51 protein-coding genes, 1 tRNA gene and 1 other RNA gene (2 of these 53 cut by a window edge) are annotated in these 57671 nt (G+C 43.4%); 26 read left to right on the plus strand and 27 right to left on the minus strand.

Going from position 1 to position 57671, the window contains the following annotated elements; genetic code table 11:
* A protein-coding gene (locus DBZ36_RS03345; RefSeq protein WP_120353520.1) for an HD domain-containing phosphohydrolase crosses the window boundary here: on the minus strand, positions 1–720 show its 5' portion. 366 nt of this gene lie to the left of the window's left edge; 720 of the gene's 1086 nt are visible here — the first part of the coding sequence; it begins with the start codon at positions 718–720; the stop codon falls past the left edge of the window.
* Positions 721–1579: 859 nt separating this feature from the next.
* On the opposite strand from DBZ36_RS03345, the gene DBZ36_RS03355 reads away from it, so the two are divergent.
* The gene (locus DBZ36_RS03355; protein ID WP_120353522.1) at positions 1580–2026 is read left to right on the plus strand and encodes a hypothetical protein; all 447 of its coding nucleotides are present in this window, start codon (positions 1580–1582) and stop codon (positions 2024–2026) included.
* 103 nt (positions 2027–2129) lie between these two features.
* Here the strand turns inward: DBZ36_RS03355 and DBZ36_RS03360 are convergent, their stop codons facing one another.
* Positions 2130–3401: a citrate synthase gene (locus DBZ36_RS03360; protein ID WP_120353523.1), complete on the minus strand. Its 1272-nt coding sequence runs from the start codon at positions 3399–3401 to the stop codon at positions 2130–2132.
* 496 nt (positions 3402–3897) lie between these two features.
* On the opposite strand from DBZ36_RS03360, the gene sdhC reads away from it, so the two are divergent.
* The 8 genes from sdhC (at position 3898) to sucD (ending at position 13477) form a co-directional block, all read left to right on the plus strand.
* Complete coding sequence (gene sdhC / locus DBZ36_RS03365) at positions 3898–4299, plus strand: succinate dehydrogenase cytochrome b556 subunit (protein ID WP_120353524.1); 402 nt, start codon at positions 3898–3900, stop codon at positions 4297–4299.
* Positions 4293–4637 carry a succinate dehydrogenase, hydrophobic membrane anchor protein gene (sdhD, locus tag DBZ36_RS03370; RefSeq protein ID WP_120353525.1) on the plus strand — a complete coding sequence of 115 codons (345 nt, stop codon included), beginning with the start codon at positions 4293–4295 and terminating at the stop codon, positions 4635–4637. Before sdhC ends, sdhD begins: the two co-directional genes overlap by 7 nt.
* On the plus strand, positions 4638–6407 hold the full coding sequence (sdhA, locus tag DBZ36_RS03375) for a succinate dehydrogenase flavoprotein subunit (RefSeq protein ID WP_120353526.1): 1770 nt from the start codon (positions 4638–4640) through the stop codon (positions 6405–6407). It abuts the gene before it with no gap.
* A 9-nt stretch (positions 6408–6416) separates the two neighbouring features.
* A complete protein-coding gene (locus tag DBZ36_RS03380; protein ID WP_120353527.1) occupies positions 6417–7130 on the plus strand; it encodes a succinate dehydrogenase iron-sulfur subunit in 714 nt (237 codons plus the stop codon).
* A gap of 180 nt (positions 7131–7310) precedes the next feature.
* Positions 7311–10115, plus strand: a complete 2805-nt coding sequence (gene sucA, locus DBZ36_RS03385) for a 2-oxoglutarate dehydrogenase E1 component (RefSeq protein ID WP_120353528.1) — start codon at positions 7311–7313, stop codon at positions 10113–10115.
* A gap of 24 nt (positions 10116–10139) precedes the next feature.
* A complete protein-coding gene (gene odhB / locus DBZ36_RS03390; protein ID WP_120353529.1) occupies positions 10140–11348 on the plus strand; it encodes a 2-oxoglutarate dehydrogenase complex dihydrolipoyllysine-residue succinyltransferase in 1209 nt (402 codons plus the stop codon).
* An 87-nt stretch (positions 11349–11435) separates the two neighbouring features.
* Complete coding sequence (gene sucC / locus DBZ36_RS03395) at positions 11436–12602, plus strand: ADP-forming succinate--CoA ligase subunit beta (RefSeq protein ID WP_120353530.1); 1167 nt, start codon at positions 11436–11438, stop codon at positions 12600–12602.
* Positions 12603–12604: 2 nt separating this feature from the next.
* Positions 12605–13477 (plus strand): succinate--CoA ligase subunit alpha, encoded by an 873-nt coding sequence (sucD, locus tag DBZ36_RS03400; protein WP_120353531.1) that lies wholly within the window; start codon positions 12605–12607, stop codon positions 13475–13477.
* A 116-nt stretch (positions 13478–13593) separates the two neighbouring features.
* On the opposite strand, the gene DBZ36_RS20500 is transcribed toward sucD, so the two are convergent.
* Positions 13594–13740: a hypothetical protein gene (locus DBZ36_RS20500; RefSeq protein ID WP_158589019.1), complete on the minus strand. Its 147-nt coding sequence runs from the start codon at positions 13738–13740 to the stop codon at positions 13594–13596.
* Between the two features lie 357 nt (positions 13741–14097).
* On the opposite strand from DBZ36_RS20500, the gene pfkA reads away from it, so the two are divergent.
* Both pfkA and DBZ36_RS03410 read left to right on the plus strand, forming a co-directional pair.
* The gene (gene pfkA, locus DBZ36_RS03405; protein ID WP_120353532.1) at positions 14098–15060 is read left to right on the plus strand and encodes a 6-phosphofructokinase; all 963 of its coding nucleotides are present in this window, start codon (positions 14098–14100) and stop codon (positions 15058–15060) included.
* 509 nt (positions 15061–15569) lie between these two features.
* The gene (locus DBZ36_RS03410; RefSeq protein WP_158589020.1) at positions 15570–17870 is read left to right on the plus strand and encodes a bacteriohemerythrin; all 2301 of its coding nucleotides are present in this window, start codon (positions 15570–15572) and stop codon (positions 17868–17870) included.
* Positions 17871–18125: 255 nt separating this feature from the next.
* On the opposite strand, the gene DBZ36_RS03415 is transcribed toward DBZ36_RS03410, so the two are convergent.
* The 7 genes from DBZ36_RS03415 to DBZ36_RS03445 all read right to left on the minus strand — a co-directional run bounded on the left by DBZ36_RS03415 (position 18126) and on the right by DBZ36_RS03445 (position 24860).
* Complete coding sequence (locus DBZ36_RS03415; protein WP_120353534.1) at positions 18126–18560, minus strand: SRPBCC family protein; 435 nt, start codon at positions 18558–18560, stop codon at positions 18126–18128.
* A 79-nt stretch (positions 18561–18639) separates the two neighbouring features.
* The gene (locus DBZ36_RS03420) at positions 18640–19101 is read right to left on the minus strand and encodes an SRPBCC family protein (protein WP_120353535.1); all 462 of its coding nucleotides are present in this window, start codon (positions 19099–19101) and stop codon (positions 18640–18642) included.
* Positions 19098–19430 carry an ArsR/SmtB family transcription factor gene (locus tag DBZ36_RS03425; RefSeq protein ID WP_120353536.1) on the minus strand — a complete coding sequence of 111 codons (333 nt, stop codon included), beginning with the start codon at positions 19428–19430 and terminating at the stop codon, positions 19098–19100. The genes DBZ36_RS03420 and DBZ36_RS03425 overlap by 4 nt, the downstream gene beginning before the upstream one ends.
* A gap of 225 nt (positions 19431–19655) precedes the next feature.
* Positions 19656–20225, minus strand: a complete 570-nt coding sequence (locus DBZ36_RS03430) for a DedA family protein (RefSeq protein WP_120354451.1) — start codon at positions 20223–20225, stop codon at positions 19656–19658.
* 298 nt (positions 20226–20523) lie between these two features.
* Positions 20524–21801, minus strand: coding sequence for a GGDEF domain-containing protein (locus DBZ36_RS03435; RefSeq protein ID WP_120353537.1), 1278 nt, complete (start codon positions 21799–21801; stop codon positions 20524–20526).
* 276 nt (positions 21802–22077) lie between these two features.
* The gene (locus DBZ36_RS03440; protein WP_120353538.1) at positions 22078–22773 is read right to left on the minus strand and encodes a PilZ domain-containing protein; all 696 of its coding nucleotides are present in this window, start codon (positions 22771–22773) and stop codon (positions 22078–22080) included.
* 77 nt (positions 22774–22850) lie between these two features.
* Entirely contained in the window at positions 22851–24860 is a 2010-nt protein-coding gene (locus DBZ36_RS03445; RefSeq protein ID WP_120353539.1) for a methyl-accepting chemotaxis protein, read from the minus strand.
* A 217-nt stretch (positions 24861–25077) separates the two neighbouring features.
* Here DBZ36_RS03445 and hinT point away from each other — a divergent pair, with 217 nt between their 5' ends.
* From hinT to DBZ36_RS03465, 4 genes are all read left to right on the plus strand, one after another.
* Positions 25078–25440: a purine nucleoside phosphoramidase gene (hinT, locus tag DBZ36_RS03450; RefSeq protein ID WP_120353540.1), complete on the plus strand. Its 363-nt coding sequence runs from the start codon at positions 25078–25080 to the stop codon at positions 25438–25440.
* The gene (gene nagZ, locus DBZ36_RS03455) at positions 25437–26456 is read left to right on the plus strand and encodes a beta-N-acetylhexosaminidase (RefSeq protein ID WP_120353541.1); all 1020 of its coding nucleotides are present in this window, start codon (positions 25437–25439) and stop codon (positions 26454–26456) included. Before hinT ends, nagZ begins: the two co-directional genes overlap by 4 nt.
* 46 nt (positions 26457–26502) lie before the next feature.
* A complete protein-coding gene (gene ycfP / locus DBZ36_RS03460; RefSeq protein WP_120353542.1) occupies positions 26503–27051 on the plus strand; it encodes an alpha/beta hydrolase YcfP in 549 nt (182 codons plus the stop codon).
* 141 nt (positions 27052–27192) lie between these two features.
* On the plus strand, positions 27193–28485 hold the full coding sequence (locus DBZ36_RS03465; protein ID WP_120353543.1) for an NAD(P)/FAD-dependent oxidoreductase: 1293 nt from the start codon (positions 27193–27195) through the stop codon (positions 28483–28485).
* 58 nt (positions 28486–28543) lie between these two features.
* On the opposite strand, the gene DBZ36_RS03470 is transcribed toward DBZ36_RS03465, so the two are convergent.
* From DBZ36_RS03470 to DBZ36_RS03500, 7 genes are all read right to left on the minus strand, one after another.
* Positions 28544–28948 (minus strand): GtrA family protein, encoded by a 405-nt coding sequence (locus DBZ36_RS03470; RefSeq protein ID WP_120353544.1) that lies wholly within the window; start codon positions 28946–28948, stop codon positions 28544–28546.
* Entirely contained in the window at positions 28921–30321 is a 1401-nt protein-coding gene (locus DBZ36_RS03475) for an ArnT family glycosyltransferase (RefSeq protein WP_233558086.1), read from the minus strand. Before DBZ36_RS03475 ends, DBZ36_RS03470 begins: the two co-directional genes overlap by 28 nt.
* A gap of 4 nt (positions 30322–30325) precedes the next feature.
* Positions 30326–31366: a glycosyltransferase family 2 protein gene (locus DBZ36_RS03480; RefSeq protein ID WP_120353545.1), complete on the minus strand. Its 1041-nt coding sequence runs from the start codon at positions 31364–31366 to the stop codon at positions 30326–30328.
* A 162-nt stretch (positions 31367–31528) separates the two neighbouring features.
* On the minus strand, positions 31529–31948 hold the full coding sequence (locus DBZ36_RS03485; RefSeq protein WP_120353546.1) for a DUF2919 family protein: 420 nt from the start codon (positions 31946–31948) through the stop codon (positions 31529–31531).
* A 6-nt stretch (positions 31949–31954) separates the two neighbouring features.
* Entirely contained in the window at positions 31955–32809 is an 855-nt protein-coding gene (locus DBZ36_RS03490; protein ID WP_120353547.1) for a CsiV family protein, read from the minus strand.
* On the minus strand, positions 32799–36251 hold the full coding sequence (gene mfd / locus DBZ36_RS03495; protein ID WP_120353548.1) for a transcription-repair coupling factor: 3453 nt from the start codon (positions 36249–36251) through the stop codon (positions 32799–32801). The genes DBZ36_RS03490 and mfd overlap by 11 nt, the downstream gene beginning before the upstream one ends.
* A 4-nt stretch (positions 36252–36255) precedes the next feature.
* On the minus strand, positions 36256–36849 hold the full coding sequence (locus DBZ36_RS03500; RefSeq protein ID WP_120353549.1) for a PilZ domain-containing protein: 594 nt from the start codon (positions 36847–36849) through the stop codon (positions 36256–36258).
* A gap of 150 nt (positions 36850–36999) precedes the next feature.
* Here DBZ36_RS03500 and DBZ36_RS03505 point away from each other — a divergent pair, with 150 nt between their 5' ends.
* The 4 genes from DBZ36_RS03505 to DBZ36_RS03520 all read left to right on the plus strand — a co-directional run bounded on the left by DBZ36_RS03505 (position 37000) and on the right by DBZ36_RS03520 (position 41161).
* Positions 37000–38193: a lipoprotein-releasing ABC transporter permease subunit gene (locus DBZ36_RS03505; RefSeq protein WP_158589021.1), complete on the plus strand. Its 1194-nt coding sequence runs from the start codon at positions 37000–37002 to the stop codon at positions 38191–38193.
* On the plus strand, positions 38186–38899 hold the full coding sequence (gene lolD, locus DBZ36_RS03510) for a lipoprotein-releasing ABC transporter ATP-binding protein LolD (protein WP_120353551.1): 714 nt from the start codon (positions 38186–38188) through the stop codon (positions 38897–38899). The genes DBZ36_RS03505 and lolD overlap by 8 nt, the downstream gene beginning before the upstream one ends.
* Entirely contained in the window at positions 38899–40146 is a 1248-nt protein-coding gene (gene lolE / locus DBZ36_RS03515; protein WP_120353552.1) for a lipoprotein-releasing ABC transporter permease subunit LolE, read from the plus strand. Before lolD ends, lolE begins: the two co-directional genes overlap by 1 nt.
* A 217-nt stretch (positions 40147–40363) precedes the next feature.
* Complete coding sequence (locus tag DBZ36_RS03520) at positions 40364–41161, plus strand: hypothetical protein (protein WP_120353553.1); 798 nt, start codon at positions 40364–40366, stop codon at positions 41159–41161.
* A gap of 42 nt (positions 41162–41203) precedes the next feature.
* Here DBZ36_RS03520 and DBZ36_RS03525 read toward each other — a convergent pair.
* From DBZ36_RS03525 to DBZ36_RS03535, 3 genes are all read right to left on the minus strand, one after another.
* Positions 41204–41280: transfer RNA gene (locus tag DBZ36_RS03525), tRNA-Pro, on the minus strand.
* Between the two features lie 107 nt (positions 41281–41387).
* Positions 41388–43217, minus strand: a complete 1830-nt coding sequence (locus DBZ36_RS03530) for a DUF3413 domain-containing protein (RefSeq protein WP_120353554.1) — start codon at positions 43215–43217, stop codon at positions 41388–41390.
* 5 nt (positions 43218–43222) lie between these two features.
* Positions 43223–43447: a YejL family protein gene (locus DBZ36_RS03535; RefSeq protein WP_120354453.1), complete on the minus strand. Its 225-nt coding sequence runs from the start codon at positions 43445–43447 to the stop codon at positions 43223–43225.
* A 71-nt stretch (positions 43448–43518) separates the two neighbouring features.
* Between DBZ36_RS03535 and yejK the strand changes: the two genes are divergently transcribed.
* From yejK to DBZ36_RS03560, 5 genes are all read left to right on the plus strand, one after another.
* Positions 43519–44532, plus strand: coding sequence for a nucleoid-associated protein YejK (yejK, locus tag DBZ36_RS03540; RefSeq protein ID WP_158589022.1), 1014 nt, complete (start codon positions 43519–43521; stop codon positions 44530–44532).
* A 285-nt stretch (positions 44533–44817) separates the two neighbouring features.
* Positions 44818–45999, plus strand: a complete 1182-nt coding sequence (gene malE / locus DBZ36_RS03545; RefSeq protein WP_120353556.1) for a maltose/maltodextrin ABC transporter substrate-binding protein MalE — start codon at positions 44818–44820, stop codon at positions 45997–45999.
* Between the two features lie 74 nt (positions 46000–46073).
* Entirely contained in the window at positions 46074–47684 is a 1611-nt protein-coding gene (gene malF / locus DBZ36_RS03550) for a maltose ABC transporter permease MalF (RefSeq protein ID WP_120353557.1), read from the plus strand.
* A gap of 12 nt (positions 47685–47696) precedes the next feature.
* Positions 47697–48587: a maltose ABC transporter permease MalG gene (gene malG / locus DBZ36_RS03555; protein ID WP_120353558.1), complete on the plus strand. Its 891-nt coding sequence runs from the start codon at positions 47697–47699 to the stop codon at positions 48585–48587.
* A gap of 83 nt (positions 48588–48670) precedes the next feature.
* A complete protein-coding gene (locus tag DBZ36_RS03560; RefSeq protein WP_120353559.1) occupies positions 48671–49810 on the plus strand; it encodes an ABC transporter ATP-binding protein in 1140 nt (379 codons plus the stop codon).
* Between the two features lie 124 nt (positions 49811–49934).
* On the opposite strand, the gene DBZ36_RS03565 is transcribed toward DBZ36_RS03560, so the two are convergent.
* The 3 genes from DBZ36_RS03565 to ffs all read right to left on the minus strand — a co-directional run bounded on the left by DBZ36_RS03565 (position 49935) and on the right by ffs (position 52270).
* Positions 49935–50663, minus strand: a complete 729-nt coding sequence (locus DBZ36_RS03565; RefSeq protein WP_120353560.1) for a ThuA domain-containing protein — start codon at positions 50661–50663, stop codon at positions 49935–49937.
* 10 nt (positions 50664–50673) lie between these two features.
* A complete protein-coding gene (locus DBZ36_RS03570) occupies positions 50674–51774 on the minus strand; it encodes a Gfo/Idh/MocA family protein (RefSeq protein ID WP_158589023.1) in 1101 nt (366 codons plus the stop codon).
* Between the two features lie 399 nt (positions 51775–52173).
* Positions 52174–52270, minus strand: an RNA gene (ffs, locus tag DBZ36_RS03580) — signal recognition particle sRNA small type.
* Positions 52271–52328: 58 nt separating this feature from the next.
* Between ffs and DBZ36_RS03585 the strand changes: the two genes are divergently transcribed.
* A complete protein-coding gene (locus DBZ36_RS03585; protein ID WP_120353563.1) occupies positions 52329–53165 on the plus strand; it encodes a DUF547 domain-containing protein in 837 nt (278 codons plus the stop codon).
* A gap of 12 nt (positions 53166–53177) precedes the next feature.
* Here the strand turns inward: DBZ36_RS03585 and DBZ36_RS03590 are convergent, their stop codons facing one another.
* The 4 genes from DBZ36_RS03590 to dinG are packed head-to-tail and all read right to left on the minus strand — an operon-like array spanning position 53178 to position 56828.
* Positions 53178–53345: a DUF2496 domain-containing protein gene (locus DBZ36_RS03590; RefSeq protein WP_120353564.1), complete on the minus strand. Its 168-nt coding sequence runs from the start codon at positions 53343–53345 to the stop codon at positions 53178–53180.
* A 13-nt stretch (positions 53346–53358) separates the two neighbouring features.
* Entirely contained in the window at positions 53359–53937 is a 579-nt protein-coding gene (priC, locus tag DBZ36_RS03595; RefSeq protein ID WP_120353565.1) for a primosomal replication protein PriC, read from the minus strand.
* Positions 53938–54714 carry a sulfite exporter TauE/SafE family protein gene (locus tag DBZ36_RS03600; protein WP_120353566.1) on the minus strand — a complete coding sequence of 259 codons (777 nt, stop codon included), beginning with the start codon at positions 54712–54714 and terminating at the stop codon, positions 53938–53940.
* 59 nt (positions 54715–54773) lie between these two features.
* Positions 54774–56828 (minus strand): ATP-dependent DNA helicase DinG, encoded by a 2055-nt coding sequence (dinG, locus tag DBZ36_RS03605; RefSeq protein WP_158589024.1) that lies wholly within the window; start codon positions 56826–56828, stop codon positions 54774–54776.
* Between the two features lie 548 nt (positions 56829–57376).
* On the opposite strand from dinG, the gene DBZ36_RS03610 reads away from it, so the two are divergent.
* A protein-coding gene (locus DBZ36_RS03610; RefSeq protein WP_120353568.1) for a porin crosses the window boundary here: on the plus strand, positions 57377–57671 show its start. It continues 698 nt past the right edge of the window; the window shows 295 of its 993 coding nt (coding positions 1–295); its start codon is at positions 57377–57379; its stop codon lies off the right edge, out of view.

Here is a 57671-nt window from a genome sequence, read left to right on the forward strand (position 1 = left end):
GTCGAGTTTGCCTGGTTTTTTCAGAATGGAGTCCGGAATGCCTACTTTACCAATATCGTGCATCGGTGAGGCCAGTTTGATTAGCTCAGCTTCTTGTGCGTCTAATCCAGACAGTAATGCCAAAAGCTCTGAGTATTCAGCGACACGACGCACATGGTCACCAGTCTCTTTTGAACGAGACTCGCCGATTTCGCCCATGGTATAAACGACTTCCTTTTGGGTGTCGATGATTTCTAGGTTTAAGGCTACAATTTCGGTTATCTCAGTTGCATAAACAGCTAAGCTGTCGAGCTCGCGAGACCCTTTTGCTATCAGTGAAAATACCTTACCGGAATCTGTTTGAAATTGCTTTGCGCAGGACCCCTCATTGTGAATAAGAGATTCGAGGTCGTCCGTGAACAAGGCTTGGAATGAGTTTATTTCAGGAAATACCCGTTGCGCAGCAGCATTGGAGAAAGCTAGCTCATTATTGGCGTTAAAGATAAACACGGGTTGCGGATTATGCTTGGGTAGAAAACTGATATATCGATACTCGAGAGCAGCTTTGCTCTCTTTGGAGAACAGGTGGGTAATAGGGCACTTAGATGTGAGGCCCGTTTGTATCAACATCAAACCCATGGGTAAAAAAACGAACCACAGCGTATGTGTACCCAATGCTAGCATGACACTACCTAATACTGTCCTAACCTGACTTTCTCTATTACTTATATTGATCAACATTTGCAGGCTGCCTATTTGTTAAGTGGCTACGTTTAGTTAAGCGTCTACATCTTTCCAAAAATTGAGTAGCCGAACAATACCGAGACACTTCTGAAGTTTTTACATTTGAAATTAACATACTTGAGCTTAGTTACTTAGTGTCATTTCGTGGTGTAGGTATAGAGTTTCCCAGAATGTTAGCTAAGGCATAGTTACATTTTCCAATTGATGTCTTTCATGAGCGTATGGATATAACGAGTACTATTATCCTGCCTTTCCATTATTGCGTCAGTGACTCATTGTACTTGCTGCATATTGATCGTGTGACAGCTGCCACCAAACTAAGTATCTTGTATCTGTTTTGCAGAATCTCATGCAAACTAATAAGAGAGTCCAATGAAATCAATACTATTGCTTCTGCTTTGCAGTCCCTTAATGGTTAATGCCAATAGGATCGTTAACCTAGATACAGACACACAAGAGGTCTGGAGTGGGGGATATTGGAGCCATGGACGGTCAGAAGGAATTTACCGTCTTGTGGTTACCGGCGGGGGAATTGAACATTATAAAACCCAGCTTTTTGTTCAATAGATTGCAATCGGCACAGACTCTTTCAAACTTGAAATAATAAGTTCAGTTGGCATACAAGCGCTAAATCAGGACTCAGTATATGCCTTTAGATTGCCGCAATGCGTCGACGCTATCCCTTGTAATGCAATTAAAATTGAGGCCACGAATAGTTATGACCTAAGTCAGCATCAATTTCGAATTGAGTTGCGAAGCTCCGGGAAATACAGCTTTGAAAAAGCTTCGTGAGTATTTTTAACAGCCTCAAGCTGTACTTATCGTAAATTTGCCAACATTAGAAATGGAGCTTAAGGTGATAGAATTGAAGAGTAAGTCGAAGGATAGGTTAAATAAGCGCGAAAAACTGTCGATAGTTTTAGCATTGCTTGCTGTAGTTTGCACTGTTATTGCAAACTACAGCAATAACAGTTTAGTGATTACTTCATTACTGCTGCTGATTATCTCTGTACTACTCTACGTATTTAGCCGGCCCTTAAGTTTTCGTACGATTTTGTTATTGATCTATGCGTTAATTTCTAGCGCGCTATTTAATATATATTACCCGTGGCAAATATTTAGCCAGGTGTATCTTTGGCTTATGCTGCTTGGATTTCCGGTGCTATGGACTTGCGTTGCTTTGATACTTACTAAAGAATCCAGTGTTAAACTAATTCAAAGCAATCTTGCTTACATTTTTTGTATCTTATCGGTCACTTTTTGCCACTTGTTGGTGATTGCGATACTCGCCAGTAGTGTCTAATCCAAACCTATAACTATAAGCAGCTCGGATCTAAGGTGCTTTTAACAAACAGCAGTTTCAAAAAAGGCCGCTAAAAGGCGGCCTTAACAGAAGAAGCTAACAACTATTCGTATTTACGATAGCTATAACCCTTGTACAACTGGCGTGGACGGCCAATACGTTGTACTGGCTCTTCCATCATTTCTTTCCAGTGAGCAATCCAGCCAACTGTACGGGCTAAGGCGAAGATTACAGTAAACATACTGGTCGGAATACCAATTGCTTTAAGTACGATGCCTGAGTAGAAATCAACATTCGGGAATAATTTCTTCTCTTTAAAGTACGGGTCACTCAAAGCGATACGTTCAAGTTCCATGGCTACATCTAGCAATGGATCATCAACGTTAAGCTCTGCGAGCACTTCATGACAGCTTTCGCGCATCACTGTAGCTCGTGGATCGTAGTTTTTGTAGACGCGATGACCAAAGCCCATTAGGCGGAATGGGTCATTTTTGTCTTTAGCTCGAGCGATGAACTCAGGGATACGGTCAACAGTACCAATTTCGCTAAGCATGTTTAAGCAAGCTTCATTAGCGCCGCCATGTGCAGGCCCCCAAAGGCAGGCAATACCAGCTGCGATACACGCAAATGGATTTGCACCAGATGAACCTGACAAACGAACCGTTGAAGTTGAAGCGTTTTGCTCATGGTCCGCGTGCAGCGTAAAGATTCGGTCCATAGCGCGTTCAACAACTGGGCTAATTTTGTACTCTTCAGCCGGAACTGAGAACATCATATTCAAAAAGTTTGCGGCATAGCTCAAATCGTTTCGAGGGTAAACGAAGGCCTGACCAACAGAATACTTATAGCTCATTGCAGCCAGAGTTGGCATTTTTGAAATCAAACGGTAAGCAGCGACTTCCCGATGGTGTTCGTTAGATATATCTAAAGAGTCGTGATAGAAAGCGCTGAGTGCACCGACTACGCCAACCATAATCGCCATTGGGTGAGAGTCACGACGAAAACCTTGGAAAAAGTGAATCAATTGTTCGTGAACCATCGTGTGACGAGTCACTGTGGTTTTAAATTTAGCGTATTCTTCTTTGGTAGGACGCTCGCCAAATAACAATATGTAGCAGACTTCTAAGTACTCACCATCTTTGGCTAGCTCTTCGATAGAGTAGCCACGATGCAGTAGAATACCTTTTTCGCCATCAATGAAAGTGATTTTGGACTCACAAGAGGCCGTTGCTAGAAAGCCTGGGTCAAAGGTAAAATAGCCTTCTTTGGCAAGCGCGCGTACGTCGATTACATCTTGGCCTTCAGTGCCTGAATAAATCGGTAAGTCGATAGCGTCGCTACCTGGTAGTTGTAGGGTGGCTTTTTGCTCAGCCATAGCACATCTCCCTTGCTTTTATAGTTGTGTTAGAGTTAGACGAGGTGATTGTGGGTATGCAAAACGATCTGCATGCTTCAAAAAACCTATCTGCTTTAGATTTGCGGCTTTTATTTGTATTAGCCTGGTCAGCTCAAATACCATTTAAGGTCCACATACGGCATCCAAAGCTACATCATTCTGAACCACTCAGCCCCCAAAAGTCAATCAGGGGCTGTTATTGATAGTCGCTATATTTGTCAAGAATGTTAAGTGTGCCGTCAAAACTTGAAAAATGTTAGCGTTTGAGGCCTTAAGAGGGCGATTTGTTAATTGAATTTGCAATAGCGGGCTTGTATACTCGCCATGACGTTTAGGGCTGTATATAGCCTTTGTTGGTGTTAGTTAAGCTTTGATTTTTCGACTTTAGTCTTAATTTTTGACAAAATGCGACAAAATTAACAATTTAGCAACATTGATTCAGGTTTGTCGCTCCAAATGACGATAAAAATAACTCATGGACACGAGTGGGCCAAGAACCGTGAAAAAACAACAAAGACCAGTAAACCTCGACCTACAGACGATTAGCTTTCCCATCACTGCGATTGCATCCATTTTGCACCGCGTTTCGGGCGTTATTACATTTTTTGCTATTGCAATTCTCCTCGCTTTGCTTAGTCAATCCTTAGACTCTGAGCAAGGATTTAATAATGTCATGGAAACCCTCGATCATTTCCTCATCAAATTTGTCATTTGGGCTAGCTTAGTTGCTCTGATGTACCACCTTGTTGGTGGTGTACGGCATTTGATTATGGACTTAGGGTATTGGGAAGAACTCGATACGAGCGCTCAAAGCGCCAAAGTATCATTCATCATTACCGGCGCACTAGCTTTGATAATGGGGGTAATCGTATGGTAAACAATGTATCTACATTTGGCCGCAGCGGTGTACACGACTACCTATTGGTACGCGCATCGGCAATCATTTTAGCACTCTATACTTTTTACGTTTTGGGCTTTATCGCCTTTAACGAAATTACGTACCTTAGTTGGAGCGGGTTTTATTCTTATCTACCAACTCAAATATTTAGCCTTTTAGCCTTACTGGCGTTGCTCGTGCACGCTTGGATTGGTCTTTGGCAGGTACTCACTGACTATGTTAAACCTACGGGCTTACGTCTTGGTTTGCAGTACTTGCTTAATATTGTCGCTTTTGTTTATGTCGCGGCTGGCATCTTGATTATTTGGGGGTTATAAGTGGATTATCCTATTCGAGAATTTGACGCAGTAGTGATTGGAGCAGGCGGCGCAGGTATGCGTGCGGCGTTGGCCATCTCTGAAGAAGGCAAAACTTGTGCTTTGATTTCTAAGGTATTTCCTACGCGTTCTCACACAGTTTCAGCTCAAGGTGGTATTACTGTTGCTTTGGGTAACTCGCACAAAGATGATTGGCAATGGCACATGTATGACACCGTAAAGGGTTCTGATTACATTGGTGACCAAGATGCCATCGAATATATGTGTAATACAGGTCCTGAAGCGATAATCGAATTAGAAAAAATGGGCCTTCCGTTTTCTCGCTTCGAAGACGGCACTATTTATCAGCGTCCTTTTGGTGGCCAGTCCAAAGAGTTTGGTGGCGAACAAGCCGCACGTACAGCTGCAGCGGCAGATCGAACAGGTCATGCACTACTTCATACGCTTTACCAGCAAAACGTTAAAAACAAAACCATGGTATTTAGTGAATGGTATGCCTTGGATTTAGTTAAGAACGACGACGGTGAAGTCGTTGGCTGTATGGCAATGGACATTGAAAGTGGCGAAGTGGTGTTCTTTAAAGCCAAGGCTACTATTTTGGCGACAGGCGGTGCAGGGCGTATTTTTGCATCAACCACTAACGCACATATCAATACTGGTGACGGTGTCGGTATGGCATTACGCGCAGGTGTTCCAGTACAAGATATGGAAATGTGGCAGTTTCACCCAACCGGTATTGCCGGTGCAGGTGTATTGGTCACAGAGGGTTGTCGCGGAGAAGGTGGCTATCTACTAAACAAAGATGGCGAGCGTTTCATGGAACGTTATGCGCCCAATGCAAAAGACTTAGCCGGACGCGATGTCGTTGCCCGCTCAATGATGACAGAAATACGCGAAGGCCGCGGTTGTGAAGGTCCTTGGGGAATTCACCTTAAGCTTAAACTTGACCACCTTGGCGAAGACGTTCTAGAAAGTCGTCTTCCTGGTATTTGTGAGTTGTCTCGTACCTTTGCTCACATTGACCCAGTTAAAGAACCTATTCCAGTCATTCCAACTTGCCATTATCAAATGGGTGGCGTGCCGTGTAATGTTAACGGACAAGCGCTTAGCCCTAATGCTAAAGGCGAGTATGAAGTCGTCAACGGCTTGTTTGCTGTAGGTGAAATCGCTTGTGTATCGGTCCACGGTGCTAACCGACTCGGCGGTAACTCGCTACTTGATTTGGTTGTGTTTGGTCGAGCTGCGGGTAAATTTTTAGGCGAATACTTAGACGACGCACCAGAAATGGCTGATGCTAATCAGCAAAGCATCGATGCAGCAATGGCGCGCTATAATCGTTGGGAACACTCTAACCCTGACGGCGAAGACCCAGTGCAAATTCGTAAAGACTTGCAACAATGTATGCAACTAAACTTCTCAGTATTTAGAGAAGGCGATGCAATGGCCGAAGGCCTCAAAGAATTACAAGAAATTCGTGTTCGCTTAGAGAACGCACGCTTGGATGATAAATCACCAGATTTTAACACCCAACGGGTCGAATGCCTTGAGCTCGATAACTTAATGGCGACCGCTATTGCAACAGCTTATGCGGCCAACTTCCGCACTGAAAGCCGCGGAGCCCATAGTCGCTTTGACTTCCCAGACCGTGATGACGCGAATTGGTTATGTCATAGTATCTTTAACCCAAGTGACGAAAGCATGAACCGCCGTGAGGTGAACATGTCACCGAACTTGCGTGAAGCTTTTGAACCTAAAATTAGAACCTACTAGGAGGCGGCCATGAACGTAGAATTTTCGGTATACCGCTATAACCCTTCAGTGGACGCAAAGCCCTACATGAAAGTGTATCAGCTAGATGTTCCAGAAGGTTCTGACATGATGGTTTTGGACGCTTTGACTTTGCTTAAAGAGCAAGATTCTGGATTAGCGTTTCGCCGTTCATGTCGCGAGGGTGTTTGTGGCTCTGATGGCATTAACATGAATGGTAAGAACGGCTTGGCGTGTATTACACCTTTGTCGGATTTATTAAGCGCAGGAAAAATAGTGATTCGTCCGCTACCAGGTTTGCCAGTGGTGCGAGACTTGGTTGTCGACATGAGCCAGTTTTACGATAACTATGCTCGGATTAAACCGTTCTTGATTAGTGACGGCGAACTACCGCCAGCACGCGAGCACCTGCAAAGCCCTGAGGAACGCGAGAAAATTGACGGCATGTACGAGTGTATCTTGTGCGCGTGTTGTTCAACATCTTGCCCATCGTTTTGGTGGAACCCAGAGAAGTTTGTGGGTCCTGCAGGACTGCTAGCAGCATATCGTTGGTTAGCGGACAGTCGTGATACTGCAACTGATGAGCGATTGTCAGAATTGGACGACGCATTTAGCGTTTTTCGTTGCCACGGTATTATGAATTGTGTCAGTGTGTGTCCTAAGGGCTTAAACCCAACCAAAGCGATTGGACATATTAAGTCCATGCTCGTGAAACGGGCTGTTTAGCACTGCAAGCAATTTTTGCTTTCGATGTGGTACTAAATAGCCATTCTTTCTGAAGAAGAATGGCTATTTTTTTGTCTCGAAAATGGTTTCGAGAATTGGAATAGCGCTTTGGGCGCTGTGTCTAGCACTTAAGACAAAGTTGCTAGAAATTAGGTCTGTAAGAAAAAGGGACAATTTTTAATGCAAAATGGCGTGATGCAGTCCTGGTTGGATTCCTCTCATTTAGCAGGCGGTAATTCAACCTATGTTGAAGAACTATACGAGGCCTATCTTGAGGATCCCAACTCGGTTTCAGAACAGTGGCAAGAAGTATTTGCCAAACTCCCTGCGGTGGAGAACTCATCGCAAGAAATAGCCCACACCCCAATCCGTGATTACTTTCGACGTCTGGCTAAAGATAACAGTAGCTATAGCTCGCCTGCTGAAGATCCAACGCACGCGGCTAAACAAGTCAAAGTACTACAGTTGATTAATGCCTATCGATTTCGTGGGCATCAACATGCAGAATTGGACCCGCTAGGTTTGTGGAAACAAGAACGCGTTGAAGAACTGTCGCCCGCTTATCATGGCTTAGATGATGCCGATATGCAGCAATCGTTCAACGTAGGTTCCTATGCGATTGGTAAAGACACCATGGCCTTGGACGATTTATATCGTTCCTTATTAAAAACCTATGGTGGTTCAATTGGTGCAGAATACATGCACATTACCAATACTGACGAAAAACGTTGGATCCAAAGCCGTTTGGAATCAGTCGAGGCCACTGGAAGTTTTGACAGCGATGATCGAACTCGCTTTCTAAAAAGCTTAACTGCCGCTGAAGGCTTAGAAAAATACCTGGGTGCTAAGTTCCCAGGCGCAAAACGGTTTTCGCTTGAGGGCGGTGATAGTCTGATTGTGATGCTAAAAGAGTTAATCCGCCAAGGCGGCATCAGTGGCACTAAAGAAGTTGTCATTGGTATGGCTCACCGCGGACGTCTAAATGTTTTAGTTAATGTTCTTGGTAAAAACCCTTCAGAGTTATTCGACGAGTTTGCCGGTAAACATAGCGATGATAAATGGGGTACTGGGGATGTAAAATATCACCAAGGCTTCAGCTCCGACTTTGAAACGCCTGGTGGCAACGTTCACCTTTCATTGGCGTTTAACCCATCGCACTTAGAAATTGTAAACCCGGTGGTTATTGGCTCGGTTCGTGCTCGTCAAGATCGCCGCGGCGGAGCTAATTGCCTGCCTATCACTATTCATGGTGATTCTGCGATTGCTGGTCAAGGTGTCGTTCAAGAAACCTTTAATATGTCGCAAGCTCGAGGCTTTAAAGTTGGCGGTACGGTTCGCATCGTAGTGAATAACCAAGTAGGTTTTACAACCTCTGACCCACGTGACACTCGTTCGACTCAATATTGTACCGATATCGCTAAAATGGTTCAGGCTCCGATTTTCCACGTTAATGGCGACGATCCAGAAGCGGTTGCCTTTGTTAGTCAACTGGCCATGGAATACCGCGATGAATTTGAACGCGATGTGGTCATTGACCTGGTTTGTTATCGTCGTCATGGACATAACGAAGCTGATGAGCCCAATGCAACCCAGCCATTGATGTACCAGCAAATCAAAAAGCAACCAACGCCGCGTAAAGTTTATGCAGACGATTTGGTTAAGCGAAATCTTTTGGAAAACTCGCAAGCTACAGAGTTGGTTAACGAATACCGTGACTTACTCGACCAAGGTTTGCGCGTTGTCGACGAGTGGCGTCCAATGACGCAGCATTCAGTCGATTGGACTCCATTCCTAGGTCATAATTGGGATATCTACTACAACAGTGCTTTGCCTATTGAACAGTTGAAAGATTTGGGAGAGCGCGTCGTAAGCTACCCAGAGTCGCATAAACTGCATCCTCGGGTTGCTAAAATCTATGCTGACCGTATGGAAATGGCGCTTGGTAATAAACCTCTAGATTGGGGGTTTGCTGAAAACTTAGCTTATGCAAGTTTGCTAGATGATGGTAAGAACATTCGTATCACAGGCCAAGATTCTGGCCGCGGTACTTTCTTCCATCGCCACGCGGTTTTGCATGGTCAAGAAGATGCTTCGACTTATATTCCTTTGAAAAATCTAAGTGAGAATCAAGGTCGTTTAGCCTTGTTCGATTCGGTTCTATCCGAAGCCGCAGTGTTAGCGTTTGAATATGGTTATTCAACAGCCGAACCAAGTACTTTGGTGATTTGGGAAGCGCAGTTTGGCGATTTCGCTAACGGCGCACAAGTTGTTATTGACCAGTTCATGTCAAGTGGCGAGCAAAAATGGGGCCGTATGTGCGGTCTGGTTATGTTGCTTCCGCATGGATATGAAGGCCAAGGTCCTGAGCACTCATCAGCTCGACTAGAGCGTTACTTACAGTTATGTGCTGAGCAAAATATGCAAGTTTGTGTGCCTTCAACACCAGCTCAGGTTTATCACATGTTACGCCGTCAAGTGATTCGTCCTATGCGTCGACCACTGGTTGTAATGTCGCCTAAGTCCTTATTACGCCATCCATTAGCAACGTCGAGCTTGGAAGAGCTTGCCGAAGGTACATTCCAAAATGTTATTGGAGAAATGGATGATCTAGCCGCTGATAAAGTTGAGCAAATTGTTCTTTGTTCCGGCAAAGTTTATTACGACTTACTCGAAGAGCGTCGTAAGAAAGAGATAAGCAACATTGCCTTGGTACGTATTGAGCAATTATATCCGTTCCCAGAGCAAGACCTTAAGCAATTGCTAGAAACTTATCCCCAAGTTCGCAATTTTGTTTGGTGTCAAGAAGAGCCGCAAAACCAGGGAGCTTGGTACTCTAGCCAGCATCATTTTAGAAGTGCTATTCCTGATGACGCTCGTTTACGTTACGCAGGTCGAGAAGCATCCGCTTCACCGGCAGTGGGTTATATGTCACTGCATTTAAAACAACAGCGCGCGCTCGTCAGCGACGCTTTGACTGTCAAATAAGCCGTATTTACAAGGAATGAATGAATGAGCATTGAAATTTTGGTCCCTGACCTTCCCGAATCTGTCGCTGACGCAACTGTAGCTACATGGCATAAACGCCCAGGTGATTCGGTAGAACGCGACGAGATCATCGTTGATATTGAAACCGATAAAGTCGTTTTGGAAGTACCAGCTGTAGAAGCTGGTGTAATTGAATCTATTGCTGAAGACGACGGAGCTACCGTGTTGTCAAAGCAACTCATTGGTATTTTGAAGCCAGGCGCAGTTGCCGGTGAAGAAACCAAAGCTGCGGAGCCGACAAAAGCTGTAGCCGCTAGTAATGAAGAACAAGACCTCAGTGAACTAAGCCCAGCAGTTCGTCGTTTGGTTGCCGAAAAAGGTATTGATGTATCTTCGCTCAAAGGAACCGGTCCAAATGGCCGAGTAACTAAAGAAGATGTAGAAGCAGCTGCAGCCGCACCTGCGCCAGCCTCAGCACCTAAGGCTGCTCCAGCAGCAGTTGCTCCAGCGGCACCAGCCGCGCCGCTGGCATCACGCAGCGAAAAACGTGTCCCTATGACGCGACTACGTAAGCGAGTTGCCGAGCGTTTGTTGGAAGCGAAGAACACGACTGCAATGTTGACGACCTTTAACGAAGTTAACATGAAACCGATCATGAGCTTACGTAAGCAATATCAAGAAGTATTTGAGAAGCGACATGACGTACGTTTAGGCTTTATGTCCTTCTACATCAAGGCTGTTGTCGAGGCATTAAAACGTTACCCAGAAGTGAACGCGTCGATTGATGGTACTGATATCGTTTATCACAACTACTTTGACGTCAGCATTGCTGTTTCAACGCCACGTGGCTTGGTCACTCCAGTGTTACGCGATTGCGACAAGCTTAGTGTTGCTGATATTGAAAAACGTATTAAAGAACTTGCGATAAAAGGTCGTGATGGCAAGTTAACCGTAGACGAGCTCATCGGTGGTAATTTCACGGTTACTAATGGCGGCGTGTTTGGCTCATTGATGTCAACGCCAATTATTAATCCACCACAAAGTGCGATTTTGGGTATGCATAAAATCCAAGACCGACCAATGGCTGTTAACGGCGAAGTAGTTATCTTACCGATGATGTACTTGGCCTTGTCTTATGACCATCGATTAGTTGATGGTAAAGAGTCAGTTGGTTTCTTGGTTACGATTAAAGAATTGCTAGAAGATCCAGCTCGTTTGTTGTTGGATGTTTAACAAATTATAAGAATTGGGCCAAATGATTGGCCCATTAAACTGAGATTCATTCTCAGCATGTCCCCTTAAAAATAATGGATAGAACAGATGAATTTGCATGAGTACCAAGCAAAACAGCTTTTCGCTGATTATGGCTTACCCGTACCGCAAGGGTTTGCGTGTGATACCCCTCAAGAAGCTGCTGAATCAGCATCCAAGATCGCTGGCGATCGTTGGGTTGTTAAGTGTCAGGTACATGCCGGTGGGCGTGGTAAAGCTGGCGGTGTAAAACTAGCATCTAGCAAAGAAGAAATCCGCGAGTTTGCCCAAAGTTGGCTAGGTAAGAACCTTGTAACTTACCAAACTGACGCAAATGGTCAGCCGGTTACTCGCATTTTGGTTGAAGAAGCCTCTGATATCGCCAACGAGCTTTATTTAGGTGCCGTTGTTGACCGCGCGACTCGTCGTGTTGTGTTCATGGCTTCAACTGAAGGCGGAATGGAAATTGAAAAAGTTGCTGAAGAAACGCCAGAACTAATTCATAAAGTTGCCGTTGATCCATTGGTTGGCGCTCAAGCTTATCAAGGTCGTGAACTTGCATTTAAGCTTGGTTTAAGTGGCGTTCAAATTCGCCAATTTACTCAGATATTCCTAGGTCTTGGCAAAATGTTCCAAGAGCATGACTTTGCGTTACTAGAAATCAATCCGTTGGTTATTACCGGTAAAGGCGATTTAGTTTGCCTAGATGGTAAAATCAATATCGATTCAAACGCAATGTATCGTCAACCTAAACTGCGTGAAATGCACGATCCTTCACAAGAAGACGAGCGCGAAGCACATGCAGCGCAATGGGAGCTAAACTATGTTGCTCTTGATGGCAACATTGGTTGTATGGTTAACGGCGCAGGCTTGGCTATGGGAACTATGGACATTGTGCAATTGCATGGCGGTTCACCGGCTAACTTCCTAGATGTAGGGGGCGGCGCTACTAAAGAGCGTGTTACAGAAGCATTCAAAATCATTTTGTCTGACGAAAACGTAAAAGCAGTTTTGGTTAATATCTTTGGCGGGATCGTACGCTGTGACCTTATTGCAGATGGTGTTATTGGCGCAGTTGAAGAGGTAGGTGTGAGCGTACCTGTTGTTGTGCGTCTTGAAGGTAACAATGCAGAACTTGGCCGCGAACGCTTGGCTGAGTCTGGACTAAATATTATTGCAGCAACCAGCCTCACCGATGCTGCGCAGCAAGTAGTTAAAGCGGCTGGAGGTCAATAACAATGAGCGTATTAATCAATAAAGAAACCAAAGTCATTTGTCAGGGTTTCACTGGTGGTCAAGGTACTTTCCACTCTGAACAAGCTATCGAATATGGTACGCAAATGGTCGGTGGTGTATCGCCGGGTAAAGGTGGTCAAACACATCTAGGATTACCAGTATTTAATACTGTCCGCGACGCCGTCGAAGCAACTGGCGCTGAAGCTAGTGTTATCTATGTACCAGCACCGTTTTGTAAAGACGCTATCTTGGAAGCGATTGATGCTGGCATCAAATTAATCGTTACCATTACTGAAGGTATACCTACCTTAGATTTGCTTGACGTTAAAGTTCGTCTTGATGAGTCTGGCGTGCGTATGATAGGTCCAAACTGCCCGGGTGTTATCACTCCCGGTGAGTCTAAAATTGGTATCATGCCTGGTCACATTCACAAGCCAGGTAAAGTTGGTATTGTTTCGCGCTCAGGTACCTTGACCTACGAAGCGGTTAAACAAACGACCGACGAAGGTTTTGGTCAGTCTACTTGTGTTGGTATCGGTGGCGACCCTATCCCAGGTTCAAACTTCATTGATATTTTGAAGTTATTCCAAGACGATCCTCAAACTGAAGCGATTGTGATGATTGGTGAAATTGGGGGTAGTGCTGAAGAAGAAGCAGCGGCGTTTATTAAAGCCAACGTCACTAAGCCTGTGGTTTCTTATATTGCTGGTGTTACTGCTCCTGCAGGTAAGCGTATGGGCCATGCCGGCGCAATTATCGCTGGTGGTAAGGGTACCGCTGCTGAAAAGTTCGCTGCGCTTGAAGATGCTGGTGTTAAAACGGTTCGCAGTTTAGCTGATATCGGCAAAGCACTTCGCGAAGTGACTGGCTGGTAGACGACAACTTAAGCTTGGCAGTGGGCGTAAGCAAACTGCCCAGTGAGTTGCTTAAACTATAGATACAAAAAAGGTGCTCAATGAGCACCTTTTTTTTGCCTGTAACTGCGCCGAATTTAGCAGTTGCGATCAAATTGAAGATTTACAGGCAAGCGGTCTTTGGCTTTTTGCTTTTCTAGTAATTGCGTATAATTATAAGTCGCGCGACGATTTGTTAACACATTACGCTCTAATGTGAGTTGCAGTGCTGCTTTAGTAACCATGATTATCCTTTGATGACCCAGCATGATAAGAAAGTCTAAATACTGTCGAGACAAGCTCGGCATTGATTTTGATTTACTGGGTTATTATTCGCGATGAATGTTACATTATCGTGAAAATATTGTAAAGTGATAAAAATATTGATAACAGGCATGGCTAGCTTTCAACCAAAGTTGCTGATTGACTGATTTTAGTCATATTTTCCAGTTAAGATGTGTGTCAGCCTTAGCCATAGTATCGGCACGGTGTGGGCACTTATACGAAGAACCATAATCGAAGAACTATAATAATAAGTGCGAAAGAACTTAAAGTGTCGGATAATTACAAAAGTTTAATTCAATAGAGTTTTGAGGAAAGCAATGATCAAAAAAATTGGAGTGCTGACAAGTGGCGGTGATGCGCCTGGCATGAATGCAGCCGTGCGTGCTGTTGTTCGTACAGCCTTGTCTAATGGCATTGAACCTTACGGGATCTATGACGGTTATTTAGGTCTGCATAACAACAACATCAAGAAGCTTGAGCGCTATAGCGTGTCTGACGTGATTAATCGCGGTGGTACATTCTTAGGTTCTGCTCGATTCCCTGAGTTCAAGGAATTGTCAGTACGTGAAGAAGCTGTAAAAAACCTGCGCGATCATGGCATAGAAGCTTTGGTTGTTATTGGCGGCGATGGCTCTTACATGGGCGCGAAAAAGCTAACTGAAATGGGATTCCCATGTATTGGTCTGCCAGGCACTATCGATAACGATATTGCAGGAACAGATTACACGATTGGTTATGATACAGCGCTCAATGTAGTGGTAGATGCCATCGATAGAATTCGTGACACTTCTTCGTCGCATAACCGAATTTCTCTTATCGAAATCATGGGTCGTTATTGTGGTGATTTAGCAATGCACGCCAGTATTGCGGGTGGAGCAGAGTATTTGATTATTCCAGAAGTTGGATTTGATCACGATGCTTTGCTGAAAAACCTACAAGACGGCGAAGACAAAGGTAAGAAACACGCGATTATTGCAATCACCGAGCATATTGCTGATGTGAATAAACTCGCTAAAGAAATTGAAGCCGTGACTGACCGTGAAACACGAGCAACTATCTTAGGGCACATCCAACGTGGTGGCGTTCCTACTGCTCGTGACCGTGTTCTTGCTAGCCGCATGGGAGCATACGCTGTAACCATGTTAATGGAAGGCCTTGGTGGACGTTGTGTTGGTCTACAAGGCAATGACATGGTTCACCATGACATTATCGATTGCATTGAAAACATGCGTCGTCCTTTCAATAAAGAACTCTATGATATCTCTCAGTCGTTGTTCTAAAAACGATTGTTCGATTAAAAATCAACGCAGCCATAGGCTGCGTTTTTTGTATCTGGCAATCTTGTAAATCGATAGCAACCACTAAGCTGCTTATCGACTTACGCTTTCTTGACACTATTGTTATACCTATCCCACTAATTATTTAATCAGCCTAGTCAACTATAATCACTTATATCAGCGTCAAAAATGGTGTCATTAGGTCAACTAGTAACTGCGCTTTTTTCCTTGACCTAAGCAATTCTATATACAACTTATGACGACCAACTAATGAGTAGGATTGGTATTAGCACCAAATTAACTTCCTCTTAATGGAATCTTTCGACACATCATGGACGCAATCCATCGTGCCATTCTATAAACGTCGTTTAATTACCGTGCATAAGCGAAATACCAACCTAAGCTGACAAAAAATATGAATAACTTTTAGTCATATTTGCAGGGGGGGATCGGTTCTTTGATAAAGAAACTTCAGTTAGACTAAATATTCGCAGCTTTAATTGGTGGTCAAATTGGTTGAGAAGCAAATCGACATATTCCCTTGGAGCGAAAGCTTTAACTTAGGCGTTCCTTTGCTTGATGAGCAACATCGAAAACTTGTGGACTTACTAAATGAAGTCGCCAGAACTATGACCTCGCAAAAGAGTGTCGATGGTTTAGACGTTTTGATCAATAAAATGGTCGACTATGCAGAGTTCCACTTCGACGCAGAGGAAGAGTTCTGGAAACAAAAACTACCTGAAAGCAGGCAGATTACCGATCACCAGAATAACCATATGGCTTTTATACAAAAGGCCAATTACCTATTGGAAAAAATGGAAGCTCAGGACACAGATCAGGATTGGTGGATTGAGGAATTATTGTCTTTTTTGGTGAATTGGTTAATCACTCATATTCTTGAGAGTGACAAGCATATGGTGTTGTTGGTTAAGGCACTAGAAGACGGTAAAACACTCGATGAGGCCCAGTTATGGGCTCAGAGCAATGTGTATAGAGGCTCAAAGGACACCATTAAAGTTATCTTGAATTCTTGTAAAACTTTAACTAGAAACACTATTCAGTTGATGCGTGAAATAAGGATTAGAACAGAAACCGCTGACAAATTATTTGAATCTGAAACGCTGTTACAGCAAGCCATGGATTACGCCAAAATTGGCCGCTGGTCTCTCCCGTATAAAAGTGAAGAAGCCCAATGGTCTGCTCAAATGTATAAGATTTTTGGGATTTCAAAAGACAAAATACCAAGTCCCGAAACGCTGTGTGGCATTATGCAAGATGGTTTTCAAAACACGTTTATTGACTCAATAACCAATACCTTTGCAACGGGGCAAGAGCATCGAGTTGAATATCAAATTGTTAGGCCAATCGATGGCTTGTCGCGATGGATAGAGTGTCGCGGCAAGCTGATATCAAATGATGATGGAACGCCAAACAAAATATCTGGATTCATACAAGATATTACAGAACGGAAAAATAGTGAGTCAAAAGTCATTCAGTTGGCCTATTTTGATGCACTAACTGGCCTGCCAAACCGACGACTACTTCTTGATAGGTTGGAACAAATAGTGGTCATGAGCGAACGAGAAGACAGTTATGCAGCTTTGGTTTTTATTGATCTGGACGATTTTAAAGACGTGAATGATAGTCATGGTCATGAGTATGGGGATGCATTATTACAACAAGCGGCTAAGCGTGTCCAAGAGCTGATTAGAAAGGGAGATACATTAGCCCGAATTGGCGGCGACGAATTCCTTTTGGTTTTGACTAAACTCGATAAAGATAAATACACCGCAACAAATGCAACTAAAAATATTATCAATAAGGTTCTTAATGTATTGTCGAGTCCATTTCGAATCAACAGCGTCGATTTTAACAGTAGCGCTAGCATTGGGGTCAGGTTATTTAACGACAACTCGGAAAGCGTATCGGAGTTGATGGGCCAAGCTGATATTGCTATGTATAGTGCTAAACATTCGGGAAAAAACTCAGCTAGCTTTTACTCGCCCGACATGCAAAGTGAAATTACTCAGCGCGTAGAGCTAGAGCGTGACCTGCGCGCGGCAGTAGAGTTCAACGAATTTGAACTGTACTACCAACCTCAGGTTAATCATCAGAATAAAGTTACAGGTCTCGAAGCTTTAATACGGTGGCATCATCCAATTAAAGGGCTTGTACCTCCAAACGACTTTATTCATTCAGCAGAGAACAACGGGTTAATCATCCCTATCGGTGACTGGGTGCTTAGAAAGGCATGTGAACAGCTATCTGTTTGGGCTAATAATCAATCTACTGAGACCCTGACGATATCTGTTAACGTGAGCTACCGACAATTTAGGCAGCCAGGATTTATCTTCTCTGTTAGTTCTATAATTGAGCGTTACTCGTTTAATCCCGCACGACTAAAAATTGAATTGACCGAGACGATGCTGGTTGACGACATGGAAAGAACTGTAGCTTGCATGAATAAGCTTAAACAATACGGAGTTCAGCTTTCTCTAGATGATTTCGGAACCGGTTATTCATCGCTTCAATACCTAAAGCTACTACCGCTAAATCAGCTTAAAATTGACCGTTCCTTTGTTAGCGAACTAGAAACTGAGGTAAATGACCGTTCTATTGTCAAAACGATTATTTTAATGTCGCGCACCTTGGGTATAGAGGTCATTGCTGAAGGGGTAGAAACTGAGCACCAACGCAGTTATCTGATTAAGCATGGTTGTAGTCTTTTTCAAGGTTTTCATTTTGGGAAACCGATGCCATTAAGTGAGCTAAGCGCTTGGTTAGAGAACTACAGCAATGAGCACAACAAGTAATATGTATTCTAGCTTCATACATGCTTATGACGGTGTGCAATCTAAATCTCTACTTATTAAGGTGATGCGATGTCATCACTGAGCTGGTAGCTTAGCAACGGGCTGCGGAAGTCACAATGGGTGAAAGAAATTAACTCAATTCTAAGCAGACAAGACCTATTCAAATAGCTAACGGTCAGAACAGATTTGAGTTACGTATAAGTGACATACTAAGCAACCCGAGAGCGAAACTTACGCAATGGTCTTTAAGAAAAGCTATATATTGGGGTCATTGGGGTGAGCTTGTCCGGCTCCCTTTTCGAGTAAGTTTTTTAAGCTTACGGTTAGGAAGAACCCCCATTTTGAATTGCAATGCATGAAAAACTCATCAGTTTCAGCCCAACCTAGGTTGCTAAATTCAAGCGCCGCACCTCGCTCGTGTGCTTGAATATTAAACTGGAATGCATCTGTGCCAACCCATGGACCATCTATGCATTTCCAACAGACGCGTTCATTAGGGACTAGGTCTGTTATTTTCATTTCAACTTTGTGTTCTGAGTTTGCACCAAAATAGAATCTTGCAACTGTACCTACTTTGTTTTCTGTTTCAGCCTTAGTCCACCATGCGCTTAACAGTTCTTGCTGTGTTAACGCAGCATAAACTTTTTCTGGTGATGTCTCGATAACAATCCGGTGTAAAATGTCAGTCATATTATTTTCCTTTTTGTTTCATAAACTACACCAAAAGGTGTACTAATTGGGTGATAAATTAAGTAAACAGTACATGTTGTTATTGTAAAAAATGGGTCAAAGAATCTAAGGAACTAGACCAACCAAATTTGTGGCCATCTAAGGACTCTTTGCTTGGAAGTTGCTCATGGGTAAGCGTTAGTTCAGTGGTTTGCTTAATAGGTTTAAACCCGATGCTAACGACAGTTTGAGCAACTAAACCTTCGCTACCTTTACATGATTGATCAACAAGCATCCAGGTAAATGCCAACTTATGCGGTTTGGATATTTCAAGGTAATTCCCAAAGTGCCGTATATGAATACCGTCAGGTGAGCAAATCTCAATCTCATAGCTGCCACCGACATACAACTGTAGCTCTGAGCGTTTTACAGTAAAACCTTGAGGGCCGAACCAATTAGCGAGGACCTCAGGTTTTGTCCAGGCATCGAATACTCTCTCAACAGGCGCATTAAAAACGCGTTTAAGCACCAGTTTATCTCTAAGACCTTCTGTGTTGGTCATTTAACGTCCTCAGCTAAATAAGCATCGAGAGCATCAAGTTTGTTATTCCAAAATCGCTCATAAAATAACACCCACTCTGATAGTACAGATAAGGGTTGTGGCTCTAGACGGCAACGATGAACGCGGCCTTCAATAGATCGGCTTAACAAGCCAGATTTCTCTAATACTTTTAAGTGCTTTGTAATCGCAGATTTGCTGATATTAAAGGGTTTGGACAGATCAGCCACAGACATGCTTTCATCGCTAAGACGCATTAGCATTGCTCTTCTGGTTGGGTCCGAAAGCGCAGAAAAAATCTGACTTAGTTGTTGTTCATTATAGTTCACCATAAGGTGTACTATAGGTATCGAGCTTTTAACTGTCAAATAATTGCTTGAATGTTTGAGAGCTAATAATCATGGTTTCAACAAAAGCTTAGGCCGGGGGTTAGTGCACTTTAACCTTTTGAGTCGGGAATTTAGCGCGCATATCTCGCGAATTTTGCTCTATCAATCTCCTAAGTCTGGCAACATTGCATGGAGATAACAGGTGTTATAAAAGCATTGTGCCTGCTTTTAGACATGCGAGGCGACTCGAGCACTTTTGAGCAGCGAAAACAGGCCAATTAAGAATACGCAAAGTAGCATCACGCTTAGTGCGGTTAAGTTGGCAATTCCAAAACTATTCACCTGCTCACCGAAAAAGTAGCCACCGCCAACTAAAATACTGACCCACAAGGCTGCTGAGCTCATATTCATTAAGGTAAACTTTTTCCAGCCAATATCAGTTAGTCCTAAGGGGAGTGCTCCAATAGTGCGCAGCCCTTTGGGATAGCGGTAGATAAATATGTAGGCGTTTGCGTATTGTTGGGATAAGTTACGGGCTGTTTCAAATAAGCCTTTCAATCGTGGTGAGCGTTCCACCCATGTTGTGCCATAAGCTTTTGCCAAGGCAAAGCGGAGTTCATCACCAAGGTAAGCTCCTAAAAATACGGATAGCGCAACATACTGCAGGTCAAGTACACCTGTATAAGCAGCGTATCCTGCAAATAACGGTAACCAGCCACTTTTTAACGCGCAATAAGCAAATAGGATGAAGTAGACCAGCAAACCATATTGGACTAATAAATCGTTTAAGCTTTGCATTTGTATCCCCATTACTAGAAGCCATTTTCGTCAGTGTTTTTCAAACTATACTTAGCACTTACGTAACTTTGGGGTGAATAGTTCATTGTCGAATGCAGCCTACGCTTTAGATCGAACAGCTTGTTGTTCGATAAAAAATAGCTAGTGCGGACTTGTTAATAGCTGATTTATATTGAGCTGAAAGGGGAGGGAGCTCAGTATGGATATCGTTAAGCAACTGCATTCAAGCCTTTAACTACGGGTATAACCGTTAAATAGTTTAAACGGTTAGCGAAACTTTTCGCTTTGTACTGAAAGCCTACATAACTTCTGATTTGCCTAATGGTAATTTGGCGATACCAAGCGTATTTTTGCCCTGATTTTTGGAACGATAAAGAGCCTGATCCGCATAGCTTAGCATTTGCAGCGCCAGATCTTTTATTTCTATGTGTTCCGGCCCGGCGCATACCATACCAAATGAGCAAGTTGCGTTAAATTTGTGATGACTTATGCCAATTTTAGTTTCAGCTATTCTGTGGCGGATACGTTCAACTAGATTAATTGCGTGACTATCTTGCTGCAAATCGGTCAACAACAGAACAAATTCATCCCCCCCTAACCGGGCAAAGCAATCAAAGGATCGAATAGTTTCTTTAGTAATGCTAGCAATTGACTTTAATAACTCGTCTCCGTTAGCGTGACCATAACGATCATTAACCGTTTTAAAGTTATCAACGTCAAAGATGCACAAGTAAAGTCTCGTAGAACCACTGTGATCTAAAACGCTAAGTGCTTCTGCCAAACGGATCTCGAAATAACTGCGCGAAAAGGCTTGAGTTAGATGGTCATACATAAGTTGGTTACTTAATTGACGTCTATCTTCGTAAAGGTTGTCAATGTGTAGCACCAAGATCCAGGCTATACAGCAAGTCACTAAAAATGAACCTATCCAAGTTAGTGGAGGTAAATTAAGTACTTGTATGCCAGTTAGGGTGTCGCTTACCCCCGTGATCATCCAGACTATGGTTGCAACTAAAAGTAGTTGCACGGTGCGCATTGACTGATGTTCTCGATTTCCATGTTGACGAATGTATACCCGGATAAGAATTACAATGCAGTACGCGGCTAAAATTAAGACCCAAGCCCCCCAAAGCTGAAACAGTGGACCAAAGGCAAGCCCAGTATAGTATTCTGATGTTGGATAGAATGCTTTGTCTAAAAAGTAAGGATTTGGGACGATGGCCAACAACGAAAAAAACGTACAAATGGCATAGCACCATTTAAGAAAAACCGGTGCTTTGTAGTTAAAGAAAGACACATAAAAATGTAGTCCTAGTACTATGGTGAACATAGCCGTAATAATAGAAACACGATTTGATATATTGAGCGCGTCTAAGTTATCAGCTGAGTTAATGAGTACTGCAAAAGCCCCTAGAAAAACACCACTAACCAAGGCCGATAGCGAGAACAGAAAGTAAAATTCTACGGCTTCTTCATAGCGTGATCTAAGGCGGTAATATAAAAGCATGAAGAAAAAGCCAAGGATCAAACTGATGCTAGACGTAATAATAAGCGGTAATGACAATATCTGAACCATACACTTTCCCTAAAAAGACCGCAAAAGACCAAGCGCAGCTGCTGGGCAGCCTTTTAGTGCAAAGGTAATGCTTTCGTTTCTAATTCCTTGGAGCCATAAACTGTGTTGATGAAAGCTGATATCAATCAAGCAACTGAGTTTACGATTACTAGCAGTAAAACATAAGTAAAGGCTAAATTAGTTTGTTCAACTGCGCGAGCCTAATACTAATCTTAAGACGCTAAGCAATATTGTTATTGATCAATATTTAAGCTTTATGGGGGTGGAAATCAACAGTTATTTTTGACTATCAATTTGAATATGGTGGTTGATGACATGTTGGCTAACTTGTATCCGCTGTTTTTCGTTCATTTCAAATGATAAGCCAAACTGAGAGTGGGCATTTGCAGCTTTTAGTTCACTATTGATACTACAAACCTTAGTTTCCACTTTTTGAAGCGGGTCACTGTCACTTAAGCGGTATTGCAAAATGACCGGCGCATTGACTAACTTTTTAGCAGGTTCAGGTCCTTCAAATCCGCAACCCTTAACTGAGATATCAATGATTTGGCCTTCGCTGAGAATATTACCAGTGTCAGGCTCTAATAGCTGGGCATCTAAACTAACTTTAAAACGAGCATGTTGACGTAAGGTGGTTGTTTGCACCTGGCTTGGGTATTGCAGCACTATCCAGCGGCCAATTACAGTCATGGTTTGCTTAATACTGGTGCGAAATGCCAATATTGGGGCTTCTGGCTCGTGGGAATTTAGCATTCTAACAATGACATTGCGGCCTTCGTGGACAAGCTCTCGCGCATTGGCCCAAGAGTTGTCATGACCAATTCCAAGAATGATACAAACCCCAGGGTCTATACCGATCAAACGTGAACGCAAGCGTACACTTCTGGTCGGTTCTATTAGCTGTAAACTAACTGCAGTATCACAGGGGGTCGAGTTAAGTTGTACCAATTCATTTGAAGCCAATTTGTCCACGTTTTAATTCTGCCTATTGTCGCAATCCAATCAATTGTAGTTTAAATCCGTTTATGTTTATCTTTGCGTCAATAGACCTAAGTTTTGCTTAGCTGAAACTGGCCAACGAGTTCATCTTGTTTTCCTGCTAAATTAGAAAGCTCTGTCGTGAGTGCGCTGACTTCATCAAGCTCTTGATAGTTAGCTTGAGAAACATCAGAAATTTGAATTATATTGCGCGAGATTTCACTAACTGTGCTTTGTTGCTGCTCAGCGGCTGCTGCAATTTGGGTGCTCATGTCTGAAATAAGGGTAACGATACCTTGGATTTCTTCCATCGCACCATTGGCATCAGAAGCTTGGTGCAAACTGGTATCCATTTCGGTTGAGCAATCTGCAATTTCCACAACAGCCTTCTTTGCGCCATTTTGTAGATTTTCGATCATAGTTTGGATTTCTGAAGTCGAGGTGGTCGTTTTTTGCGCAAGCACTCGAACTTCGTCAGCCACTACTGCAAAGCCGCGACCTTGCTCTCCTGCTCTAGCTGCTTCAATAGCGGCATTGAGTGCTAACAAGTTAGTTTGGTCAGCAATTCCACGGATCACATCTAAAATCGATCCAATATTTTGGCTCATTTCGCCAACCGAGTCAATAACTTCGCTGGAGCTTTGAAGTTTTTCCGCTAAACGGTGCGTGGTTGAAATATTATCGCTCATGATCGTGCGCCCAGTTTGGGAAGCGTTTTCTACGTCTCGTACCTGTTCCAAACTATGCGCCGCATTTTGTGCAACTTCGCGTACACTTTGTTCCATTTGTGTCACAGCGGTTGCTACCGACGAAGTATCTTCGCGTTGACGCCCTAAAGAGTCTTTAGAGTGATTAACTGTTGTAGCTGCACTGTCGATAGAGTTGTGCAGCGCTTTAGAACTATCGGTAACCTTAGCCAAGACTTGATCCATCTGCTCTAGCATTTGGTTGATGGCACTACCCAATTGGCCAAATTCATTATCGTTAACATATTCAACTCGTTTGCGCATATCACCTTGAGCTGCGGCTTTGATCACAGACAACAGTTGGTGCAGCGGTTTACGAATTGTTTTGGCTATACCAATTCCCACCAATAAACAAAGCGGTAGGGCGATAGCAAGTAACAATAAGAGACGGTTTTGGCTCATCTCCAATGCAGCTTGGGTTTGCTCGGTGCTTTGGTTAATTAAATCAACGGCGGCAAGGTTTAAATTGACAAAGTTTTCACTGATTTGTGCAACTAAAGCTTCGTTTTTGTCTTCATCTAAAGCGATGCTTTCATTACGCTGTTGGTTTTTTAAGTGGCGCTGGAGTACGCCTGAGGCTTCAAAGGCATCATCAGAAAAACGTTTTAATTCAACCTTATTGCTAGTTACAAAGTTAGGTAACTCGTCATTCAAGTCGCTTAGTGCTGATTCAAACCGTTTTAGTTGTTTTAGATTACGTGCAACCACTTCTTGGATCTGAGCTGAATCACTTAGATTTAAGCCATCAAGTAAATTAATTTCGGCAACAGCCATGGTGTTTGTGAAGCTATCAGCGGCAAAACGAATATACTCGTCGTCGGCTTCATAAACTGAATCACTTAAGTTTTTCTTAATTTGCGGCAAGACCACATTCAATCGCGTTAAATCTTGACGCTGTTTTTGAATATCAGTTTGGAGTAGTTTCTTTTGGTTGATCAGCGTGTCAACAGCATCTAGATAGTTTTGGTTTAAATTTTCAATGCGCGCAACAGTTGCTGAAAAGTCCTTGATGTCGGCTTTGGTATTACCGAGTTCACTGGTTTTAGCTTGATAATCTTGGAAAAGTGAATCGAAGTTAGCCTTTACACCATCAATGTCAGCCCCAGCGTTCATAGCTTGTCTAAAACTTAGGTCGGCACGCGATAAGGCCTGGCTTGTTTGGCCAATCTCTAAGAGCAAAGGAGCTCCCTGATCCGATACCGTATGTAGCTGACGGCTAAACTCACTATTGCTTATAAATGACTGAATCACGGAAAAAACCAAAAACAGGCTTAGCAAAAGGAAACTTGCCCCAACCCTACGAATAATGGATATATTTCGCAGCGTATTTCTCATATTACTCAAACTGACAACTCCTTAAGTCGGTAATGCTCGAACTGAGTTCAACTGTCACAACTCAATTTGTTCGTTATTTTAGCAGCTTATCAAAGCATATCGACCTAACAGAACACAAAATTAGGTTTTCTTTGAAAAATCGCGTGCTTTAGCAATATTCGGTTTAGTCTCAGACGGGTTTTCGATAAGCTAATCCTAGATGATAAAGGAGCTAGACATGGCTGAAGAAACAATATTTAGTAAAATAATTCGAAAAGAAATTCCTGCAGATATTGTCTACCAAGACGATTTAGTTACCGCTTTTCGCGACATTTCACCGCAAGCCCCTCACCATTTATTAGTGATACCCAATATTCTCATTGCGACGATGAATGATGTCAGCGAAGACGATGAGCGATATTTGGGCCGTATGATGCGCGTAGCAGCAGATTTAGCTAAACAAGAAGGTATTGCAGAAGACGGTTATCGATTGATTGTTAATTGCAACGCCCACGGCGGACAAGAGGTATACCATATTCACCTGCACCTGGTCGGTGGTAAGCCACTAGGTCCTATGCTTAGCAAGGTGAACGATTCATGAGTTATTTGATGATGGACCCGGTGTCCTGTGAATTAAGCCATCAAGAAAAGGAAATGCTCGCCCACCCAAGTATTGGTGGCGTCATTTTGTTTAGCAGAAATTATGAAGACCGGGAACAATTAATTGCCCTCACCAAGTCAATTCGCCAAGCTTGCCCGCGTCCAATTTTGATTTCGGTAGATCATGAAGGGGGAAGGGTACAACGATTCCGTCATCAGTTTACGCCAATCCCAGCTATGGGGCATCTTGAAAAGGCTGCTCAAGGGTTTAACATGAGTAGTGCAGAATTAGCGATGCGCGCTGCTTGGGTTATGGCCAGTGAACTTAGGGCGTGTGGGGTTGATATCAGCTTTGCACCAGTTTTAGATTTAGATGAGGAAAGCGAATTTATAAAAGAGCGGGCATTTTCGTCATCCCCAGACGAAGTTATTCGTCTCGCTCGCGCTTTTTGTCGCGGTCAACGATATGCAGGTATGGCTACTACCGGAAAACACTTTCCTGGTCATGGTAATGTTAGTGGGGACTCACACGTTGATATCCCACGCGACAATCGAGAGCCGTCAACCATACTTGATCATGATCTACGGCCTTTTAAAACGCTTATTGAAGAACAATGGCTGGATGCGATTATGCCAGGACACGTCATTTACTCTCAATTTGATGAGCAGCCAGCTGGATTTTCAGAGTATTGGTTGCAACAACAATTGCGTCAAAAATTGGGTTTCAAAGGTGTGATTTTTAGTGATGATTTGTCAATGCATGGTGCGAGCTTTGCCGGTGGATATTTGGAGCGGGCATTACATGCGCGTGCAGCTGGTTGCGATCTCCTATTGGCCTGTAACGATCAAGATGCTACGGTGACTTTACTCGACGGGCTGCCGCAGCAGCAAAGTAACGCAGCCCAAAGGATGTTGAGTAAGACAGCAGCGCTGAGTTGGCCCGAACTTCTCGCTAACCCTAACTATCAGCAATGGCAACACGAGCTACGCGAAATTGAACAAGCGTTCGCCGTTTGATTTAATGTATGCTTGCTATAATGAAGCAAGGTAACTGGAGTTACATATGATTTTTTATTTGCACGGCTTTGATTCCACCAGTCCCGGTAATCATGAAAAGGTATTGCAGCTTCAATTCTCAGATCCCGATGTCCGTTCGGTGGCCTATAGTACTATTCATCCTCGGCATGATATGAGCCAAATCTTGAAACAGGTTCATCAGCAACTGAGCCTAAGCCCTAACGAACCAGCACTTATCACAGGTGTTGGCCTTGGCGGTTATTGGAGTGAACGCATTGGATTTTTGTGCGGTATACCGTCGTTAGTATTCAACCCTAACTTGCACCCTGAACTTAATATGCAAGGCCGTATAGAGCGGCCAGAAGAGTATTCGGATATTGCAGGTAAGTGTATTTCAAACTTTCGTCACCAATACAAAGGACGTTGTCACGTTGTACTATCGCGCAATGACGATGTACTCGATAATACGGCGACAGAAATTGAGTTAAGCCCATTTTATTCGATTATTTGGGATGAACAGCAGTCGCATAAATTCAAAGATATTTCCGCCCACCTCGCGTTAGCAAAAGAGCTAAGAAGCGTGCCAAGTATTTAGTTCTATGAAAACTGGGAATGAGTAGAGAGCCCCATTTCTGCTCATTTTTTTCGCGCTAAAACTAAATCCCTTGCAAGAAAAGTGTGATCTAAGTCAAATTAGACCTATAATAGTTTCTATTTTAATAGATCACGAGGGACTATGAAAATCGTTGTTGTTGGAGGTGGTGCTGGTGGACTTGAGCTAGCGACTAAACTTGGACGTAAACTCGGTAATAAAGGCAAAGCCCAAATCACCTTGGTTGATCGTAATCGAACCCATTTGTGGAAACCCTTGCTGCATGAAGTCGCTACGGGCTCTTTAGACGCTGGCATTGACGCTCTTAGCTATCGCTCGCACGCAGCTAATCATGGTTTCGCTTTTCAAATTGGCGAAGTTTGCGGTATTGATCGCAACTTAAAGCGTGTACTACTTGCACCTATGTTAGAAGAAGGTAAGCAAGTGCTTGCGGAACGCCATTTGGATTACGACATTCTAGTGATGGCTATTGGAAGTATCAGCAATGATTTTGGCACGCAAGGGGTAGCCGATAATTGTATTTTCCTTGATAATCCAGCACGTGCCGAAGTGTTCCATCAACGTATGTTGAATCGCTTTTTACAATTTTCTGAAACCGCAGATATCGAAGCCGGTGATCAAGTAAAAATTGCTATCGTTGGTGCCGGAGCTACTGGCGTGGAGCTATCTGCTGAGCTATATAACGCCGCAGATTATCTACAAAGCTATGGTGTTCCAAAAGTTAGTGCTAAAGCACTCAAAGTCACCTTGGTTGAAGCTGGCCCTCGCATATTGCCAGCCTTGGCTGAGCGTATTAGTTCTGCGGCCCATCAAGAGTTGATAAAAATGGGCGTGGATGTCCGAACCCAAACCTTGATTACTCAAGCTACAGAAGTAGGTTTGCAAACTAAAGACGATCAATTTATTGATGCCGATATTATGGTGTGGGCAGCGGGTATAAAATGCCCAGACTTCATGGCCAATATTGGTGGACTTGAAACTAACCGTATTAACCAAATTGTGGTTAATTCTGCTCTCCAAAGTAAAGAAGATGACAACATTTTTGCAATTGGAGATTGTGCTAGTTTTGAGATCAGCGATGGTAAATTTGTGCCACCTAGGGCGCAATCGGCTCACCAAATGGCTTCAACTGTATTCAAGAACATTGTTTTGAAAATGCGTCAGCAGCCCTTAGAGGCATTTGTTTATAAGGACCATGGTTCTTTAGTGTCTTTAAGTCGTTATTCAACGGTTGGTTCACTAATGGGCAACTTAATGCGAGGTTCGATGACGGTAGAAGGGCGTATTGCGCGAATTGTGTACATTTCTTTATATCGCCTGCACCAAATCGCATTGCATGGCTATATGAAAACTGGCTTGATGATGTTAGTGGGACGAATAAACCAAGTATTAAGGCCAAAGCTTAAATTACACTAGTATTTGGGTACAATAAGCAAGGCAGAAAGTGCCTTGCTTATTGAGTTCGAAAGTTTCGTCAATGATTTACCGAGCGGTAAACCCACAAATTACTTGCCAACCAATTTCCGACCATTCCAACCCCTACACCCATTGCAAAACAAAATGCCAAACCTAGCTGAGTATTAGGAATATAAGCACTTAACAAGCTGAAGCTTCCCAAATTCAATAATCCAGAAACGCTACTTGTGATCGCGAAATGCCCAAGTTGACGCAGTGCTGGTTTGTGATTTCGGTCTTTGAATGTGAAATGTCTATTCGCAAACCAACTAAGAAGGAGGGCGATCACAAACGCTATCGCACGCGCCGGTATAACCGGCACCTGGCTTAGGTTAACTAAGATATAAAAAATCGAATAATCAACAACAAATACGCAGCCGCCGACCAAGGCAAACTTTAAGAATTTGTTTGAGATGCTTGGCATAAGTACATCGCTCTGCGCTTAGTAAATGATACTTGCTCGCAGTTCTGCGTAAACATGGTATCAAGCTTACGATCTTTAGGGAGGACAAGGTAATAGGCCGTCGATTGTTCAACATCATTTGGCGACTTGACAGTTTTAACGGTGCCATTGCTGTAGTAGCGGCTTGAAAACGAATCCGTGTACAAATAATACGTTGGTAGTTCTTGGTCTCTGTCAGACAATAAGCGTTTATCGGCACGGTAATCGGCTTTAGAGGGTACGATAAATAGCAGACTAATAAGTAAAAGAGCCGGTATGATCATCGCAACACTAAGCAGTACTTTTTGATCTGCTTCTTTTCGTGTTTTAGCTAGCAATAAAGCTAATGCAGGGGCCGCAGGAAGTACATATGCTGGCTGAATGTTGCCAGCAAAAGTGAACAGTATCATTGGCGATAACATCCAACATAATAAAAAGCGGGTTTGGCTATCAAATTGCCATCCGAGCTCTTTGTAACTGCGGTAGATTATTTGAGGGATAAAAAGAGTCCAAGGTAGAGCTGCACCTATGAAGTCCAGCCAAATCTTACCTCGAGGATTATCATGGGCACTACCATAAAGGTCACCAGCCCATCCACTCTCGACAAAGCGCAGCCAATGTTCTCCTACAAAAAAATACTCTAAGAATCCCGGAGTGGCTCTTTCAGCCAAAATAAACCAAGGAGCCGATGTTAACAAAAGAAGCGTGAACCCCTTGACTAAGGGGATACGTCGCGCAAGCTCTCGCCAGCACTTTATGAAGCCATATTCCCAGAACAGCCAAAGCCCTGCGCCTAGTGCAAAGATAACGATTGTTACAGGCCCCTTTGCTAACATACCGATGCTTAGCCCTATGAAGCCGAGGTAAGCCCATTTGTTTGGTCCATCCCAAGCGAGGTAGAATCCAGCAAAGGCCATGGTTAAACCCAGTGCTAAGGCCATGTCTGTCATGACTGCGCCAGCAGAAACACTAAATACAGCAACACTCGCTAACACGATGGCGCTGTTGAGAGTATTAATTTGAATTCGTTTAGCAAACATTGCCGTCAGGCCAATGCTAGCAAGGCCTGCAAGCCAATGGGGTAAGCGCATAAAGAATTCGTTGTTTCCAAAAATGGCGATTGAGCTTGCACTCATCCATGTATGAAGTGGCGGTTTCCCCCAAAACGGCACATTGTAATCAAACATTGGCGTAAGCCAATTTCCAGTTTCGACCATGATGCGCGCCATTTCACCGTAACGAGCTTCTGTGGTATCCATAAGAGGATAGAATGCCAAGGTAAATAAACGCACTAAGATAACGCTTAGGAAAACAGACATACTAAGAGCAAAAGGAGACATTTTGGTTAATTTCATAGTGCTAATTATCGCTATTACTTGTTGTTGATGACGTGGGTACTGGAGACACTGGCTGACGCTCAGTTATACTCACTAATGGTTGTTCGTGGTGATGTTCAGCTACTTGATAGATCGGCCGTTGTTTTACTTCAATGAATACTCGCGCCAAGTACTCTCCAATTACACCGAGAGCGATCAACTGAATTGCACTGCTAAATAGCAAGGTAATCATTAGCGTAGGATAACCAGCAACGGACTCTCCATAAACTAGGGTTTTAACCACAACCCATGTCGCATAAATAATGGCAAACATAGCGGTCGAAAGTCCTAGCCAAGTAGCGAGACGCAAGGGCTTAGTTGAAAAGGAGGTAATGCCATCGACGGCGAGTGCTACGAGTTGTGATATGTTCCACTTGCTGTCCCCAAGTTCACGCTGGGGGCGATCAAACTCTAGGGTCGTTTGCTTAAAACCAGGCCAGGCTAATATGCCTTTCATAAAACGATTTCGTTCCGGTAGCCGGTTTATGCTGTCGACGACGCGGGCACTGAGCAACCTAAAATCGCCGACGTTCTCTGGAATACTGTCTTCAGACAAATGGTTGATGAATCGGTAGAAAGCTTTGGCACTTAACTTTTTAAACCAAGTTTCACCATGTCTTTGTTTGCGGCGCATATTTACTACATCAAAGCCTTTGTGCCATTGCTCTAACATTGCAGGAATGAGTTCAGGTGGATCTTGTAAATCCGCATCTAGAATAATAATTGCTTGGCCTCGGCAATGTCTTAATCCTGCCGTCATGGCAGCTTCTTTGCCGAAATTTCGACTAAAGGCGATTATTTGTTGTTCAAGATGTGGGCTTTTTAAGGCCTTAAGCTGCTCTAAACTGTTGTCGGTACTACCGTCATCGACAAAAACGATCTCCACTGCTTCGTCAATACTCGCAGCAGTTTTTTCTAGACTCTGCCAGAGATCAGGGATCCCATGTTGCTCGTTGAATATCGGTATCAGTAAACTAATGCCATTAAAATGGTCTGGCTTCGTTTGATTGTGGCTCTCGGGCATTGGGAAAATCCGTTACTAGTTTAACGCTATTATAACAGCGATATGAGACAAAAGTTTCAGCTTGGCGATGGTACAAGAAATATAGGCTGTCGAGCCAGTAAAATCGAAGGTTTCAAGTCATTAGTTCCGAATAAGGAAGCGATGATTGGTAACGAGCTAAAACTAGGTTTTAAGTTCTTTCCTGCTATTGAATAGTAGGACTAAAAGCATAAGGGCTAACCAAAGTAGTAAGGCATTTCCCCACGAGAAGGTCCAAGTATTGTCATTAAAGGCTAAACACATCAGTGTGATATCACTAATTAATAGTAGCCCAATGAGCTGGAATTGTAGTTTTAGCTTTAAATGGAAATGTTTTGGTAGTAACAAACGCCACAAGGGCAAAACACCAAGAGCTAAACTGACGTAGAATAGCTCTCGTTGTGGGTAAACAAGTTGCATTAGTACTTCCGCGTGCTCGCGAGATGCTGCGGCAATCGCAAATACGATCCAGGCTTTAGCTAAAAAAACACAGCTCAACCAAATTGTTATTGGAGAGCTGGGTTCCAAAGGAAGCGCTATTGCTTGATTAGGCTGGCTTTTCAAGGTTAATTATTTTCTGATCTGTATTACAAGTCCCATCAAAGGGTGGTCAAAGTAGTGAACTTCATCGGATTTAACCCGCCGTTTCTGATCGAACTTGTAACTCTCTAAAACGCTTACAGTTTGAGTGGGAGTTTCGATAATATCGGTAAACTCGCCAACAACAACGTTACTTTCATCACTGTCGATACTGGTGTTTGTCGCTTCGCTAAGCACTGGCTCAAGTTCAATTTGTTTAGTGACTTCCTGCTTGAGTAACATTTGTGCTTCGATATACAGGTAGTGCTGTAAGTAAACTCGAATGCTACCGTCGATTTCCCAATTTTGATTAGTACTAGCTAAAGCATCATTGATAACCTGAGATAACTCTATGCCATCGTTGTTGTCGCGATCGGCAAAATTTTCACCCGCTTGAAACCCGTTGTGTTGTGCGCGGTGTTTGGGTAGCACCGTCTCGCGCCAAGCAATGTGGAGCATAGGCGTAAACCCGGCATGAGTGCGTAAGGAGTTATACTGGCGCTTTAGTCTTAGTGAGCTGCTAGATAGAACTCTGCGGTTTGTGGGTCCATATGCTGGCCAGTCTTTACCATTTATCACCGTAGGCAATCGGGTGAATTGCAACGATTGTAAACAACTTGCATCACTACAACCATATAGAGGCGCAAGTAACTGTGACTCAACTTGAACATCTAAGTACTGCGGCTGTGGCCACTTCTCGGCAGTTGAGCGCAGGCCATCTGTGCGTTTAAAGACGATCATTTCAACAGTAAAAGGACGCGCAAACGCCGATAAACTACTGCTTAGCAGCACGAATAAACTGATGATGGTGAATAAACCTAATGGCTTACGTTGTTTAGTTTGCATGGGCTTTAAGCTGCTCCAATAAGTCTTCGATTCGGGTTAGTCTTTCATCGGCATTGGTTGTGGGCACGTTAAACTTGAGTTTGTTGGCACCATCCAAGCGAAAAATTGCTGGTTGCGATTGTAGCAGGCTAATTAAATATCCTGCATCAACTTTTGTGTGCATTCCAAATTCTATACTGCCACCTTTTGCGTGCGCATCAATGCGCTCAATGCCTAGTTCGTTAGCTGTAATTTTTATCGCTTGGCAACGGATCAAGTTTTTGCCTGGGTCAGGAACAAGACCAAAACGGTCAATGAGCTCTACGTTTAGTTCACGTAGCTCAGAGCTGTCACGACAGTTTGCCATACGTTTATACAGATTGAGACGCGTGGTTACGTCGATAACATAGTCGTCAGGTAATAGTGCTGCAATGCGTAATTCAAGCTCGCATTGGTCGCTTTTGGTAACATCAGTTTCTATTTCTTTACCCGCTTTCATTGCGTCAACCGCGCGCTCTAGCATGTCCATATAGAGGGTAAAACCGATAGCCTCAATTTGACCACTTTGATCATCACCGAGTAGCTCGCCTGCGCCTCGAATTTCTAAGTCATGGGTTGCTAAGGTAAAGCCAGCTCCTAGATCTTCTAGTTGTGCTATTGCATCGAGGCGTTTAACCGCGTCTTTGGTCATGCCTTTGGGCGGTGGGGTTAAAAGATAAGCATAAGCCTGGTGATGCGAACGACCAACTCGGCCCCGTAATTGGTGTAATTGCGCCAAACCAAAGTTGTCGGCCCGATTTATGATAATCGTATTGGCACTAGGTATATCAATACCGGTTTCAATAATTGTGGTACAAACGAGTACGTTAAATCGTTGGTGATGAAAGTCGCCCATAATACGTTCAAGTTCGCGTTCGCGCATTTGACCATGAGCAACTGCAATGCGAGCACTTGGAACCATCGTTTGTAGTTCTTCTGCAACTTTCTCAATGTTTTCAACTTTGTTGTTCAAGAAATAAACTTGCCCACCGCGCATAATCTCTCGAGAGATAGCTTCTTTGATCAGTGGTTTGTCATACTCGCGGACAAATGTTTTAACGGCTAGTCGTTTTGCTGGTGGTGTGGCGATAATGGAAAGGTCGCGCATACCACTCATGGCCATATTTAAGGTTCGGGGAATTGGTGTGGCGGTTAAGGTTAGAATATCTACATCTGCCCGTAACGCTTTGATTTGTTCTTTTTGTCGTACCCCAAAACGATGCTCTTCATCAACAACCAGCAGACCTAAGTCTTTATATTTTATGTCTTTGCTTAACAACTTGTGGGTGCCGATGACGATATCCACTTGGCCTGCGGCAATTTCTGCGATGATTTCAGTTTGCTGTTTAGCGGTTTTGAATCGAGATAAAACTTCGACTCTAACTGGCCAGTTCGCAAAGCGGTCACAAAAGTTATCGAAATGCTGCTGTGCTAAGAGAGTTGTTGGAACAAGTACAGCAACCTGCTTTGAGGCTAAAACCGAGACAAAAGCAGCCCTAAGGGCTACTTCGGTTTTGCCAAATCCGACATCGCCGCACACCAGACGGTCCATTGCGTTAGCACTGCGCATATCAAGTAATGTCGCATCTATCGCTTGCAATTGGTCGTCAGTTTCCTCAAACGGAAATTCACTACAAAACTGCTGATATGAAAGCTCATCGAATTCGAATTTGTGACCGGGTTTGGCTGCTCGACTAGCATAAATATTGAGTAGCTCAGCTGCGACATCTCGAATTTTCTCTGCTGCTTTGCGTTTGGTTTTATCCCATTTATCGCTTCCAAGTTTATTCAGTGGAGCGTTGTCTTCACCGCTGCCTGAGTAGCGACTGATCAGTTGTAAAGACGACACCGGGACGTAGAGTTTCGCTTGATTGGCATATTCCAAAACCAAAAATTCAGTTTTTATGCCGCTATTTTCTATGGTAGTAAGGCCTTGATAGCGTCCCACACCGTGTTCGATGTGAACCACGGGTTGCCCAATTGAGAGTTCAGCTAGGTTTCTAACTAGGGCATCTGGGTTGATAACTTTGGAACTTGCACGTCTTGCGCGCTTAATTACCCGGTCGCCAAGTAGATCAGACTCACAAATAAACGCATAGCGCTCATCAAAACAAGCGCCTTTCAAAAACGGTGCTTGTAACACTAATGTTTTTTGTTTGCTTTTTGCAAGGCCAGCGACTTGGTCTAAGGCTTTAAGATTGAGTTTAAGTGGTTTGAGAAGCTGGCTTAAAGCTTCGCGTCGGCCGGCACTTTGTACCACGAATACCACTTGCCCTTGCCAGGACTCTAAAAACTGTCGCAGAGCCTGTAGAGGCTCTTGAAGTCGATGGTTCACGCTTAAATCGGGTAGAGCCTGTGCAACTACGTGGTGATCGCTCGCTTTAGCTTCAAGTTCATGCAAGGCTATTCTTGGCAAGTTTTTCAGCTCACCAAAGCATTCATCAACGCTTTGGTAGAGTTGTTCAGGTGCCAAAATAGGTCGTTGCACATCAAAGCGACGGTTCTCATAACGTTGACGAAGTTCAGTCCAAAACTCTTGCGCGGCTTGATGTAAGTTACCACTCTCAATTAGCAGAGTGTTTGGATTTAATTGGGCATTAAAGCTAGAAACTTCTGAGTGAAACAACGGCAGGTAATACTCAATGCCAGCCGGCATCAGCCCTTTGCTTACTTGTTGATATATAGAATCGGCGGCGTGGCTAACTTCAAATTGAGAGCGCCAATTGGCTCTAAAACAATCAATACCACTGGCGTTAGTTGGAAACTCGTGAGCAGGCAGTAACTCTATGTGCTCAATATGATCGCCACTTCGCTGGGTATCGGGATCGAAAAGCCGTATTGATTCGAGTTCGTCATCAAAGAAGTCGAGCCGGTAAGGCTGCTGGCTACCCATGGGATATAGATCGAGCAAGCTACCCCGGACTGCAAATTCACCATGTTCCATCACTTGGGTTACGTGTTTATATCCCGCTTCGCTCAATTGATTTCTAAAAGCTTCCAAGTCGAGGTTTTGCCCACTCTTTAACATCAAACTATATTGACGCAAATAACTCATTGGCGCGCAGCGTTGCAGCCATGTATTGATGGGGGCAATGATTACACTTCGATCGTTACTTGCGAGTTGATGCAGGCTTAGCAATCGTTGAGAAATAATGTCTTGGTGTGGTGAAAAAGTATCGTAGGGAAGCGTTTCCCAATCGGGTAGTAAGTGAATATCGCGTTGCGGTGACAAAATATGCAAGGCTTGGTGGAGCTCTATTGCCTCTCGGGTATCTGGGCTTAAGATCACGATGGGACGTTGGATCTGCTCAATATAACGGTGCAGAACCAAGGCTTTACTACAACCTGGTAAGTTAGCTAAACCAAGACTCTTGGCTTTTGATTTAGGTAGAGGGAGCTTTGAGAAAACGGAAATCTGAGTCATTTTATTACTTGTTTTGGTTTTGACGTTGTTGGCTGCGAAGCTTCAACTGCTGTGATTGAACATGCAAACTTGCTCGAACGAGCGTCTCTTGATCTTCTTCACGCAGCCACTGGTAGCTGCAATTGATTTCGAATGAGGGTACTTCGTTATCTGTGTTGGTATCTTCTCTCATTTTGCTTGAGTCCACCTTGAGATAACAAAAAATAGCGGCAGATTCCTCTGGCAAAAATAGCTTGGTTCGAATCAGCTGTCCAATGCTAAGGTTTTGCTTCCAAGCAAAACTGAGCTGAGAGCCTCCGATCTGAATACTTTGCGCTCTGAGGTCGCTTTCGTCTTGTTGCTGAAGAACATAAGATAAAACTTGTTCAATTTTCTGATTTTGACGCATTAAGTATTGCGAGAGCTGCTCTCCAACTTCACCAAGAAGGCGCAAGTTGTTAAACATGTTTTGGTCTTTTAAACCTATTTGGGCGCTGAGTTGGAAGGCCTCAGGCATTTCTGACAAAAACTGCGCGTAATCCGTGGGGCAGTGCTGCGGCTCTACCACCTCGACATTCATATTGAGTTGGTGGTCTACACTGAAGTACTCTTGCTGCATCCGCTTTCCTTAAACTTGCCCGCTGTTTTTCAAGGTTTTAAGTCCGAAATGGGAATATAGCATAGTCAAACAGTGTGCGCTGATGATGTTTGGCAATGTTGTCCCATCAAGGTATTATGGCGGCTGATTTTTCAAAGGCTTGCATGGAAATTGAAACAACTGTCCTTATTACTGCATATTGCGCTACGATTTTCTAGCGGGGCGCGTCAGCAACGCTTTGCATCCTTTGTAAGCTGGTTTTCAACCCTTGGTGTTACCTTAGGCGTAGCGTCCTTGATCGCTGTCATTTCTGTTATGAATGGTTTTTCGCAGCAGCTGCAATCGCGCATCCTAAATGTTGTTCCGCATTTTAGTTTAGCATCAGCGCAAGATACCCCGGCGTTACTAAAAGACGTACCCAACTCACCTTTGATACTCAGCGATGTAATTATACAAAGCCAGCAGCAGCTATTGGCTGCTAGCCTTCAGGGGATCGACCCAAAATTACAAATGGATAGTAAGCAACTTAATGCCCATTTACAGACCACGAATATTGAACAGCTTAAGGCAGGTAAGTATCAACTTATTCTCGGTTCAGGTTTAGCCCGTCAACTCGATGTCAATTTGGGTGATACCCTACGAGTTATTGCGACAGATAGGGTTGTCTACAGTGCATTAGGGGAGTTGCCGGCGCAGCGAAACTTCCAAGTGGTCGATATTTTTGAATTTGGCTCCGAAGTCGACCAAATGTTTGCGATTACCCATATTGACGATTTATCGCGCATGATGCGTAGCTCACGCGAATCGATGCAGGTGACGAGATATTTTTTAGAACGTCCTCTACAGCTTGAATCACTCATTCAACAAGCAAGCCATATGGGGTTGGAATTTGACGATTGGCGACGTTACTTTGGAGAGTTTTTTGCTGCTGTGAAAATGGAAAGAGCTATGATGAGTCTGTTGTTTGGACTTATTATCGCTGTTGCGGCGTTTAATATATTTTCAGCTTTAGTGATGATTGTTGGCGAAAAACTCAGTGATATAGCCATTTTGCAAACGCTTGGTTTATCGCAATCCAAAATCGTAACTTTGTTTGTGATTCAAGGGGCTTGGAGTGGTTGTTTGGGCGCTCTAGCTGGTGGGGTTCTCGGTATAGGCTTAGCGCATTCGATCAATTCCCTTTTGTCTGTTTTAGGTCTTAACCTTAGTCAAAACTTTGCTCAAACGGGTCTACCTGTCTTAGTTGAACCCATGCAAGTGCTTACTATCATTATCTCTGCGATGTTACTCAGTATAGTCGCGACCATTTACCCGGCTTATAAAGCCAGTCAAGTATTACCCGCAGAGGCTTTACGCTATGAATAATTGTTCCCTCCTTGAAGGCGTCAATCTACAAAAGGTTTATCAAGATGGCGATAACCAAACTCAAGTTCTGAAAGGCGTGAGTTTGGAGCTATTTCCTGCACAAGCCATGGCAATAGTTGGCAGCTCGGGTTCAGGTAAAAGTACCTTACTACATGTTCTTGGTGGTTTAGACAGTTTAGACGGTGGCGAAGTGCGCTTTGATGGGGAACGTATTGACAGTTTAAATGCAAGTAAACTTGCGGCAATTCGAAATCAGAAAATGGGATTTGTTTATCAGTTCCATCATCTATTGGCAGAGTTTAGTGCTCAGGAAAATGTAGCTATGCCACTTTGGATAAGCGGAATGAACCGCAGTAAAGCCTTAAAGCAAGCTGCTGAACTACTGGAGCGGGTAGGGTTGGGACATCGTTTAAACCATCGACCATCGCAAATGAGTGGTGGAGAGCGTCAACGCAGCGCAATTGCGAGAGCCTTAGTTAATAATCCCTTATTAGTTTTGGCGGATGAGCCGACAGGGAATTTGGACGAAGACAGTACTGAAACAATTTATCAGTTGCTTCAAGAGTTAAATAGTGAATTAAATACCTCCTTTGTGATTGTGACTCATGACTTGAGTTTAGCTAGCAAGTTCGACCTAGTTAAACGGATGACACACGGTGTTTTAGAAGATTTCACTAGGTCTGAAATCATGCCGGCGGCTCTCTAATGGCGAGTAACTTTTCTCTTAGCTTACTTATCGGACTTCGTTACCACCGGGTTAAACATAACAATGGTTTTGTAAGCTTTATTTCAGCTTCGTCTACGATTGGCATTGCTCTCGGCGTCGCGGTGTTGATTATAGGCTTATCGGTTATGAACGGCTTTGAGCGCGAACTACTCAATCGCTACTTAAGCTTGGCGCCCCATGGCGAGATAGAATCGCCAAATCCCCCATTACTCGGTAGCGAACAACTACAACGCGAACTTGAACAACGACCTGGCATCGAAGCAACGGCACCTTTTATAAATCTCAGTGCTTTGGCTCAACATGGCAAAAAGATGCAGGCAATTGCGGTACGTGGAGTTGATCCTCTGCAGGAGCAGCAAGTCAGCAGTATTCGTGATTATGTGTCCGAAATTGATTGGCAAGCATTTACCGAGCAAAAAGGCTTGCTACTTGGTGGTGGTATTAGTGACAAGCTAGGCATAGAAACCGGCGATTGGATAACTTTATTACTTCCAAATGTCGGAGGTGAAGCAAAAAGTAGTTTTTCTGCAGCAAAACGTCATCGGATTCAAGTGAGCGGTATTTTTCGAGTGCAAGGAATGCTGGATCAGAGCTTGGCGTATATCCCCATAACAACCGCCCGCGAGTTACTTAATTGGCCATCTGGTGAGCATGGGATAAGAATCCAAGTTGCCGATCCTTTGAATGCAGAAGACATTATTTGGGATGCTGCTCGATACGTCAGCCAACGTGTTTACGTGCGCTCATGGATGCGATCGCAAGGTTATTTGTATCAAGATATTCAGTTGGTCAAAACCTTAATGTACGCAATCATGATGTTAATAGTTGCAGTTGCGAGTTTTAACATTATTTCGACCCTTATTCTTGCGGTATCTGATAAACGTCCTGATATAGCAATTCTAATGACGATGGGGGCTCAAAATAAGCTATTGCTGCAAACCTTCATTGTGTACGGCGCTTACAATGGTGTTGTAGGTTCTTTGATTGGTTTAGTTTTTGGAGTGTTAGGTAGTCTCTTCCTACCTCAAATCGCTAATTTAACCGCGGACATATTGGGTCATACCTTGTTATCTTCCGAAGTATATTTCATAAATTTTTTACCCTCAGAGCTGATGTGGAGTGACGTTGCAGTAGTGCTTTGTGTAGCGCTAAGCATGAGTATCCTCGCAACCATATGGCCAGCCTTAAGAGCTACCAAAATCCACGCAGCTCAGGCGCTAGCCTAAGCGGGAACTGCGTGTTGATAAACCCGATGTTTTAAGGTCTTAAGCAGGTTTATGACTATTTAAGGTTAAAAAGTTACGATTAAAACCGTATTATTTTTAAGGTTTTGATTCCTAAGAAAAAAGTTTACATATTCAAATGCACGTTTACAATTAATTAACAGTTGTGGAAATGCTTATATGTTCTGATGATGTAAGCAATACTTGCTTAGGGAAAAACATGAAAATAGTAAAAATCGGTACACTCATATTGGCTATGATGACAAGCTTTGCTGGGCACGCAGGCCTTATTTTACGCGATGGTGGATTGATCTATGACCAAGAGCAAAACCTTACTTGGTTGATGGATGCCAACTTGGCAAAGACCTCCGCATGGGCTGGTGATAATTTAGGAGCTGGAGCTCGTCCTAATGGTAATGGCCAATTGAACTGGGACGCAGCAAACCGCTGGGCACAGCATTTGAATATTTCTGGTTTTAATGAATGGCGGCTTCCGTCCCTTAGTGTTACCGATACTAACAATTCTGGCTTTCAAGATTGTGATTTCGCGTTAAATGGTGGGACTGATTGTGGTACCAATGTGTTGGTTGAAAACTCAGAGTTAGCCTTCTTGTTTTACCAGCAGTTAAGTAATGATTCTATCTGTGACCCACTATCCAGTGGTGTTTATAGTTGTGTAGCTCCTGCGCAGCGTGACGGCTTTAATAGCAACTTTATTGATGCGCTGACAGGTGAAGAGAGTGGCTTTGATAATTTCTTAGCTAGCGGATATTGGTTGAATCAAGAGTACGCTTTGGATACAAGCCGTGCTTGGGCGTTTACCACAAACTCGGGTGCACAAAGTCTATTAAATAAAGAACAGTATCGATTTGCTATTGCTGTACATGAGGGGGACATTGCGAGTGTTAATACCACGCGTTTCGCAAACACCATGCGAGTACCTGAAACCCACACTTCAATGTTGTTTGGGTTAGCACTTGCAGGATTGATGCTGAGAGGTCAACGGCAACGTCGTTAGTACGAATTGACAAAGGCCTGCTAAAAGCAGGCCTTTTTAATGTGGTCGGGATAGCAGGATTTGAACCTGCGACCACACGCCCCCCAGGCGTGTGCGCTACCAGACTGCGCTATATCCCGAAACAGAACCTTAAGCTCTGGCGATGAATTTACGTAGGTCTATGTCAGCTGTCAATAGTATTACTTAGCAAAAACGTTTAAGTGGCGATTTACTCATCATTTTAAGCTTAATTGGCCTTCGTTTTGGGTAAAAATCGCTGCATTTCGTTGAGTACATTAACCAAGATTGGCATCCTCGGTCGAAGTTGCGTTGCTTGATAATCTGCATCCATCACTAAATAATCCCCTTGGGCATTAAATATAGTAATTCGCTCCTCTTGCACAACAGCGTTTTGTTGGGTATCACTAACCAACACCCATGAGTGACGCAAGTTTCCAAACAGGTTGATTCCAGAGCTGTAATTGCGAGCACTAGAACGAACACCGAAATAGTTTTCCATTAGCGTTGGTACTACGTCAAAATGACTGCTTAAAACTTGGTAGCTATGTGGTTCACGGTGGCGATCGAAAACAAATAGTGGGACTTGGGTCTGAAAACGACTAAAACTAGTGCCAGAGCCCCAAACATTGTCCCCTAAATCGTTAAACTCTATCCCATAGTCTGATGTAAAGACGACTAACCACTCTTTTTCGCTAGCTTCAATGGCTTGATAGACATCCGCAAGTTGTTGGTCCAATTGATGAACGGCCGACTTATAGAGCCCTAGCAGTTCGTCTGGTTGAGGTATTTCATCATTGAGACTTAGTGAGTCAAAGTTAGATGCGCCATTTAGGTAGATAAGATCAAAACGAGTTTGTTTTTGATCAGCACTTTGGTGCTCTTTACTTTGTTGCAGCCATTCATTTATAACCCGTTTATCACCGACAATCCCACCTTCAGATTGGGTTGGGCTGGGTTTTTGTAGGCGAGTAAAAGCGTTTATCAAACTGTCACTGTCTTCGCCAAGACTAGTAAATAAATTGAGCTGGTAGCCTAGTTGTTGAGCGCGTTCCAACATTAATGAGGGGCGCTTTTCTTGGTTAAGATACGGCCAGTAAACGCCAGGCATTCCATATAATAAGCTGAAATTACCAATTTGGGGGGTGTTACCCCCGCTGAAGTGGCGCTCAAAACGCTGACTGCGTTGAGAAAGCTGCCAGGTGTTTGGCATGCTAACAGGGTTAAACTCATCAGCACGTAAGCCTTCAGCGACAATAAATAGAACGTTGGTTTGGCGTTGTGGCTTATCGAACTCGAGCGTTGATAAGGGATAGCGAAGTTTGGTATTACTTTCGAGCTGTTCTTGACTCTGATTTTTGAGTTGTTGCTCATAAGCGTAGGCGTCAAAGATCCCTTGCTCAAGTAAGAAGCTGCGAGCGGTCAAAGGATAATACAGCGGATAATTATTCTTTTGGCTGGTAATGGGTTTATATTCCATCGCATCAGCCCAGGCAAACACCAAGTGGGTGAACATAAAACAACTGACTAGAACGATAGTCGCGGGAAATCCGATGCGTTTTTTCTCTAAACGACGCCGATTTGTCCAGCACCAGCGAGCTAAAAATACTTGCAGGGCAAATACAAAAGGCACCAGCATCATTAAGATCCCAAGCTGATTGTTATCGCCCTCTTTACTTTGATTAATGATGACATCAAGCAAGCTAAGGTTTAGGTGTAAATTGTATTGAGAATATACTTGTGCGTCGATGACAAAAAAACTGATGCCAATGGTCCCAATTATCGCACCGATGAAGCGAATAGTGCGATTGCTTGGAATAATAAAGCTTAATGGGAACAAGCTCACTAGATAAATGGCGAACGGGATAAACGCAAACTGACCTAACCAAGAAATGACTAAAAAGCTTTCGCCAGCAAAAGTTGCTGGTGCATCAGCTAACAGTAAATAACGCAAAGAAACTAATAGGGCGAGTATAATATTGGCGAAACAAAACCAGTGGCCCCAACCGATAAGCTGAGAGACTTTTTCTTTATAGGGTAGTTCGGTTTCGATCACCATAAGATTTAATGCTCTTCAGTGTCAATTGAAGCATGTAAGGCTTTAGCGAATCCAGTCGCAATGCTAGTGCGTTGAGCGGGGCTTACTTTAGTATTAAGTAAGTGGGTACACGCATTTCCCAAAACCATTAACCGCAAATCGGTCGGTGTTTGATTGTTTTCAAAGACTTGAAGTATTTCAGCAAGCAGCGTTTCGACATCTTGATTTGAGTATTTGCTAACTATAGCCATATCACTCTGCATTATTTGTTAGAAAGATGCTTATAATAACCCACCTAGTTTTCAAAACCTACAGCAATCCCATGAGTTTAAATCTTAAGCATCTGATTTTGCACTCCTTACGCTGCGATGCGTCTGGTGCGCTAACCCTAATTGAACGTGACAGTGAAATAGAAGCAAGTGCAAATGCACATAGTTTCAGTGAATCACTTCATTTAGCCTATAGTTCAAAGTCGAGTAAGGCCTTCGCCTATTTTGATCCAGAAATACCTAGTTTATTTAAAGACTCTTTGCAACGTTACCGAAACGCTGAACAAGACTTTTTACCTTTTTCTAGTGAATTAGCGAAACAATTATTACAGCAATTACACAAGCATGATACTGCAGAAGAGGGCGTGCTTTTAATCGCTGAATACGAGCATTTAGCCTGTGATTTTTTACTGGTTATGGTGTTAGAACAGAAGCATTCAACCTCGGTTAATGATCAACTCGAAATCATGCCTAGTCATTATTTGGAAACCAATAGTATTCAATTGGCTGCGCGGATTGATCTCACAAGTATGGAGAGAAACCCAGATAGTAACCGCTATGTGTCTTTCATTCGCGGTAGGGCAGGTCGCAAAGTCAATGACTTCTTTGTTGATTTTTTGTGCTGCAGTGATGGCCTTGATGTAAAGCAGCAAAATACGGTCTTGATGGCTGCGGTAAACGACTATATCAAAGTGGCAGAATTAGAACCTGAGCAAGTTCAGGAAAGCCGCCAATTAGTTAAAGGTTATTGCGAGGAGCAACTCAAAGCTGGCAATGACATTCAACTCAATGAACTGGTTGAGCAGTTTCCTGCACCAGCAGAAGAAGATTTAGATTTTTACCAATTTGCCAGTGACAACTATCCATTAGAAGAAGCTTTTCCCGCACAACGCTCTGAGTTAAAGAAACTAACCAAGTACTTTGGTCAAGGAAAAGGGGTCAGTATTAGTTTCGACCAAAGCTTACTTAATGAGCGAATTATTTACGATGAGGTGAATGACCGATTGACCATCCAAGGTTTGCCACCAAACTTGCGCGAACAACTGAAAGGAAACAAACAAAGTTAGTTGCTCTGAAAACCTTACCAAAGGTATTTTGATGATTAAATTACATCATGCAAGCGCTTTCAAGCCATTTTGTTGTTAAATATGTAATTTTATTACATGCAAATAGTGCGCTATGTATCGCTGGAGCCTTGCATAACAAGGCTTTAAATCAAATGTAATAATGTTTCAAAAATGGGAGCTGCATCATGTGCGTTTTGTTTTTGATCCGCTAGTATGTGCTTCAGCAAGTGAGGTCACTCTTGCGGCTTACAATTTCGTTGAGCAAAAAAACTTAAGGAAAGGCGAATGAAAAAATCTATTCTAGCTTCTGCAGTAGCAGTCGCAACACTGGGTATGGCAGCAAATGTTTTTGCAGCGACCCCTGAAGGCGAACTCACCATTTGGATTGGTGGTGATAAAGGTTACAACGGACTAGCAGAAGTTGGTAAAAAATTCGAAGCAGATACTGGCGTCGTCGTTAACGTTGCGTTTAATGACGATGTACCAGGACGTTTCCAACAAGCAGCTGCTACTGGTGGTGGTCCAGATATCGTAATTTGGGCTCATGACCGTTTTGGTGATTGGGTAGACTCAGGTCTTATCCAAGCTATTGAACCAAGTGCAGAGAAAATGGCAGAAGTTGAAGACTTCGCATGGCAAGCTACCACTGTTGATGGTGCTATTTATGGTTATCCAGTAGCGGTTGAAGCTGTAGGTTTAATCTACAACAAAGCTTTAGTACCAAACCCACCAACGACCTGGGAAGAAATTCCAGCACTTGATGCCAAGCTTCAAGAGCAAGGTAAGCACGCAATTTTGTGGGACTACAACAACACTTATTTCACTTGGCCGCTGTTCGCAGCAAATGGTGGTTACATCTTTGATTATAAAGATGGCGCATTCGATACCACAAATACTGGCGTAAACAATGAAGGTTCTAAGATTGCTGCTACACTGATTCATAGCTTAATCAAAGGCGGCAATATGCCAGCCGGTGCTGATTATGGTGTTATGGACGCAGCCTTTAGTAAAGGTGATGTGGCGATGGTTATCAATGGCCCTTGGTCTTGGGGTAACTATGAGTCAAACGGCATTGATTTCGGCGTAACTTACATCCCTACGGTTCAAGGCAATGCGTCTAAGCCTATGGTTGGTGTTCTTTCTGCTGCAGTTAGCTCTGCTTCTTCAAACAAAGATTTGGCAACTGAGTTCCTTGAGAACTACTTAGTTACTGTTGACGGTCTTAAAATGGTTGATGCAGACAAGCCTTTGGGTGCAGTAGCACATAAAGAATTTATGCAAGTGCTATCAGCTGATACTAACATTGCAGCTACCTTCGCTAACGCACAGGCTGGTGAGCCAATGCCAAATGTTGCAGCCATGGGTAAATTCTGGTCAGCAATGGAAACAGCGCTTAAGAATATCACTGGTGATCGTCAAACTGTCGACGAAGCTCTTGATACCGCAGCTAAGCGTATCGTGAAGTAATATCGGTCATTACTTCGATACGAAGAGGGGAAACCCTCTTCGTTTGTTTTAAAAAATAACAAAGGTTTTCACAGATGGGTTTATCTGCATCAAAACAGCCCCCAGCTAAGCTTTCTATTTGGTTGAAAGTGCTGTTGATTGCTTTAGTCGTTGTACTTAATGGCTATGCAATTATCGCGATGTACGCGAACGGAGAGTTTGCATTTGCATTGCTAACTCTGGTAATTGTCGCGTCAGGTGTTTATGTTTTCACCAGTAAAAAAACCTATGCACATCGATACATATTTCCAGGCATCGCCGGTATGGTGGTGTTTATTATTTTCCCATTGGTATATACCATTGGTATTTCCTTCACCAACTACAGCGCTACCAACCTGCTAACCTTTAATCAAGTTTTACAACAATTCGAAAGCAAAACTTACACCGACGATAGCGGGGCGTTTAAATTTGGCCTTTATCAACGTGGTGAAGACTTTGAAATTATTGTAGAGCAGGGAGAGCTGCTTTATAGCACCGGTCCAATTGAACTTGATAGCCAATCAGCCGTCTCAATTGCTCATGAGCTTAGCGTTTTAAACGCTAAGCCTAGCGAGAAACCTCTGGCCATTAAAGCGGTTATCCAGAACAAGGATGCGCTAGATAAACTGATTCTGGTGACGCCTAATGAACAAGAATTAGTCCGTAAAGGTCTTCGGGAATTTGCAGGTATTAAGCCTCTATTTACCCCGCTTTTACAAGATGGACAAAGCAGCTACAGTTTGCCCAATGGTGAAACCATTACCAGTGAATTTGCCAAACTCAATGTAAAAGATGGTCGCATCTTAATTCCTAACATGGAAACAGGTTACTTCCAGTACCTTGATGATCAGGGTGAATTGACTGGTCGCGGACTGAAGCCTGGCTTTACGGTTGGCGTTGGCTGGGAACACTTTAAGCGAGTTCTGACTGATGAAGGAATTAAGCAGCCCTTTGTTCAGATATTTGTATGGACGGTAATTTTCGCTACTTGTGCGGTTGTTTTCACTTTAGCTATTGGCATGTTGCTAGCCTGTTTGGTGCAGTGGGAAGAACTTAAAGGAAGGGCCATTTATCGGGTACTTCTCATTTTGCCATATGCAGTACCTGCATTTATTTCGATTCTCGTGTTCAAGGGTTTGTTTAACCAAAACTTTGGTGAAATCAACATGATTTTAGGTAATCTGTTTGGCATTAGCCCAGCATGGTTTACCGACCCTGTATTAGCTAAGTCGATGATCTTAATTGTGAATACCTGGCTCGGTTACCCCTATATGATGATTTTATGTATGGGTATGCTTAAATCTATCCCGGATGATTTATACGAAGCCTCAGCGATGGATGGTGCGGGACCAATAACCAACTTTTTCAACATTACCGTTCCCCTCTTGATGAAACCTTTGGCTCCACTGTTGATCGCAAGTTTCGCGTTTAACTTTAATAACTTTGTTTTGATTGACCTGTTGACTGGCGGTTTACCCGATATTATCGGTGCTTCTACACCTGCTGGTGAAACTGACTTGCTCGTTAGTTATACCTATCGTATTGCCTTCCAGGGTGATGGTGGTAACAACTATGGTTTAGCTAGTGCAATCGCAACATTAATTTTCTTGGTCGTTGGGGCGCTCGCGCTATTAAACCTTCGTATCATGAAAAAGAACGCTAACTAGGAGACCGATCACATGCCCATGGTTCAACCTAAATCTATAAAATATAGAAAACTAGCTACTCACCTAGGAATGATTGTTTTCCTTGCGTTGATTATCTTTCCATTGTTGATGGTCATTGCGATTTCGTTTCGTACGGGTAATTTTGCAGTTGGTGATATCATCCCAAGTAATCCAACCCTCGACCATTGGCGACTAGCAATTGGTATGGATGTTGTAGCGGCCGATGGCTCGGTTACACCACCACCTTTCCCAGTGCTGCTTTGGCTATGGAATTCAATTAAAGTTGCAGGAATTGCTGCGATCTTGATTGTGGTGTTATCTACAACCTGTGCATACGCCTTTGCCCGCATGAAATTTCGCGGTAAAGCAACTTTGTTAAACGGCATGCTAATTTTTCAGATGTTTCCGTCTGTATTGGCTTTGGTTGCTATTTATGCTTTGTTCAACAAGATTGGCGACTATGTGCCTTGGCTTGGACTCAATACCCACGGCGGTTTGATCTTGGCTTATTTAGGTGGCATTGCCTTGCATGTTTGGACAATTAAAGGCTATTTCGAAACGATTGACCCCGCGTTAGAAGAGTCAGCAGCAATTGATGGAGCTTCGCCTTGGCAAGCGTTCCGATTGATTCTGTTGCCGCTGTCAGTACCAATTTTGGCTGTTGTCTTTATCTTGGCCTTTATTGGAGTTGTTACAGAAGTTCCGATGGCGTCAGTGCTTATTTCTGATATCAACAATATGACCTTGGCGGTAGGCTCTCAACTCTACTTCAACCCGCAAAACATTCTTTGGGGTGACTTTGCCGCGGCAGCTGTACTTTCTGGCTTCCCAATTACGGTTGTATTTTTAATGGCGCAACGCTACTTAGTTAGCGGCTTAACAGCTGGCGGCGTTAAAGGTTAATGAATTTACGAAGATTAACCATAAAGGTTAGCCTTCTAAGCTTTGGGCTTAGCCCGTAACAAAGAATTTTGGAAATTACAAAAATGGCAAATGTATCGCTTAATGCTGTTCGTAAAAATTACGATGAAACACTACACAAAGACACACTACGCAATATCAATTTAGATATTAAAGAAGGCGAGTTTATTGTTTTCGTTGGGCCTTCAGGTTGTGGAAAGTCGACCTTGCTACGCATGATTGCAGGTCTTGAGGACATCACCTCTGGCGAATTGAAGATCGGCGACAGCTACATGAACGACGTACCACCGGTTGAACGTAATGTGGGTATGGTATTCCAAAGCTATGCTTTGTATCCACATATGGATCTTCGCGAGAATATGTCTTTTGGTCTAAAACTTAAAAAGATGGACGCAGCAACGATTAAAAAGCGCGTTGATAATGCATCGGATATTTTAGGCTTAGATCCCTTATTAGAACGCAAACCCAAAGAGCTTAGTGGTGGCCAACGCCAACGTGTTGCAATCGGGCGTTGTATTGTACAACAACCTAATGTGTTCCTGTTTGATGAGCCACTATCTAACCTAGATGCTGCGCTGCGTGTAAAAATGCGAATTGAGATTGCGAAGTTGCATAAAGAATTGCAATCGACAATTATCTACGTTACCCATGACCAAGTCGAAGCAATGACCTTAGCCGATAAGATTGTGGTACTAAGCCCGCTTGACGAAGGCGCTGATTCTAACTTAGAGCAATTTGGTTCTCCGCTTGATTTGTATCACAACCCAGACAACAAGTTCGTTGCTGGTTTTATTGGTTCTCCAAAAATGAATTTTGTTGATGCAACCTTAGTTGAAATTAATGCTAAAGACTGCGTTGTTGAACTAATCACTGGTGAACGTGTTACAGCGGCAGTTGACGCTAACCGCGCTAAAGTGGGTGACGCAGTGCAATTAGGTATTCGCCCTGAGCATCTAGTAGAGTCTGAGCATGAGCATGCGCAGAGTAAAGTAACCGGCATTGTTCAAGTCACTGAGCACTTAGGTTCTGAGTCATTCGTTTATATGGACGTTAAAGGTTGCGACTTTACTTTTAAAGCGCGTCCAGAATTTCCAGCTGAAGCTGGAGATCAACTTACAGTTGGTATTCCAACTAACGCATGTTACTTATTTGATGAGAATGAACTAGCGTTCCAACGCACTGCTAAATACAACCGCGGTGCTTAGTTGAGGTAATGCTCATTATGTGACAATACAGGCCTTCATAGCTTAGTTTTAGGTATGAAGGCCTTTTGCTTTCCCGCTTTTTTGCTAGGCCAAGCAAAACTGCAGCGGACCGAAGTTGCTTACCTCAATAGTTCTGAAGATTATTAGAATACATATCTTTGGTATACCCATGTTGGAGCGCAGCTTCTCGTGAGTTTGCCGCCCACTCAAAACCTCGGCGCATCATCTCGCTTACATTTGAGTCGCTTACAATGGCTAAGTTATGACCCAAGGCATTGTAGAAAACGCGTCCAGTTGCCCACATCTTAGTCCACATAACTGGCATTTCCACCATACCATTGGCACTGTGATACCAATTAATACTTGGAAAAATTGTTGTTGCTAATACGTTATTGGCTGGGTCTACTTGCAAATAGTAATGCTCGGTTTCGATATCAAAATCTCTAAGACCAGCACTTAATTCGCTATCTCTATTTTTGAAATGAATCCGTTGTTTAACGCCATCGCCTCCGGGGTGACTGACCCAATTTCCGCCAGTCATAAATTGCCAAAGTACGCTTGAACGAAACGCGTCGCACATACCACCATGGCAACCTGCTAGGCCGACGCCAGAAGCTACGGCTTCGCAAATATTCTCAACATACTTATCAGGGATTTCTCCCATCGTCCAAATTGGAACTATGAGGCTATAACTAGACAACTGAGTTAGGTCAGCAAAACTATCGAGACTATCCGAAATCGTAACCTGCATACCAAGTTCACGGATTTGCTGAGCAAAAAACTGGGCAATTGCCTGTGGTTCGTGGCCGTCCCAGCCGCCCCAGACGATGAGTGCTGTTTTGGGTGCTTGCATTGTATATCTCCTAGTCGATTTGTCCATCAAGTAACTCACAGGGAAGGGGGGGAGTTCTTGAGCATGTACTGGTTATGCTGTGGGTTTCGGTGCTAATACAGGAGCGATTTATGCAATCCATCACTTCAAGTACATGATAAGCGAGTTTTCCACTTGCGCGGGCTGGACGATTTTTGCGAATAGCACTGGCCATATCTGCTAATCCGACACTGCGCATATCTTGTTGATTTGCGTGAGAGTATGGAATGCTTTGCCATTGTGGATTGTGCTGACTAAACAGTTGAATATCGCCATCAAACATATTTGGGTCATTTACTTTTAAGCTGCCAAGTTGTCCGTGCAGCTCAATGGGAGCGGTATGCGTAGCCCAGGTATCAAAACTCATTGAAAAGTTAATTAGCGTTCCGCTTTCAAACTTAAGTAAGGCACAAACGTGGGTGTCAACCTCGACATCTAAAACTTTCCCTCGTTGCTCTTCACAGCTAGCGATTCGTTGCTCGCTACTGCGATTACTCATCGCCGTCACTGATGCCACAGGTCCTAGAATATTGACCAAGGCAGTAATATAGTAGGGGCCCATATCATATAAAGGGCCAGCACCTTTTTGGTAGTAAAATGATGGGTTTGGATGCCAAGATTCATGGCCATGGCAGCTCATATTGGCACTGCCTGCAGTAACTTTTCCAAGCCAGCCATCATCGACGATTTTACGGCAAGTTTGCAAGCCAGCGCCTAGAAAGGTGTCCGGTGCACAACCAACATAAAGATTGAGTTCATTGGCTCTATCGAGTACCTGTTTTGCTTCAGCTAACTCTAAGCCAAAGGGCTTCTCACAATAAACATGCTTGCCAGCGTTTAAAGCCGCAAGATTTACTGAGCAATGAGATTGGGGCGTAGTTAAGTTAAGAATAATGTCAACGTTGGAGTTTTGCAGCAGTTGCTCTATGGATTGAGCTTGTATGCCATGCTCCTGTGCTGTTTTTAGTGCAGCTTCGGGAAATAAGTCGGCGCAATAGTCGATTCGAATATTGTCAAAAAGCTTTGATGCTCGAAAGTAGGACGTACTAATATTGCCACAACCAATAAGGCCGATAATTGAAGGAGTTTGCATTGCTGTTCCATGTTTAGCCATAGATGCTTAATCATAGGTAGATTTTGGCTGCTTAAGAATAGACAAAAGCTTCAAGAACTTGGACTTTTCGTTGTTTGTGATGTTGCTCTCGATTTAACTTGCCCAAGGAGCAAGGAGCAAGGAATAAGGTACAAGGAACAAGGGCAAGAAACAGGGAGTAAGGTACAAGGAACAGGGAACATGGAACAGGGAACAGGGAGTAAGGTACTGGAATAAGGAACGGGGACAGGGGTGATGTAAAAGGTAATGAAATTTTATTTTAAGTTTGAGTGTCTATAGATAGTAAGTTGTTAGAATAACCGAAATTAGCAGTGTTCAAAAAGGAAGTTGTAGTGAAATCTATTGAAACGGTAAAACCTGAGGGGAATTGGGTGGCGGTCCAATCAGCCACATCCCGGCACTCGAGTCGTTCCCCTTGGCTGCTCCCTTCCGGGCCTGACCAGGTCAAAGAATTATCGATGCGAGAGGACCAAAAGGACCACCATAGCACTGCCTCGTTGAGGCGGCGCCATTGTCACCGATTCATTCGCGCGATGCAAGACTCTGTTCAACAATTTACAACTGTTCGATGGCTTTTTGTGCGGATTAAAGCCTTACCAGCCATGTTTAAGTTGCCTTTACTACTTTTTGTTAGCTTTATGTTTAGCGCAACGGCAAGTCATGCAGAAAGTTTTGACCACAGCCAATGGAATCAACTATTGCAAAGTAATGTGACTTACTTTGAAGACAATACTCATAGTCGTATTGCCTATAAAAATGTTGATCGAAAGCTGTTAAAGCAATACTTAAACTCGATAGCGTCGGTAAACATGGACCAGTATCAAAGCTGGAATGATGATGAGCAGCTGGCGTTTCTCATCAACGTTTATAATGCCTATACCGTCAGCTTTATATTAAGTAAGTACCCAGATATTGAATCGATAAAGGAGTTGGGTAGCGTGTTTAGTTCTCCTTGGAAAAAGAAAAACTTTCCACTATTTGGCCAAAATGTCAGTTTAGACCATATTGAACACACCTTAATTCGGGGTGAATTTAGCGAACCACGGATACATGTAGCGGTAGTTTGTGCATCAAAAGGCTGCCCACCGTTACAAAACAAAGCATTTACGGCTCAAAACTTAGAAGCCATGCTTGAAAATGCGATGCAAGGTTTTTTGAGAGGTAGTGAGAATAGCTATAGTCAAGGTGTACTTAAAGTATCCACAATTTTCGATTGGTATGGTGATGACTTTGCTAGCGGTGGGAGCAAGGGTGAACAAGGGGTTAAAAACTATATAGCTAATTATAACGAATTGTTTTCAGTGAGTGTTGAACAAATAAAGAACGCTAAACTAAGCTACCATGAGTATGATTGGTCGCTCAACGACTAGGGATTTGTGCAATTAGTTATTGTTAACTTGGTTTTGTTCAAGTACGCGCTTTTTTTCAAAGTCTTGGCGAACAATATCTAAGGCTTTGAGTACAATGGTTGTCTCTAATTGGTTCTCTTCTAGAATTTGGATCAGGTCAACTGCTAATTGAACTTCGGCTGCTGCATTCTCAAGTGACATAGGGTAATCGCTACTAGTTTTTGTGTTTAAGTAAGTCTAAGCGCTGACGTAAAGCTGTGGTTGAGTTTTGACAGCGCTGTAGTCGTAGTTGTAAGGCATGTTGGTTGGCACTTTGGGCTTCGATGGTTTCTGCTTTGGTGATTTTTTGTTTCAGTTGCGCTTCATAGTGCTTTTGTTTAGCTAAAGCTTTATAGATGGCTTCTCGGTCATCACTATATTGCAAAGACTGTAAGTGTTGTTGCCAATCACTAGTATTTTTACCAAAACTTTGACTAACTTTAGCCAAGCATTGTTTGAGAAATGCAATTTTCACCAAAAAACGTTCGCTGTACTGCTCTAGTAATTCATAGCTGCAATCGCTACGTTGCCCAAGCTCAAGTAGGCGCTCAAATTCAAGTTTTAGTTCAATGGCGTAATCGCTAAATGCATCGCTACGGGTATTAAACGGCGGAAAGCAACGCTGCATTTTTTGAAATGCATTACGTTTTCCTCGCTCATCACTATAGCCAGCATCTTGCTCAAGGCTAATGAGTAACTCGCGTATATGCTGTTGTTTATCGCTATTAAGCCCTAGGCTGGAAAGTGGCGTCATCTAGAACCACGCTTGCCATGCAAGGTTACCGGCAATGATTAAGACCATGGTTATAAACACCGGACGGATGAATTTAGCCCCAAAGCGAATCGCAGAATGTGCACCGAAATAGCTACCAAACATAATACTAAAACCCAACAGCAAACCGATCGTCCAATTAACGTGCCCTAGATAAACAAAGGTAATAAAGCTTACAAAGTTAGACGTAAAGTTCATCGCCTTGGCCAAGCCTGAAGCGAGCAAAATATTTAGTTTATAAAGACTCATACTCGAGACGGTCCAAAATGCCCCTGTACCTGGTCCGGCGATGCCGTCATAAAGGCCTAAACTGAAGCCTTGTCCAAATATTTTGTTGTTCAAACTCGGTCCTGCAGTTGGCAGCTTGTCACCACCATCTTTATTGCTAGGCATTACAATACTATAAACGGCAATAATAATGATCACCAAGGGTAGTAGCTTATCGAGCCATTGAGATGAAATGAAATCTACAGCAAAGGTACCTATAAAGGCCCCGCTGGCCGTTGCAACAAAAGACCATCGCCAGAATTGAGGGTCAAATAGTTTCTTGCGAAAATAGGTCCATGCTGCTGTGCAAGAACCAAAACTAGCCGCTAGCTTATTAGTCCCTAATGCAAGATGTGGAGGGAGCCCAATACTAAGCAGGGCAGGGATCGTTAAGAGTCCACCGCCGCCAGCGATGGCATCTATGAATCCGGCAATCAGCCCAATAGCGATAATTAGCAATAAACTATTGAACTCTAGTCCAAGCTCAAGCATCTAGTCGTGTTTCCTTTATATGTATTCGCATCAGTAGCCAGATATTTCTTTCTGGCCTATTAAAAAACACGCTGAAAGGGGGGAAGCGCGTTAATCAGTTGTTGGCCGTAATGCTTGCTGCGCAGTCGAGGGTCAAGCAAGGTGATAGTACCGCAATCTTCTTCTTTTCTCATTAGCCGTCCACAACTTTGTATTAAGCGCCGGCTGGCGGCAGGCAGCGTGATTAACACGAAGGGGTTTTGACCACGAGACTCGAGTAACTCACTGTGTGTCATTTGTAAGGGATCGCTGGGTACAGCAAAAGGCAGGCGGGCAACAATCAGATGTGTTAAATCGTCGCCAGGTAAGTCAATACCTTCGCTAAAGCCAATGCTGGCTAAAATGGTACTCGCTTCACCTTTTTTTACCGCTGCGCGGTGCTTTTTCAAAACTTGATGGTTACTTTGCTCGCCTTGTTTCCAAAGATTAGTCAGCTTGTGCGCTTGCAAATGGCCATCTACCAAATTGAGTAATCGATAGGAGTTACACAGCACCAAAGTCGCTTCGCGGGCTTGATGGCTTTTCAATATATATTGGGCAACTTGCTTGGAAAATTTAGGGTCTTCTGGCGGGGCTATATCTATAGGTACGTCTAAACGCACCCGGTGATAATCAAACGGTGAGGGCAGCAGCAGCATTTGCTCTGATGATAGGGAATTGTAGAGGCCAGACTGATGTAAAAAATGGTCGAAGCGACCAAGCGCAGACAGGGTTGCCGAAAGCGCAATTACTGAGTAAGCCTTATCCCAAAGTATCTCGCGCAGCAAGCCGCCAACTTCAATTGCGCTGGCATTGAGTACAAAGCCGTCTTTATTCTCACTCATCCAATAGGCAACCGGATAATCGTCCTGTTTACCATAAAGTGCTAAGGTGTTGGCCCAAGTGTCAGCTTGTTCTTGTGCCAAGTGTAAACGCGATAACATAGCTTCGCCAACAGCTGATTTAATTTGATTGTCACTTATAGCATCTTGAATTTGTCCGGCTTGAGACTCAAGCGACGAAACTAATGTGGCAGCAAGCGTACTGTAGTTTTCACTGATATTACTTAAGGTACTTGGCAATTGCCCCAAAGCATAGCGCCAATGAGAAGGCGCTGTGCTAGATGTTGCTCCAAAACTACTTGATTCGAACTTATCTGAATTGGTACTGGCAAATGCCTTAACTTGAGTGAAGGCGACCTTAAGCTCGCTACAAGCATCAACAATTTTTAGTCCGTTGTTACTAGCTTTGCTAGTGTTAAGTCTTTGCTCCAACTGCTGCGCCAATTTAGGGATTTCATCAACTTCTAAGATTGCTTTACTTAGATCAAGCTGGGAGGCGCTGTTGTCGCGAGTAATTTCAGGAAACTGGTGGGCTTCGTCCAGAACGATGATGCAGTTTTCGATTTCAGGTAACACAACTGCGCCACCGCTTTTTAGCTCAGTTAATAACAGGCTATGGTTGATAAGCACCACATTAGCTTTCTTTAATCCCTTTCGGGCTTTTTGTAGCGGGCAGGTACGGTGACGAGCCAGCAAACTATTACAGCTGTGCTTATCCGCTTGTATCTCTAACCACAAACTATCCGCAATTTTACTGGTCCAACTATCGCGATCACCATCCCATTTACCTTGTTGATAGGCGGTTTGCATTTCCAAAAGTTGCTGTTGTTGCTTAGGTTCATCGAACCCTAATGTTTGTTGTGGCCTTGCCAACTTGTGCGCGCAGCAATAACGCAAGCGACCTTTTGCAAGGGCAAAACTAAAATCGCCATCACCAGCGCGATGCACCAAGGGTAACTCTTTATCCATCAACTGCTGTTGCAAGCTAACCGTTGCAGTCGAGATCACCAAGGTTTTGTTTAAGGCTCTGGCTAAAGGAATGGCAGACAATAGATAAGCGAGCGACTTTCCGGTGCCTGTTCCTGCTTCAGCTAAAAGGATGCGCTGCTTCGGATCGATGTCGCCAGCAATAGTCTTGGCAATCTCGGCAATTAACTTGAGCTGTGCCGGACGAGAGCGGAATACTTTCGGGTTTTGTTCACTTAAGTTTTGGTACCAAGCCCGTATGGTTTTTTTGTGGGTAGCGCTGAGCATGACACCTCCATTAATAATGGCGCACATGCTAGCAAAAATAACGCAAGTAAAATAGCAAGCTTGTCGTTTATCAAAGCGCTAAATTGAACCATTTAACCACGAAGCTGGCGCATTAATGAACGGATTCTAACAAACGATGAATGCGTTAAACTGGTTAACCGAATTTTATGCTGCCTATTTGCAACTGAGCAGTTCCAAAAAACACACTTTTGCCATAGAACCTTATGCTGATTTTATGAAAGCAGAATTCCTCAGTTGCTAATAAAAGCGACAATTAAATTGAAGAAAACTAGCGATTTCCTTCAATAAATGTTCAAAAAACGTGAACCGAATCGTTATAAATTTATCTATTTGATACGGAAATCTATATTTTTAATAATTAAATCAGCGGGTTACTGTTTTTTAAGAAAAGTTCATTTTTTTATTGATTTATTTTCGCAGCTTGCTAATCTGTAAACGGCTTCAGGGAAACCTGATGACCACAGGGATTTTATGGACAATTAAAAACTTTTATAAAAAAGTTTATTTGCTAAGAAGGCATAGGAACAATGAAAAAAACTATTCTAGCGATCGCTATTCCAGCACTATTCGCATCAGCAGCTAACGCAGCAGTAATCTATGAGCAAGACGGTGTAACTCTAGCTCTAGAAGGCGCAGCTAAAGTACAATTCCAATCTGACATCGCTAAAGGCGATGGCAACTCAAACTACATCAACGTTAAAGACGGTGATTTTGGTTTTGCTCTTGGTTATGACCTTGGTCAAAACTACACCGTTGGTGGTAAAGTCTCTTATGAGCTTGACAATGACAACGATATTACTCGTAAAGACATGTATTTAGGTG

This window comes from Alginatibacterium sediminis, from assembly GCF_003610775.1.
GTDB lineage: Bacteria > Pseudomonadota > Gammaproteobacteria > Enterobacterales > Celerinatantimonadaceae > Alginatibacterium > Alginatibacterium sediminis.

What these genes read in the sequence shown, in the direction of transcription:
- DBZ36_RS03360 (WP_120353523.1), bottom strand. Translation starts at nt 3,401, where the DNA reads ATGGCTGAGCAAAAAGCCACCCTACAACTACCAGGTAGCGACGCTATC.
- sdhC (WP_120353524.1), top strand. Translation starts at nt 3,898, where the DNA reads ATGGACACGAGTGGGCCAAGAACCGTGAAAAAACAACAAAGACCAGTA.
- sdhD (WP_120353525.1), top strand. Translation starts at nt 4,293, where the DNA reads ATGGTAAACAATGTATCTACATTTGGCCGCAGCGGTGTACACGACTAC.
- DBZ36_RS03380 (WP_120353527.1), top strand. Translation starts at nt 6,417, where the DNA reads ATGAACGTAGAATTTTCGGTATACCGCTATAACCCTTCAGTGGACGCA.
- sucA (WP_120353528.1), top strand. Translation starts at nt 7,311, where the DNA reads ATGCAAAATGGCGTGATGCAGTCCTGGTTGGATTCCTCTCATTTAGCA.
- odhB (WP_120353529.1), top strand. Translation starts at nt 10,140, where the DNA reads ATGAGCATTGAAATTTTGGTCCCTGACCTTCCCGAATCTGTCGCTGAC.
- sucC (WP_120353530.1), top strand. Translation starts at nt 11,436, where the DNA reads ATGAATTTGCATGAGTACCAAGCAAAACAGCTTTTCGCTGATTATGGC.
- sucD (WP_120353531.1), top strand. Translation starts at nt 12,605, where the DNA reads ATGAGCGTATTAATCAATAAAGAAACCAAAGTCATTTGTCAGGGTTTC.
- DBZ36_RS20500 (WP_158589019.1), bottom strand. Translation starts at nt 13,740, where the DNA reads ATGGTTACTAAAGCAGCACTGCAACTCACATTAGAGCGTAATGTGTTA.
- pfkA (WP_120353532.1), top strand. Translation starts at nt 14,098, where the DNA reads ATGATCAAAAAAATTGGAGTGCTGACAAGTGGCGGTGATGCGCCTGGC.
- DBZ36_RS03415 (WP_120353534.1), bottom strand. Translation starts at nt 18,560, where the DNA reads ATGACTGACATTTTACACCGGATTGTTATCGAGACATCACCAGAAAAA.
- DBZ36_RS03420 (WP_120353535.1), bottom strand. Translation starts at nt 19,101, where the DNA reads ATGACCAACACAGAAGGTCTTAGAGATAAACTGGTGCTTAAACGCGTT.
- DBZ36_RS03425 (WP_120353536.1), bottom strand. Translation starts at nt 19,430, where the DNA reads ATGGTGAACTATAATGAACAACAACTAAGTCAGATTTTTTCTGCGCTT.
- DBZ36_RS03430 (WP_120354451.1), bottom strand. Translation starts at nt 20,225, where the DNA reads ATGCAAAGCTTAAACGATTTATTAGTCCAATATGGTTTGCTGGTCTAC.
- DBZ36_RS03435 (WP_120353537.1), bottom strand. Translation starts at nt 21,801, where the DNA reads ATGGTTCAGATATTGTCATTACCGCTTATTATTACGTCTAGCATCAGT.
- DBZ36_RS03445 (WP_120353539.1), bottom strand. Translation starts at nt 24,860, where the DNA reads ATGAGAAATACGCTGCGAAATATATCCATTATTCGTAGGGTTGGGGCA.
- hinT (WP_120353540.1), top strand. Translation starts at nt 25,078, where the DNA reads ATGGCTGAAGAAACAATATTTAGTAAAATAATTCGAAAAGAAATTCCT.
- nagZ (WP_120353541.1), top strand. Translation starts at nt 25,437, where the DNA reads ATGAGTTATTTGATGATGGACCCGGTGTCCTGTGAATTAAGCCATCAA.
- ycfP (WP_120353542.1), top strand. Translation starts at nt 26,503, where the DNA reads ATGATTTTTTATTTGCACGGCTTTGATTCCACCAGTCCCGGTAATCAT.
- DBZ36_RS03465 (WP_120353543.1), top strand. Translation starts at nt 27,193, where the DNA reads ATGAAAATCGTTGTTGTTGGAGGTGGTGCTGGTGGACTTGAGCTAGCG.
- DBZ36_RS03470 (WP_120353544.1), bottom strand. Translation starts at nt 28,948, where the DNA reads ATGCCAAGCATCTCAAACAAATTCTTAAAGTTTGCCTTGGTCGGCGGC.
- DBZ36_RS03475 (WP_233558086.1), bottom strand. Translation starts at nt 30,321, where the DNA reads ATGAAATTAACCAAAATGTCTCCTTTTGCTCTTAGTATGTCTGTTTTC.
- DBZ36_RS03480 (WP_120353545.1), bottom strand. Translation starts at nt 31,366, where the DNA reads ATGCCCGAGAGCCACAATCAAACGAAGCCAGACCATTTTAATGGCATT.
- DBZ36_RS03490 (WP_120353547.1), bottom strand. Translation starts at nt 32,809, where the DNA reads ATGCAAACTAAACAACGTAAGCCATTAGGTTTATTCACCATCATCAGT.
- mfd (WP_120353548.1), bottom strand. Translation starts at nt 36,251, where the DNA reads ATGACTCAGATTTCCGTTTTCTCAAAGCTCCCTCTACCTAAATCAAAA.
- DBZ36_RS03500 (WP_120353549.1), bottom strand. Translation starts at nt 36,849, where the DNA reads ATGCAGCAAGAGTACTTCAGTGTAGACCACCAACTCAATATGAATGTC.
- lolD (WP_120353551.1), top strand. Translation starts at nt 38,186, where the DNA reads ATGAATAATTGTTCCCTCCTTGAAGGCGTCAATCTACAAAAGGTTTAT.
- lolE (WP_120353552.1), top strand. Translation starts at nt 38,899, where the DNA reads ATGGCGAGTAACTTTTCTCTTAGCTTACTTATCGGACTTCGTTACCAC.
- DBZ36_RS03520 (WP_120353553.1), top strand. Translation starts at nt 40,364, where the DNA reads ATGAAAATAGTAAAAATCGGTACACTCATATTGGCTATGATGACAAGC.
- DBZ36_RS03530 (WP_120353554.1), bottom strand. Translation starts at nt 43,217, where the DNA reads ATGGTGATCGAAACCGAACTACCCTATAAAGAAAAAGTCTCTCAGCTT.
- DBZ36_RS03535 (WP_120354453.1), bottom strand. Translation starts at nt 43,447, where the DNA reads ATGGCTATAGTTAGCAAATACTCAAATCAAGATGTCGAAACGCTGCTT.
- yejK (WP_158589022.1), top strand. Translation starts at nt 43,519, where the DNA reads ATGAGTTTAAATCTTAAGCATCTGATTTTGCACTCCTTACGCTGCGAT.
- malE (WP_120353556.1), top strand. Translation starts at nt 44,818, where the DNA reads ATGAAAAAATCTATTCTAGCTTCTGCAGTAGCAGTCGCAACACTGGGT.
- malF (WP_120353557.1), top strand. Translation starts at nt 46,074, where the DNA reads ATGGGTTTATCTGCATCAAAACAGCCCCCAGCTAAGCTTTCTATTTGG.
- malG (WP_120353558.1), top strand. Translation starts at nt 47,697, where the DNA reads ATGCCCATGGTTCAACCTAAATCTATAAAATATAGAAAACTAGCTACT.
- DBZ36_RS03560 (WP_120353559.1), top strand. Translation starts at nt 48,671, where the DNA reads ATGGCAAATGTATCGCTTAATGCTGTTCGTAAAAATTACGATGAAACA.
- DBZ36_RS03565 (WP_120353560.1), bottom strand. Translation starts at nt 50,663, where the DNA reads ATGCAAGCACCCAAAACAGCACTCATCGTCTGGGGCGGCTGGGACGGC.
- DBZ36_RS03570 (WP_158589023.1), bottom strand. Translation starts at nt 51,774, where the DNA reads ATGCAAACTCCTTCAATTATCGGCCTTATTGGTTGTGGCAATATTAGT.
- DBZ36_RS03585 (WP_120353563.1), top strand. Translation starts at nt 52,329, where the DNA reads ATGCAAGACTCTGTTCAACAATTTACAACTGTTCGATGGCTTTTTGTG.
- DBZ36_RS03590 (WP_120353564.1), bottom strand. Translation starts at nt 53,345, where the DNA reads ATGTCACTTGAGAATGCAGCAGCCGAAGTTCAATTAGCAGTTGACCTG.
- priC (WP_120353565.1), bottom strand. Translation starts at nt 53,937, where the DNA reads ATGACGCCACTTTCCAGCCTAGGGCTTAATAGCGATAAACAACAGCAT.
- DBZ36_RS03600 (WP_120353566.1), bottom strand. Translation starts at nt 54,714, where the DNA reads ATGCTTGAGCTTGGACTAGAGTTCAATAGTTTATTGCTAATTATCGCT.
- dinG (WP_158589024.1), bottom strand. Translation starts at nt 56,828, where the DNA reads ATGCTCAGCGCTACCCACAAAAAAACCATACGGGCTTGGTACCAAAAC.